The organism is Testudinibacter crocodili (assembly GCF_006228025.1).
Classification (GTDB): Bacteria; Pseudomonadota; Gammaproteobacteria; order Enterobacterales; family Pasteurellaceae; genus Chelonobacter.
Genome location: NZ_VDHF01000080.1, coordinates 1 through 43664 on the forward strand (window position 1 = coordinate 1; position 43664 = coordinate 43664).

A 43664-nucleotide genomic window follows, 5' to 3' on the forward strand; every position below is an offset into this window, starting at 1 on the left:
AGATCAACAGACCCTAAGTATTTGCGAGTTCGATCACATAATTTTCTTTTTTATTTGTATAGAATAATTTAACAGATTAAATGTTGTTTATAGTACAAAATCAACCACTTTTATTTTCATTTGAAAAAAGGAAATAACCATGAAATTCAATACACTGGCTGCTACCGTTTCAGCCGCTCTGCTCAGCACAGCCCTGTTAAGCGGTGGCGCAAATGCTGCCGGACGTTTGGTCATTTATTGCAGTGGCACGAATGCCTTATGTGAAGCCGAAACAAAAGCCTTTGGTGAAAAATATGATGTCAAAACATCTTTTATTCGTAATGGCTCCGGCAGCACTTTCGCTAAAATCGAAGCCGAAAAAGGCAATCCGCAAGCCGATGTTTGGTACGGCGGCACCTTGGATCCGCAATCGCAAGCCGGCGAATTAGGGCTGTTGGAAGCTTATGCCTCGCCTAACCTCGCACAAATTGTCGAAAAATTCCGTGATCCTGCCAAAGTGAAAGGCAATTACACCTCAGCGATTTATATGGGGATTTTGGGTTATGGCGTGAATACCGAACGCTTGAAAAAATTGGGCATCAATGAAGTACCAAAATGCTGGTCCGATTTAACCGACCCACGCTTAAAAGGCGAGGTTCAAATCGCCGACCCGCAAAGTTCCGGCACGGCGTATACTGCCATTGCCACGTTTGTGCAGTTGTGGGGTGAAGACAAAGCCTTTGACTACTTTAAACAGCTACACGGCAATATCTCGCAATACACCAAATCCGGGGTTACGCCATCGCAAAATACTGCGCGCGGTGAAGCCACTATCGGCATCGGTTTCTTGCATGACTACGCCTTGGCAAAAGAGAAAGGTGCGCCGGTTGAGCTGATTGTGCCTTGCGAAGGCACCGGCTATGAACTGGGCGGCGTCAGTATTATCAAAGGCGCACGCAACTTGGATAACGCCAAGCTGTTTGTTGACTGGGCACTGTCGAAAGAAGGGCAAGAGCTCTCTTGGAAAAAAGGCGAATCTTACCAAACACTGACCAACACCACTGCCGAGCAGTCTGCCAGTGCGTTTGATCCGAACAAGCTGGTGTTGATTAACTATGATTTTGAAAAATACGGTTCTGCCGACGAAAGAAAACGGTTGATCACCAAATGGGTTAACGACGTCAAACTGGCTCAATAAATTTTAATAGTACGGGAATACCGCACTGGAAACAGGCGTATTCCCTTTTCGTTTCTGCGAGGTTTTATGCATTCCGCCAGACCGCCAATACTACAAACCGCATCCTTTTGGATTCTTTTAGCCTTTGCCGCCTTTTTGCTGCTGCCGTCCAAAGCACTGGATTACGGACTTTTTGATTCGACCAGCGACGAGATTCTCACCGCCATGGGCTGGTCTTCCGTCAATTTGAGTTGGCTGTGGTTCTTGCCGCTGATTGCGATTTGGGGCATTCAAAAACTCACGCTCCCGGCAGGGCAACGACAAAAAATCGGCTTAATGCTGGTCGCGGCGACCGCACTTTTTGTGCTGCTAAGCGCCATGTTTTTCCGCGTCAGTCTGGGCTATTCCACGATTATCTTGATGATCTCCCTGACCGCACTTGCCACTCTGTATTTAGCCAAGCTGAAAGTGATGCAAGGCGATCAATTTATTATCGCCTCCTTAATCAGCATTGTATTGCTGATTTTCTTTTTTATCGTCTATCCGACCATTGCGATTTTTATTTCAATGTTCTACGACGGCGATGTTTTTGCTCCTGAACAAGTGGTCAGGATTCTCGGACAATCTTATATTATCCGTGTTATCGGCAATTCGCTGTTTCTGTCAGCTTTTGTCGGCATTCTGTCCACCGTATTCGGCTTGGCTTTTGCGCTTTACACCACCCGAATCGCGCGCAAAACCGCCTTCATCGGCAAAATCTTCTCGATTTTACCGATTGTGACGCCGCCGTTTGTGGTCGGTCTGGGCGTAACCCTGATGTTGGGGCGTTCCGGCTATGTCACTGAGTTTTTAGATACCTACTTAGGATTCACCAACCACAACTGGCTGTATGGTTTCAATGGGATTGCGATTGCCCAAATTCTGGCATTCACCCCGATCTCTTTTATGATTTTGGACGGGGCGCTGAAATCGATTCACCCGTCGATTGAAGAAGCCTCTTATACGCTGCGTGCCAACCGTTATCAAACCTTTTATAACATCATTTTTCCGTTGCTGCGTCCGGCACTGGCCAACTCTTTTTTAATCGTGTTTATCCAATCGTTGGCAGACTTCAGTAACCCATTGGTGTTGGGCGGCAGTTTTGATGTGATCGCCACCCAGATCTATTTTTATATCGCCGGCTCACAGTTGGATTACGCTTCGGCCAGTACGCTAGGCTCAATCTTACTGATTTTCTCGCTGGCGATCTTTATCATTCAGTATATCTGGATCGGCAACCGCTCTTATGTCACCGTGTCGGGCAAATCCTACCGGGGCGACGTGCAAGAACTGCCGCCGATGCTGCGCAATGTGATTATTGTGATGCTGGCAGGCTGGGTGCTGTTTAATATTGCACTGTACGGCAGTATTTTCTACGGCAGCTTCACTGTCAACTGGGGTGTGGACTACAGCTTCACCTTCAACAACTACATCATGATGTTCGGACAAGGGTTTAGTGAAGGCGCTTGGCCATCGCTGATCAACACCCTTATCTACGCCGGCATTGCCGCCCCGCTGACCGCACTTTTCGGTTTGCTGATCGCTTACATCGTGGTGCGCAAAGATTTCCAAGGCAAGAAAACCCTCGAGTTTTTGACCATGCTGTGTTTTGCCGTGCCGGGAACGGTGGCCGGGGTCTCTTATATTCTGGCGTTTAACAATGCGCCGTTGTATATCACCGGCACCGGTATCATCATTATCATTTCGATGGTGATGCGCGATCTGCCGATTGGTATGCGTGCCGCAATCGCCGGTTTAGGGCAGCTGGACAAATCCTTGGACGAAGCCTCGCTGTCGTTGAAAGCCGGCTCGTTAAAAACCATTCTGTTTATTGTCTTTCCGCTGCTCAAACCGGCGCTGCTATCGGCATTGGTCACCAGTTTTGTGCGGGCAATGACCACCGTCAGCGCTATCATCTTTTTGGTCACTGCCGACACCCGGGTCGCCACGGCGTACATCTTAAACCGGGTCGAGGACGGCGAATACGGGGTAGCGATTGCCTACGGCTCGGTGCTGATTGTGGTGATGATGGCGATTATTTTACTGTTTGACTGGATCGTGGGCGATACCCGAATTTCCCGTTCGAAAGCGAAAAAAATGCAATAATATCGGGCTATAAAATTAAGAGAAAATAATATGGATAATCAAGATCAAGAGTTCTTAGTATTAAAAAATATCACCAAGTCTTTCGGCAAATCAGTGGTGATCGATAACTTAAATTTGACCATCAAACGTGGCACTATGGTGACATTGCTCGGTCCTTCTGGCTGCGGCAAAACGACCGTTTTACGTTTGGTAGCAGGTTTAGAAAATCCAACTTCAGGACAAATTTTTATTGACGGTGAAGATGTCACCAAATCCTCGATCCAAAACCGCGATATTTGTATCGTTTTCCAATCGTATGCGTTGTTTCCGCATATGTCGATTGGCGATAACGTCGGTTACGGGCTTAAAATGCAAGGCGTGAGCAAAGCGGAACAGAAACAGCGGGTGAAAGAGGCGCTGGAACTGGTCGATCTGGCGGGATTTGAAGAGCGCTTCGTCGATCAAATCTCCGGCGGACAACAGCAACGGGTGGCACTGGCACGTGCATTGGTGCTGAAACCGAAAGTATTGCTGTTCGATGAGCCGCTGAGTAATTTGGACGCCAACTTACGACGCAGTATGCGCGAAAAAATCCGTGAATTACAACAACGTCTGGGTATCACCTCGCTGTATGTCACCCACGATCAATCGGAAGCCTTTGCAGTCTCCGACGAAGTGATCGTAATGCACAAAGGGCATATTATGCAAAAAGCCGCTGCCAAAGAGCTGTATCTGCACCCTAATTCGCTGTTTTTAGCCAATTTTATGGGCGAATCCAATATTCTGCCGGGCATATTACAGGGACAAAACGTAACGGTTAATCAGTATCGCTTTGAACTGGCAAACCGAGCTCAATTTGATTTGGCAGACGGCGAATGCTTGGTCGGCATCCGCCCTGAAGCCATTTCACTGCTCAGCAGCGGTGAAGAGAGCCAGCGTTGCGATATCAAAAGTGCGGTTTACATGGGCAACCACTGGGAAATCGTCGCCGATTGGCACGGACAATCCCTGCTGATCAACCTTAATCCGGAAGACTTCAATGCCGGACAACAAAGCGCCTACGTGCATTTTTCTTCCAGAGGCGTATTTTTGTTAGCGAAGGAATAAGTGGCTATTGACCATAAAAATCGGGAAACCGTTAGTTTCCCGAATCTTACCTGTATTTGACTAAGCTCTACGCCTAATAATCCACACCCGCACATGGTCATAAACCCAGTTGTACAACACCGTATAAAGCAAAATAAAGACGGTGATGCCCAGATCCATGATAAACGCTTGGTAAAAGCTGATATTCAGCAAATATGCCACCACTGGGATGGTGAACAGCAATAAACCGCCTTCAAATAACAGCGCGTGCAAGCACCGCACTTTGAAGCCGCGTAATACCCTTTCGCCACGAAAAACCCGGTCAAAGCCCCAGTTAAACACAAAATTCCACACCATCGCCATCAGCGAAATCACAATAACCGTCGCCGACAGCGCACTCACCGAATGATCGGTCAGCAACGTCAAGCCGATAACTGAAAATATCACTGCCAAAACTTCAAACAGGGCGGCATGGAAAATCCGCTCGACAAAAGACATGTTATCCTCTCTGGTTTAACACTCGTTGAAATGAGCGAATATGCCCTAATCTAGTCAAAAAGTGAAGTGTTTAATTAACGTCTATTGATGAGAATTACAATGACGATTGTGCTCATTTTAAACACAATCCCCAGGACTATGACGACTTTTGCCTTATATTAGCAAAAAGTAGTGGCGAAAAAGCGGCTATAGCTCAAATAACAAACAAACATCAACCGTTGCTATTATGGCTACAAGCCGTATTGCAGCCTGTTTATTATAAAGCAGTCCAGATACATCAAAACTACAAAAACCAGTGAATTAACACCAACAGTCAAAGTTGTCATTACACGCTATTTAATCGCTAGCTACCCTTGCTTTCCACCGCACAGAATGTCAAACTGATCAACGTTTTCATTTATTCATAACAAAAAACAGCGAGAAAAACGCAATATAAAAAGGAGAAATTATGTCAAAAGATCCCAATTATCAGGCGGAAGCGGAGAAGTATGACAATCCGGTTCCAAGCCGTGAATTTATTTTACAAACTATTCGTGAACACAATGCGCCGATGAGTCGGCAGGCGATTCTGACCGCACTTAAGATTAGCGACGAAGAGCAGGTTGAAGGCATGCGCCGTCGCTTGCGGGCGATGGAAAACGATGGGCAATTGGTGTTTACCAAACGCCAATGTTATGCCCTGCCGGAAAAATTGTCGTTGCTGAAAGGTACGGTAATCGGACACCGTGACGGCTACGGTTTTTTGCAGGTGGAAGGCTCGGTCGGCGGCAAAAAAGAGGACGACTGGTTTATTCCCAACGGACAAATGCAGCGGGTGATGCACGGCGATTATGTGCTGGCGCAGCCGAACGGCTTTGATCGCCGCGGGCGGCAAGAAGTGCGGATCGTGCGGATTTTGGAGAGCCGTAAGAAACAGATTGTCGGGCGCTTTTTTATGGAATCCGGCATTGCCTTTGTGGTGCCGGACGACAGCCGCATCAGCCACGATATTCTGATTCCGAACGAACACCGTCTGGGTGCACGCATGGGGCAAGTGGTGGTAGTCGAGCTGCAACCACGCACCCGCAACCACAATCCGGTCGGGATTATCACCGAGATTCTGGGCGACAATATGGCGCCGGGCATGGAAGTGGAAATCGCCTTGCGCAACCACGACATTCCGCATATTTTCCCAGAAAATGTATTGAAGCAGGTTTCTAGCCTCAAAGAAGAGGTGACCGAAGAAGCCAAACAAGGGCGGGTGAATCTGCGCGATCTACCGTTGGTCACGATTGACGGTGAAGATGCACGCGATTTTGACGATGCGGTGTATGCCCGCAAAAACGGCGACAGCGGCTGGAAACTGTGGGTGGCAATTGCTGATGTCAGTTATTATGTGCGGCTGAAAACCGCACTTGATGCTGAAGCCCGCAACCGTGGCAATTCGGTCTATTTCCCGAACCGAGTGGTGCCAATGTTGCCGGAGGTGTTGTCGAACGGGCTGTGTTCGCTTAATCCGCAAGTGGATCGGTTATGCATGGTCTGCGAAATGGATATTTCCAAAAAAGGCAAGATGACCGGCTATAAGTTCTACGAAGCGGTGATGAACTCGCACGCCCGTTTGACCTACACCAAAGTGTGGCGGATTTTAGAGGGCGACGAAGAACTGCGCCAACGCTACGCCTTGCTGGTACCACACTTAGAAGAGCTATACAATCTGTTTAAAGTGTTGAACGAGGCGCGCAAAAAACGTGGTGCGATTGATTTTGAAACCATCGAAACTCAATTTATTTTCAATCCACAAGGACGCATCGAACGGATTGAACCGGTGGTGCGCAACGATGCCCACAAAATCATCGAAGAGTGCATGATCCAGGCCAATATTGCAGCGGCGACGTTTGTGGAAAAAGCACAAGAACCGGCGCTGTTCCGCATTCACGCCAGTCCAAGCGAGGAAAAACTGATGGCATTCCGTAGTTTTCTCAACGAGTGCGGTTTAACCCTAGGCGGCGGGTTGAAACCAACCCCGGCGGATTACGCCGAATTGATGACCCAAGTGAAAGCACGCCCCGATAACGAGCTGATCCAAACCATGCTGCTGCGTTCACTCAGTCAAGCGGTCTATTCCGCCGACAATATCGGGCATTTTGGTTTGGCATTGGACAACTACGCCCATTTCACCTCACCGATTCGACGTTACCCGGATTTAAGCCTACACCGTGCGATTAAATACCTGATTGCCAAAGAGCAAGGCAGCAACAAGCGCTCGACCAACGGCGGCGGCTTCCATTATCTGCTGGACGACATCGATCTGCTCGGCGATCACTGCTCCACCACCGAACGCCGTGCCGACGACGCCACCCTTGAAGTGGCCGATTGGCTGAAATGCGAATATATGCAAGATCATGTCGGCGAAGAGTTTGACGGCATTATCTCCACAGTCACCGGTTTCGGGCTGTTCGTGCGCCTGAACGATTTCTTTATTGACGGTTTGGTGCACATCTCCACCCTCGACAACGATTATTACCAGTTCGACAGCGCCGGTCAGCGTTTAATCGGTGAGAACAGCGGTATGTATTACCGTATCGGTGACAAAGTGCGGATCAAAGTCGCTGCGGTCAGTCTGGAACAAAAACAGATCGATTTTGTGTTGATCGCCAGTGAACGCAAGCCGCAACGGGAAGGCAAAACCGCCAAAGATCGGCTGAAGAAAAATGTGCGTTACGCCGAAAGTTTGGAAAAACGGCTGCGTGACGGCAGAGGCGGTAAAGCCGATCCGAAACGTGCCGAGAAGAAGAAAGCGCCACGCAGTAAAAGCGGGGCATTCAGTAAAAGTAGAAAACGTAAATAAATATTCCATTAACCCGATACCATAACAAGGAGAACGCCGATGACTGATTTTATCAAAACACGAGCTGCTGTTGCTTGGGCGCCGAATGAGCCGTTGAAAATCGAACAATTGGATTTGATGCCGCCGCAAAAAGGCGAAGTATTGGTACGGATCGCCGCCACCGGCGTGTGTCATACCGATGCTTACACCCTGTCCGGCAAAGACTCCGAAGGGGTTTTCCCTTGTGTGTTGGGGCATGAGGGCGCCGGCATCGTCGAAGCGGTCGGCGAAGGCGTTACCAGCGTGGCGGTGGGCGATCATGTGATTCCGCTCTACACCGCCGAATGTGGCAAATGCAAATTCTGCCTATCCGGCAAAACCAATCTCTGTTCCTCCGTGCGTGAAACCCAGGGCAAAGGCTTGATGCCGGACGGCACGGTACGTTTCTTCAAAGACGGACAGCCGATTTATCACTATATGGGCTGTTCAACCTTTTCCGAATACACGGTGGTCGCCGAAGTATCACTAGCCAAAGTTCAGAAGGAAGCTCCATTAGAGGAGATCTGCCTGCTCGGTTGCGGCGTCACCACCGGCATGGGCGCAGTGATCAACACCGCCAAAGCCAAGAGTGGTGACAGCATTGCGATTTTCGGCTTGGGCGGTATCGGCTTGGCGGCGATTATCGGCGCGCGTATGATTGGCGCTAGTCGGATTATCGGGATCGATGTCAACCCAGAAAAATTTGACATGGCAAAAAAATTGGGCGCAACCGACTGTATCAATCCAAAAGATTTTGACAAACCGATTCAAGAAGTAATTGTCGAGATGACCGACGGCGGCGTGGATTATTCATTTGAGTGCATCGGCAATGTTGATGTTATGCGAGCGGCGCTAGAGTGCTGTCACAAAGGTTGGGGCGAATCGGTGATTATCGGTGTGGCGCCTGCTGGGGCGGAAATTCGTACCCGTCCATTCCAATTGGTGACCGGACGGGTGTGGCGAGGTTCGGCATTCGGTGGCGTGAAAGGCCGCACCCAGTTGCCAAAAATCATTCAGCAATATCTGGACGGCGAATTTGCCCTCAGCGATTTTATCACCCACACCATGCCGCTGGAGCAGATCAACACTGCCTTTGACTTGATGCACGAGGGCAAATCGATTCGCAGCGTGATTCACTATTAATTCCTTAACCTCAAAGTGCGGTCAGACCGCACTTTACTGTTTCTATATGAGGATCTTATGACAACATTGACACTGATCAGCAGCAATAAAATGTTTGGCGGTCAGCACCAGCGCTATCGCCATTTCTCTTCTGCCACCCAATCTGAGATGACTTTTGCCGTCTATCTGCCACCGCAAGCCGAGCAGCAAAAAGTGCCATTGCTGTATTGGCTGTCCGGTTTAACCTGCAACGATGAAAATTTTTCCACCAAAGCCGGCGCACAACGCTTGGCAGCGCAATACGGTTTTGCGCTGGTGATGCCCGACACCAGTCCGCGTGGCGAAATGGTGGCTGATGCTGACAGCTACGATCTGGGGCAAGGCGCCGGATTTTACCTGAATGCCACCCAACAACCTTGGGCTGCGCACTACCGAATGTACGACTATATCGTCGATGAATTGCCGTCACTGTTGGCAAAACACTTTCCGCTCAATGGACAAGCGGCAATTTTCGGCCATTCGATGGGCGGACACGGCGCACTAATGATCGGTTTGAGAAACAGCGAGCGGTTTAGCTCGATTTCCGCCTTTGCGCCGATCGTCAATCCCAGCAAAATTCCGTGGGGCATCAAGGCTTTTGGTACTTATTTAGGCGACGATCGCAACAGTTGGACACAATATGACAGTTTGCAGCAATTGGCGCACGCCAAACGTAAACTGCCGATCTTAATCGATCAAGGCGACGCCGATAGTTTCTATCCTGAACAACTGCAACCACAAAAATTCGTGCAAAGTGCGGTCGAACACGGCTTCAGCGTTGAATTTAATCTACGTCCCGGCTATGATCACAGCTACTATTTTATCGCCAGCTTTATCGAACCGCACTTTGCGTTTCACGCTAAACATTTTGGCTACTGAGCAAGCGGTTTTTATGCTATCTTAACGTCCCCATAAATGAATAACAAATACCAAATATGAGCGAAAACATTTACGGAATCCATGCGGTTTCCTCTTTTTTAAACACGGCGCCGGAGCGAATTATCGAAGTCTACGTGCTGAAAGGACGTGAAGATAAACGCTTGCAGCCATTGCTAAATCAGCTACAAAATTTAGGCATTGCCATTCAGCAGATGAACCGAACAACGCTGGATAAAAAAGCCGACGGTGAAGTGCATCAAGGCATTATTGCGCGGGTGCAGCCAGCAAAAGAGCTGAATGAAAACGATCTGGATCTGATTTTAAGTAGCAAACAGGCACCGTTTTTGTTGGTGCTGGACGGTGTGACCGATCCGCACAATTTAGGCGCTTGTTTGCGTACCGCCGATGCCGCAGGCGTGGATGCGGTGATTGTGCCAAAAGACAAATCGGCGCAACTCACTTCCACCGCACGCAAAGTCGCCTGTGGCGCTGCGGAAAGCGTGCCGTTGATTCGGGTTACTAACCTTGCCAGAACCTTGCGTGAATTGCAGCAACAGCATAATATCTGGGTGATCGGCACAGCTGGAGAAGCAACAGAAACCTTGTATCAGGCTAAACTGGACGGCGCCATTGCGCTGGTGATGGGCGCCGAAGGCGAAGGCATGCGCCGCCTGACCCGTGAACATTGCGATCAACTGATAAGCATTCCAATGGCGGGCAGCGTCTCTTCGCTCAACGTTTCCGTCGCCACCGGAGTGTGCTTATTTGAAATGGTGCGCCAACGGATAAAGTAAGCCTTGTTATATTTCTCTTCTCCCTCGATGGGAGAAGTAAATAATGTGCTGGCAACTCAATTAGTGAAAATGCTGGAACGTAGTCGTTAGAATTCCTTCGCCCCTTGTGGGAGAAGGACAGATTTTGGCTTCGTTCAGAAGCAAAAATCAGGATGAGGGGGTAGGATGCAGTGCTGCGATCCGATATCTCACCCTCATCCGCCCTTCGGGCCCCTTCTCCCATCAAGGGAGAAGGAAGCCATGTGCTGGCAACTGAATTAGTGAAAATGCTGGAACGTAGTCGTTAGAACTCCTTCGCCCCTTGTGGGAGAAGGACAGATTTTGGCTTCGTTCAGAAGCAAAAATCAGGATGAGGGGGCAGGATGCAGTGCTGCGATCCGATATCTCACCCTCATCCGCCCTTCGGGCACCTTCTCCCATCAAGGGAGAAGGAAGCCATGTGTTGGCAACTGAATTAGTGAAAATGCTGGAACGTAGTCGTTAGAATTCCTTCGCCCCTTGTGGGAGAAGGACAGATTTTGGCTTCGTTCAGAAGCAAAAATCAGGATGAGGGGGCAGGATGCAGTGCTGTGATCCGATATCTCACCCTCATCCGCCCTTCGGGCACCTTCTCCCATCAAGGGAGAAGGAATTATAAAAATTTCGTATCTCAACCTACCGCTTTAAAAGGATAAACCATGAAATATCGTGTAGTAGCATTTGATTTAGACGGCACTTTACTCAACAGCCAAGGCGAAATTCTGCCGAGCAGCATCGAAGCCATCAATGCCGTGCGTGAGAAAGGGGTGAAAGTGGTGTTGGTAACTGGTCGCCATCACACGGCGGTGAAGCCTTATTACCACCAACTGCAACTGGATACTCCGATTATCTGTTGCAACGGCACCTATATCTACGACGTGAAAAACGACAGCACGCCGATTGCCAATCCGTTCAGCTGGCAGCAAGCACGCAAAGTGATTAAAGTAGCTGAGGAGTTGGGCATTCATCTGCTGATGTACACCCGTAATCAAATGACCTTCACTGAGTTCAATCCGCATATGCGCAAATTCAGCGAATGGGTGGCACGCTGTCCGGAAGCTGTGCGCCCGGATCTGCGTCAACTCAGCAGTTTTTATGAGCCGCTGGCTGCCGGGGAAGCGATCTGGAAATTTGTGATCAGCCACCCTGACCGCACGTTGATGGAAAGTGCGGTGGCGCAATTGCCGAGCGACCAATTTAGCTGCGAATGGTCTTGGATTGATCGGGTCGATGTTGCCAACAACGGCAACAGCAAAGGCGGGCGTTTGTTGGATCTGCTGCAAAGCTGGAATATCGATCCGCAGCAGGTGATCGCCTTCGGCGACAATCACAACGATATCAGCATGCTAACGGCGGTCGGTTTAGGCGTGGCGATGGGCAACGCGGAAGAAGACGTGAAATCACAGACCAAACTGGTGACCAGCGATAACGATCACAACGGCATCCAACAGGTTTTGGAAAAATATATTTAAAAATTTTAACGGTTAAGTTTTTTTTAAGAACTCTTTGCTTTAATACCCTCAACAAAGCGCAGCAGCATTGATCATCATGCAACCGCACTTTGCCAATATTTGATGAAAATTAAACTCGGAGAGTATCTATTATGAAAAAATTAGCCCTTGTATCAGCCTTATTAGTTGCCATCAGCGGAACCGCACTGGCGGCAACCCAAGCCACTGAAACGACACAGCCGACCTTTGGTGGTGAGCGAATCGCACAAAAGCATGACGGGAAACACCGTGACGGCAAAACGCAACGCGGTGGTTTTAATAATGAACAAGCTGCAGCGATCAAAGTCACCGAGGTGCAAAATGCCAAAGATGATCAACCTATCGTCTTGGAAGGTTTCATTGAAAAACAAGTCGGCAAAGACGATTATTTATTCAAAGATGACAGTGGCAGCATTGAAGTAGAAATCGAGCGTCGTGCTTGGGCAGGGCAAGAAATCACCCCAAACGACAAAGTTAAATTGTTTGGTGAAGTGGATAAATCTTGGAATAAAACCGAAGTAGAAATTTACCGTGTTATCAAAGTACAATAGATAGCGTACAGCAACCATAGCACACAAACACAACCGCACTTTTAACCAAGTGCGGTTTTCCCCATTCAAGCTAACGGAAATAATCATGCGAATCTTGCTCATTGAAGACGATCCTCTGATCGGTGACGGCCTAAAAGTTGGTTTAACCACCTTTAATTATACGGTGGATTGGTTTAAAGACGGCAAAACCGGTTTTCAAGCACTGGATTCTGCCCCCTATGATGCGGTGGTGCTGGATCTCACTCTGCCGAAAATGGACGGCATGGATATTTTGCAACAGTGGCGCAAGCAAAACCAAGATGTGCCGGTGCTGATTTTGACGGCGCGTGATAGCTTGGAGCAACGGGTCAGTGGCTTGAAACAGGGCGCAGATGACTATCTGTGCAAACCGTTCGCCTTAAGCGAAGTGGCAGCACGGCTAGAGGCGCTGATTCGCCGCCGCAACGGTAACCTCAACCCGATAATGACTCACGGCAATCTGAGCTTTGAGCCGGATAGCCGTATGGTTAAAATTGACGGGCAGCCGATCAACCTGACTACGCGCGAATTTAAACTGTTGGCGCTGTTTCTATCGAATAAAGACCGAGTGCTGCCACGAGCTTTAATCGAAGAAAAACTACACGGTTGGGATGATGAAATCAGCAGCAATGCGCTGGAAGTACATATCCACAATCTACGTAAAAAACTGGGTAACCATTTTATCCGCACAGTACACGGTGTCGGCTACACTTTAGGTAACGTGGATGAAAATTAGTAGTCTGCGATTACGCCTGATTATCATCCTCTCTTTCGCTTCACTGCTACTGTGGAGCGTTGCCACCATTATCGCTTGGCTGAAAGCCAAAGACGAAACCGACAAGGTTTTCGACACCCAACAGATTTTATTTGCCGAACGGCTTGCCTCCTCCAATTTACGCCAAATGCTGGTGCAGCAAAACAGTGGACGAATCAATAAAAGCGTGAAATCAGCCAAACATATCCGTAAAAAACTATTAGATGATGAGGCATTAGCCTTTGCGATTTTCACCCGTGATGGCGAGAAACTGCTGTCCGACGGTGAACACGGTGATGAAATCGCCTTCTCTCCGGCACGTGGTTTTTCCAAGCAAACAATTGACGACGATCTATGGCGGATTTTCTGGCTGCCTGCCGGTAATAATGGTGAGGTAATGATCGCCGTTGCACAAGAATTTGAGTATCGTAAAGAGGTGGTTTCCGACATTGTTTTTAGCCAACTCTGGGTTTGGCTGGCAGGACTACCCATCCTATTGGCGCTGATTATTTTTGTCGTTACTCGTGAACTGGCATCGGTAAAACGATTGCAACGGAAACTCAACCGACGCTCTCCCGAAGACAACAGCCCGATTACGGTACCGTCACTACCAACAGAAATTCAGCCGATTGTGGACAGCTTAAACCATTTCTTTGACCGCACTTCAAATATGCTATTGCGCGAACGCCGCTTCACTTCTGATGCCGCCCACGAATTGCGCAGTCCGCTGACCGCACTTCGGGTGCAAACTGAAATTGCACAGCTTGCCGGTAACGATGTGGCGATGCGCAACCAAGCATTAAGCAATTTGACCAAAGGTATCGACCGCGCCAGCCAATTAATCGAACAACTACTCACGCTTTCACGTTTGGATTCAGTGGTCGAGCTGGATAATTTGGAGCCGATTCAATGGCAGGATTTGATCGAGTCACTGATCGGCGAGCGCTATTTTTCTGCGGCTAAAAAGCAGATTATGCTAGAATTTCAGCAATATGGGCAACCGCCGTTGCAACAAGGTCAACCGTTGTTGGTCTCACTGATGTTACGCAACCTGATCGACAACGCAATTCATTACTGCCCTAATGGCAGCAAAGTGACGGTTTCACTCTATTCCGATCACCTGACGGTATCCGACAATGGCGAAGGCGTCAGCGAGGAAGTATTGTCTAAACTGGGACAACGTTTCTATCGCCCTGCCGGGCAAAATGAAAAAGGCAGTGGCTTAGGGCTGTCGATTGTCACTCGAATTGCAGAATTACACCACTATTTAGTTAAGTTTAGAAATGTTATTCCAAAAGGATTTGAAAGCGAGATCCGATTCGAATAATCCAAAAGTGGTATTTGACATCGTTGTTAAAAATCGGTATTAATAAAATTGAAAAGTAGTAGATCCTTGCTCCAACTTTAGTTTAAAACCATTATATGGAGGGGCTATGCCTAAAAAATTACGCAAAAATCTGGGAACACCCGAACGCATTATTCGAATTCTACTCGGTATCACCCTATGTGTGCTAAGTGCGGTCAAAGTCATCGGTCCGTGGGGATACATCGGGATTTTGCTAACGATCAGCGGATTGCTGAGTTACTGCTTAATTTATAAATGGTTAGGCATCTCCACCTGTGTCAACAATTGCGAAATTGATTTTGATGATGAGCACACCTGATTAACCTAACAGCAAGATCACAAAACCGCACTTTATGCCGAAATGCAAAGTGCGGTTTTATCGCAAAAGTTGAGCGCTAGCTAACGCAAAAACGCCGGAATATTTTGCTCATACTGCGCAATTTTATCTTCGTGCTGCAACGTCAAACCGATGTTATCCAAGCCTTCCAACAAACAATGACGGCGGAATTCATCCAAATCAAAATGATAGACTTTATCTCCGACGGTCACGGTTTTCGCTACCAGATCGACATCAATCGGTTTGCCCTCGTTTGCCCACACCCATTGGAAAATCTCTTCGACTTCCTCTTCGCCTAAACGGATTGGCAGCATATGGTTGTTGAGGCTGTTGTTATAGAAAATATCAGCAAAACTTGGGGCGATCATCACTTTAAAGCCGTAATCCGCCAGTGCCCAAGGTGCGTGTTCACGCGACGAGCCACAGCCCAAATTTTTGCGTGCCAATAAAATGGTTGCGCCTTGATATTGCGGATAATTCAGCACAAATTCTGGGTTTGGCTGAGTACCGTCCACATCAAGATAGCGCCATTCGTGAAACAGGTGTTTGCCAAAGCCGACACGAGTAATCGCCTGTAAAAATTGTTTCGGAATAATCGCATCGGTATCCACATTGGCAGCATCCAGTGGAACGACTAAACCTGAAAGTTGTTTAAAACCTGCCATGCTGAACTCCTTAATTTAATGAAACTTGACGAATATCAACAAATTTGCCGAACACCGCTGCAGCAGCAGCCATTGCCGGGCTGACCAAATGGGTACGCCCATTGCGCCCTTGGCGACCTTCAAAGTTACGGTTGCTAGTGGAAGCACAACGTTCCCATTCACCCAAACGATCATCGTTCATGCCCAAACACATTGAGCAGCCCGGATTACGCCATTCTGCGCCGGCTTCGATAAAGATTTTATCCAAGCCCTCTTGTTCCGCTTGCTCTTTGACTAAGCCTGAGCCCGGCACCACCAGCACCCGTTTGACGTTATCTGCCACTTTGCGTCCTTTCATCACCGCTGCCGCTGCGCGCAGATCTTCGATGCGCGAATTGGTGCAAGAACCGATAAACACTTGATCGACTTTAACTTCAGTTAAATCAGTATTGGCTTCTAAGCCGATATATTCCAACGCTTTTTCTGCCGAGCCACGCACCACCGGATCGTTCATTTGCGCCGGATTCGGCACCCGTTGGTCGATGCCGATTACTTGTCCCGGATTGGTGCCCCACGTCACTTGCGGAGCAATGTCTTTGGCTTCCAGCACCACCACCGTATCAAATTCAGCACCGTCATCGGTGTTTAAGGTTTTCCAATATGCCACCGCATCATCCCAATCTTTGCCTTGTGGCGCATGTGGACGACCTTTTAAATAGGCAAATGTGGTTTCGTCCGGTGCAACCAAACCGGCTTTTGCGCCCAATTCAATCGCCATGTTGCATACGGTCATCCGCCCTTCCATCGATAAATCCCGAATCGCTTCGCCGCAAAATTCAACCACATGCCCGGTACCGCCTGCCATCGTAGTTTTACCGATAATCGCCAATACGATGTCTTTGGCGGTAATACCCGGTCCAACTTTACCACGCACTTCAATTTTCATACTTTTGGCACGGGCTTGTTTCAGCGTTTGGGTGGCTAACACATGCTCTACTTCAGATGTGCCGATGCCGAATGCCAATGCACCGAAAGCGCCGTGAGTGGCAGTGTGTGAGTCGCCGCAAACGATCGTCATACCCGGCAAGGTCAGGCCCTGTTCCGGGCCCATCACATGCACGATCCCTTGCTCTTTGTTATTCATATCAAACAGCGAAATACCGGTCGCTTTACAGTTTTTATCCAGCTCCAACACCTGAATCCGCGCCTGTCCTTGCAGTTTGTTGACATCACGTTCTTGGGTGGAGATGCTGTGGTCCATGGTGCCGAAAGTCTTGCCCACTTGCCGCACTGGACGGCTTGCCACCCGTAATCCGTCAAAGGCTTGCGGACTGGTGACTTCGTGAATCAAATGGCGGTTGATGTACAGAATCGGGGTCTCGCCTTTTGCTTCGTGTACGACGTGCGCATCGAACAATTTTTCATATAATGTCTTTTTCATTTTTTAATCCGTAAATTCGTTATTTTTACAATAAAATCTAAATTTTCGCAGCAATCAAATCACCCATCTCCGAGGTGGAGAGCGGCTGGCTGTTATCGGCTAAATCAGCGGTGCGATGTCCTTCCGCCAACACGGTTTTGACCGCACTTTCAATCGCTTGTGCCGCCACTTCCAAGTTGAAGCTGTAACGTAACATCATTGCCGCCGATAAAATTTGTGCAATCGGGTTGGCAATATTTTTGCCGGCAATATCCGGTGCCGAACCGCCTGCCGGTTCGTATAAACCGAAGCCTTGTTCGTTCAGACTGGCAGATGGCAACATGCCCATCGAACCGGTGATCATCGCACATTCGTCAGAAACGATATCACCAAAAATATTCGAGCACAGCAACACATCGAAGAAAGATGGCTGTTTGATCATCTGCATAGTGGCATTGTCGATATAGATATGATCCAACCGCACTTCAGGGTAATCTTTTGCCACTTCGTTCACCACTTCGCGCCACAACACCGAGCTGGTCAGCACATTGGCTTTGTCGACTGAGGTGACATGTTTGCTGCGCTTAAGTGCGGTTTCAAACGCAATGCGTGCAATCCGTTCGATTTCATAACGGTGATACACTTCGGTATCGTAGGCTTTTTCCATTGCACCCTCGCCTTCACGCCCCTTCGGTTGCCCGAAGTAGATGCCGCCGGTCAGCTCGCGCACACAGACCATATCAAACCCGGTGGCGGCGATGTCGGCACGCAACGGACAAAATTTTTCCAAGCCTTGGTACAGCGTCGCTGGGCGCAAGTTGCAGAACAACGAGAAATGTTTTCTCAACGGTAATAACGCACCACGTTCCGGCTGCTCCGCCGGTGGCAGACTTTCCCATTTTGGACCGCCAACCGAGCCAAACAAAATCGCATCTGCCGCCTCACAGCCTTGCAGAGTCACTTCAGGTAACGCTTTACCGTGATTATCAATTCCTGCGCCCCCGACATCAAAATGGTTGTAGTTCAACTTAAACTGAAATTTTTGCTGCACCGCATCCAACACTTTGATCGCTTGTGCCATAATTTCAGGACCGATACCGTCACCGGCTAATACCGCTACGTTGTATGATTGCATGATATATTCCTTGTCTTTAATTTTTTTTCGTTTCCCTTCTCCCCTTGTGGGAGAAGGTGCCCGAAGGGCGGATGAGGGGTTATATTTCCCCTGATAATTCATAATAAATTGTTGTTAATACATTTTCTAAATCAAAATTAATTTCATCGTTGGTAAAACGAACCACATGAAATCCCAGTTGATTTAATCGTTGAGTTCGTTTTTCATCATATACTAACGCATTATCATCAAAGTGTTGCGAGCCGTCTAATTCAATAATAAGTTTATGACGATAACAAACAAAATCCACAATATAGTTTTCAATAGGAACTTGTCGCCTAAATTTATAACCCTCTAAACGTTTATCTCGCAAATGAAACCATAAGTTCTTTTCTTCTTCTGTCATATTTTTACGTAATGATAACGCATTGTGCTTAATTCGTTCTTTCATTAAATGAATCTCATAACAGTACAAAACTTCGGTTAACATCTCTTATTCTTGATGCAAGACGGTACATAGGTCGTACCCGGTAATTCCTTCTCCCCTTGTGGGAGAAGGACAGATTTTAGCGTCGTTAAGAGGCTAAAATCAGGATGAGGGGAGTACAAATTTACTTGATTTCACCCTCATCCGCCCTGCGGGCACCTTCTCCCATCAAGGGAGAAGGAATCGGTTCAATCTTATTTTTTCGCTTTTAAATCCGCCACTTTGTGCGCGCGGTAAATGGCGTTAATGGCGTGGATTAAGGCAAGGGCTGAAGATTCTACAATGTCCGTCGCAAGACCGACACCGTGGAATTTACGTCCTTCATATTCAACCACAATATCCACTTGCCCTAACGCTTCTGCGCCTTCGCCTTTTGCCACAATATTGTAATGGGACATGTTAATATCCAAACCCGTTAATGCCAAGATAGCATTATAGGTCGCATCAACCGGTCCATTACCGCCGGTGGACACTGTGCTTAATTTCTCGCCATCCAACAATAATTGCACAAAAGAGGTTGCCGGGAAATCACTGGCTGTATGCGTGGAAACTTTATCTAAGGTCAAACGATCGCCATCCCCTTGCTGCATATCGATAAATGCCAGTGCTTCCAAATCATAATCGAATACTTGCCCTTTTTTATCTGCCAATTTCAAAAAAGCATCGTACAAGTTATCTAAATCATAATCGCTCTCTGCATAGCCCATATCCGCCATATGCCCTTTCACTGCGGCACGCCCTGAACGCGCGGTTAGGTTCAATTTCTCTTTTTTCAAGCCGATCGATTCTGGTGACATAATTTCGTAAGTGTTTTTATTTTTCAGCATGCCATCTTGGTGGATACCTGACGAATGCGAAAACGCATTTTTCCCGACAATCGCTTTATTCGGCTGAATCGGCATATTGCACAACTGGCTGACCATTTGGCTGACCCGGTGAATCTCTTGGGTGTTAATTCGGGTATCCACCTTGAACATATCCTGCCGAGTTTTGATCGCCATCACCACCTCTTCAAGTGCGGTATTGCCGGCACGTTCGCCGATGCCGTTGACGGTACATTCAATCTGACGCGCCCCGTTCAACACTGCCGTCAACGAGTTAGCGGTCGCCATGCCTAAATCATTATGACAATGCACCGACACAATCGCCTTATCGATATTCGGCACTCGGTTCATCACCTGATGGATAATATTGCCATATTCAGTCGGCAGGCAAAAACCGACGGTATCTGGAATATTCACCGTGGTCGCGCCAGCATTAATCGCGGCTTCCACAATACGGCAAATATTATCAATACCGGTACGCCCTGCATCTTCGCAGGAAAATTCCACATCGTTAGTATAATTTCTGGCTCGCTTCACCGCTCTCACCGCACGCTCAACCACATCGTCAAAAGTACTTTTCAGTTTGGCTTCCACATGCAAGGCGGAACTGGCAATAAAGGTATGAATGCGAAAACGTTCTGCGTCTTTCAAGGCTTCGTACACCGCATCAATGTCTTTGTCCACTGCCCGTGACAGCCCGCACACCACCGAGTTTTTAATATGCTGTCCGATGGTGCGTACCGATTCAAAATCGCCGGAAGACGAAACCGGGAAGCCCACTTCCATCACGTCTACCCCCAAACGCTCTAATGCCAAGGCAATTTGCAATTTCTCTTTCACCGTTAAACTGGCACTCAATGCCTGCTCGCCATCACGCAAGGTGGTATCAAAAATAATCACATTATCATTCATCACATTTTCCTTATGTTGATATTGCCCAAAGTGCGGTTTATAAATGCAAAAAACCCGCAACGTTGTGCGGGTTTAAAATCTTGTTAACTGTCATTTGCCAATCATCTTCCACAGTCAAGCCGCACAATCAGTTTGCGAGCAAGAGAAGGAGAGATAAAGTAGCAAACGGGAAATTCATCTTCATATCCAAAACAGTTCAAAGTATAGCGTGGGGTTATTCTTACTTGCCAACCGCACTTTGTCAATCATTGTTATGAGATTTTTATCTAAAAATCGATCTACTTTCGCTTTTCAACAAGCATAAAATGCTACTTATATGATTTTATTAAAAATAAAATATCAATCCTTGCTTAATTTGGCAGATTTAATCAATTTTTAAATGTTTTCTAGCAGAATACTATACTAATTTAAGGTCCTTAGCATTTTATTGATGATAAATAGCGTCATATGTAAATAGAATCCTGGCAAGCAACCAATAACGTAATCCCATATTCAAAGAAGTTTTGCGCCAATTTCATTGGCTATATAAAATATCATATAGCGTATAACTCATTTCAAATTTACACTTACGTACAAATAAAACATGATGCCCGCATAATTATCGAGAAACAAATTCATTATTAATCAATATATTAAGATATATTATTAGAGCCATAACTTCACGAACGGCTATCAACTATTTAATTTTAAAATAAAAAATAATTATATTTGATTTATATCAAACACTTTTTTTCTATTTTGAATAAGATACGCTTGAATCATAACTATAACGAGTTAAATCATTAGAGGTATCTTTATGTGGGTGAAAAAGAAAGGAATCTTATTCGGGGTATTACTTTTTATTTTGGGCGGGTTGGCATTGTGGCTCACCCAGGGCGTTTTTCACCAAACCAATTCCACCGAGTTTTGTGTCAGCTGCCACTCGATGAGCTTTCCAAAAGAGGAGTGGGAAGGTAGTGTACATTTTGCTAACCGTAAAGGCATTCGCGCTGAGTGTGCCGACTGCCACCTGCCACCGGATAGCTGGCACTATGTGAAAGCCAAAGTCATGGCGGTGAAAGATGTCTGGGGTGAGATCACCGGCAAAATTCCGGATCAAGAGGCCTATGAAGCGCACCGTCTGGAAATGGCGCAAGCAGTCTGGAAAAACATGAAAGAACAAGACTCTTCCACTTGTCGCACATGCCACAAAACCGATGCTTGGATTTTGGGCGAACAGTCGGAACAGGCACAAACCATGCATAAGTTGGCGCTAGAAACCAACCAAACCTGTATCGACTGCCACAAAGGACTGGTGCATTTTATGCCGGATATCCCGACAGACTCCAGTGCCGCCAGCGGAGAACTGAGCAAACATGCCGCCGATTTCAATAGCCACGATCCAGAATTGTATGCGCTAGCGATTACTGCTGCTAAAACCGGAAACGGTGAAATCCGTCTGATGCCGTTTGCCAAACTGATCGACTGGAAAGCTGAGGGCGATGATGTTCATGCGATGGTGGAGGGTTGGCAGCAAGCCGGGGCGGAAAACCTGCTGTATCAACAGATGGGAAAACGCATTATCGTCGGGGTGCTGGACGACAGTGCCAAAGCCGATGTTGAAGTCATCAAAACCATACATGACTCAGTGACCAATTCCAACTGGAATGAAGTCAAGCTCAATGTCTCGATTGGCAAAAATGCCCTGACCGCCGATCTAGATGCCTTGAACAGCTACGGTAAAAGCTTGGATCAAACCCATTGCAGCACCTGCCATGCACCGATTGCTGCCGACCACTACACCGCAAATCAATGGGTGGGGGTGATCAATTCCATGAAAGACCGCACTTCGATGAGTGATGCTGAAGTGCGGGCAGTCACGATTTATTTACAACATTTTGCCAAAGATATGGCACCTAGCGAGGCTGCTCAATCTGGCGCACATTGATTACACTGACACAACGATAACGGTTAATTAACAAGGAGATATACATGAGTCATACTAAAAAAATTAACGGCAGCCGCCGTCAATTCCTGAAAACCACTTCACTGGGTACTGTCGGTATGGCAGCCACTGGCGGGATTACCACCAACTTGCTCGCGTCAAGTAAAGCGATGGCAGCGGAGTCGTCCACAGTGATGTCCGCCGCCCACTGGGGACCGCTCGGAATTGTGGTTGAAGACGGCAAAGTGGTGAAATCCGGTCCGGCAATCGAACCAACTATTGCCAATGAACTGCAAACCGTTGTCGCTGAGCAGGTGCATAGTGACGTGCGGGTTAAGTATCCGATGGTGCGGAAAGGCTATCTGGAGAATCCGGGTAAAAGCGATACCAGCTTGCGCGGACATGACCAATGGGTGCGAGTTTCTTGGGACAAAGCGCTGGAATTGGTACATAACGGCTTAAAACAAGTTCGCGATAGCCAAGGGCCTTCCGGTGTATTTGCCGGTTCCTACGGCTGGTACAGCTCCGGCTCGCTGCATGCCAGCCGCACTTTGTTACACCGTTTTATGAATCTGACCGGTGGCTTCGTCGGTACCAAAGGGGACTACTCCACCGGGGCTGCCCAGGTGATCATGCCGCATGTGATGGGAACCATCGAAGTTTACGAGCAACAAACCAGTTGGGAAATGGTGTTGGAACATTCCGAAATTGTCGTGCTATGGTCAGCCAACCCGATGACCACACTGCGTAACGCTTGGACCTCCACCGATCAACAGGGAACCGACTACTTCAAAAAGCTGAAAGAGAGTGGTAAACGGGTGATCTGTATCGATCCGGTGCGCAGCGAAACCTGCGATTATCTGGGGGCCGAATGGGTTCCGGTCAATACCGCCACCGATGTGCCGTTGATGCTGGGCATCGCACATAGTTTGATCACCGCAGGCAAACATGACCAAGAATTCCTGAAAAAATATACTGTCGGTTATGACAAATTCGAAGCCTATGTGTTGGGTAAAGCCGAAGATGCCATAGTTAAAGATGCCGCTTGGGCCAGCCAAATTTGTGGTGTCCCAGCAGAAACCATCAAACAACTGGCACTGGATTTTGCCGCCAAACGCACCATGTTGATGGGCGGCTGGGGCATGCAGCGCCAACGCCACGGCGAACAAACGCATTGGACACTGGTCACATTAGCTTCCATGTTGGGACAAATCGGTTTGCCAGGCGGCGGGTTCGGTTTAAGCTACCACTATGCCAACGGTGGAGCGCCAACCGCAACCGGTGGCATTGTCGGGGCAATTTCAGCCAACACCTCCGGTGAAAGCGGTGGGCAAACTTGGCTGGACGAAACCTCAAAAATGAGCTTCCCGCTGGCACGTATCTCTGATGCGCTCCTCAATCCGGGCAAAGTGATCCAATATAATGGCACTGAAGTGACTTATCCGGATATTAAATTGATCTATTGGGCGGGTGGCAACCCATTCACTCACCATCAAGACACTAACACCTTGATCAAGGCTTGGCAAAAACCGGAGACCGTGATTGTCAACGAGATTTACTGGACACCAACTGCCCGAATGGCGGATATCGTCCTGCCGGTCACCACCTCGTTTGAACGTAACGATTTAACCATGAGCGGCGACTACTCGATGTTGAATATCTTCCCGATGAAAAAAGCGGTCGAGCCACAATTTGAAGCGAAAAGTGATTATGATATTTTCGCTGCGCTGTCGAAACTGGCTGGCGTGGAAGATAAATTTACCGAAGGCAAATCAGAGATGGATTGGCTGAAAGGTTTCTATCAATCCGCTTATGATGCGGCGCGTAAAAATCGGGTCGTGATGCCACGCTTTGAACAGTTCTGGGAAGCCAATCAGCCGATTACGTTTAAAGTGGGCGATAAAGCCAAGCAATGGGTGCGATATGCCGAATTCCGTGCCGATCCGCTGCTCAATCCTCTGGGCACACCATCGGGTAAAATTGAGATCTACTCCGATACCGTTGCTAAAATGGGCTATGACGACTGCAAAGGTCATCCAAGCTGGATGGTGCCGGAAGAATATGCCGGTAACACCACCGCCGAAGCACCACTGGCGTTGGTCACACCGCACCCTTATTACCGTTTGCACAGCCAATTGTGTTTCTCGACCGCACTGCGTGAGAAATATACCGTCAACGGACGTGAACCGGTATTGATCCATCCGGATGATGCACAAGCACGCGGCATCGCAAACGGTGATATCGTACGCTTGTTCAATCAACGTGGGCAAGTGCTTGCCGGAGCAGTGGTGAGTGATGGCGTGATTAAAGGCACAGTCGCCTTACACGAAGGGGCGTGGTACGACCCTGCCGAGTTGGGCACCGCAGAAAAACCGCTGTGTAAATTCGGTAACCCGAATGTGCTGACCATGGACATCGGCACCTCCAAACTGGCACAAGGCAACTCGCCTAACACCGCTATTTTGCAAGTAGAAAAATACAGTGGTGAAGCACCGGCGGTCAGTGTGTTCAGCGAACCGAAATATACCACGGCATAGTTGATATAATTGACAGGCATATACAACAAAATCCCGATCAAATAGATCGGGATTTTTTGATGAGATAAAACCCTCTGGCTTTTCTTTAACCGATTAAAAGACCGCACTTTCGGTTCCAACCCCAAAGTGCGGTTTCCTTTCGATAAAGGCAGTCTACCTTATTCCACTGTCACCGCTTTTGCCAAGTTACGTGGTTGATCGACATCGGTGCCTTTGATTAAAGCAACGTGGTATGCCAACAACTGCATTGGTACGGTATAGAAAATCGGTGCCACGACTTCATCCACTTCTGGCATGGTGATGATTTTCATATCTGGAGTCGAAGTAAACCCGGCTTTTTCATCGGCAAACACATACAACTGACCGCCACGAGCACGCACTTCTTCGATATTGGATTTCAATTTTTCCAACAATTCATTGTTCGGTGCCACCACTACCACCGGCATATCCGCATCAATCAAGGCTAACGGGCCGTGTTTCAACTCACCAGCGGCATAGGCTTCGGCATGGATATAGGAAATTTCTTTCAATTTTAACGCCGCTTCCATCGCAATCGGGTAGTATTCGCCACGCCCTAAGAACAGAGTATGGTGCTTCTCGGCAAAATCTTCTGATAATTTTTCAATTGCGCTATCAAACGCCAACGCTTGCTCGATTTTTGCCGGCAGGCTTTGCAGTGATTTGATGATTGCACGCTCTTTTTCAGCAGAAATATTGCCGTTTAATTTGCCGATCGCCAGCACCAATAATAACATCGTCGCCAATTGAGTGGTAAAGGCTTTGGTTGATGCGACCCCGATTTCAACCCCGGCACGGGTCATAAACGCCAAGTCAGATTCCCGCACCAATGATGAACCGGAAACGTTACAAATTGTCATTGCCGACATATAACCTTTCTCTTTGGCAAGACGCAATGCCGCCAAGGTATCGGCGGTTTCACCAGATTGCGACAGGGTCAGCAACAGGCTGTTCGGACGGGTCACAAATTTACGATAACGGAATTCAGAGGCAATTTCCACATCGCAGCTGACCCCTGCTAACGCTTCGAACCAGTAACGTGCCGCCATGCCGGAATTGTACGACGTTCCGCACGCCACGATTTGCACGTGTTCCACTTTTTCCAAAATTTCGCGCGCACCATTACCAATGCTTTCGATAATTACGCTATCATTGGCGATCCGCCCTTCCAGCGTATTGACAATCGCAGTCGGCTGCTCAAAAATCTCTTTTTGCATAAAATGACGATATTTGCCTTTTTCGGCAGCATCATTTTCCAGGTTGGATTCGTGCACCTGACGCTCAACCTTCTCACCGTCACGGCTATAAATATCAATGTTACGGCGGCTGATTTCAGCAATATCACCCTCTTCCAAGAAGATAAACCGACGAGTAACGCTTAACAATGCCAACTGGTCGGAAGCCAAGAAGTTTTCCCCCAAACCTAAGCCGATCACCAACGGACTGCCAGAGCGCGCCGCAATCAGGTGTTCCGGCTGTGCGCGGTGTAACACCACCATACCGTAAGCACCGGTCAGTTGTCGCACGGTTTTTTGTACCGCTTCCAGCAAACTTGTCGAAGTGCGGTTTTCCCATTCGACCAAATGAGCGATCACTTCGGTATCGGTTTGCGAAGTGAAGACGTAACCGCGCGCTTGTAAGGTTTCGCGCAATTCTTCATGGTTTTCGATAATGCCGTTATGCACCACGGTAATCTCGCCGGAAACATGCGGGTGTGCATTGGCTTCTGACGGTTCACCATGGGTTGCCCAACGAGTGTGTGCAATCCCTGTGCCGCCGATTAACGGCTGTTTGGCGACTGCTTCGTCCAGCGCCTTCACTTTTCCTAAACAGCGCACCCGTTGTAAATTATGCTGTTCATCAACCACAGCAACACCGGCAGAATCATAACCACGATATTCCAAACGGTGTAAACCTTCAATTAAAATTTCTGCCACATCACGTTGAGCAACAGCACCTACGATTCCACACATCGTTTTTTCCTCTATTTAACAAATAAAAATAATAAAAATCAGTTTCTCACGATCAATCCACAGCCGTTAGTTTGCGAGAACCACTTCAACATTCTGCAATTCAATCTGAGAGATTAGTTCGCTCGCAATCTGGTTATCTGTCACTAATACATCAATTTGATCCCAGCTTAGTTCCAGATTCGGCATTTTGCGCCCAATTTTTTGTGATTCAACCATCACCACCACTTCTCGCGCCGTTTCTGCCATTACCCGACTTAAACCGACCAGCTCATTAAACGTGGTGGTGCCACGCGCCAAATCAATGCCATCTGCACCAATAAACAATTGGTCAAAATCATAAGAACGTAGCACCTGCTCTGCAACCTGCCCCTGAAAGGATTCAGAACGGATATCCCATGTGCCGCCGGTCATCAGCAAAGTCGGTTCATTTTCCAGCTCGGTCAGTTGATTGGCGACTGCCAGTGAGTTAGTCATTACCACCAAGCCCTGCTTTGGATTAAGCTGCTTAATCAACGCCGCAGTGGTACTGCCGGAATCAATGATAATCCGGTTATGATCGCGAATCCGTGCTGCGGCAGCTTTGGCAATCGATAACTTATTTTGTGAAAATGGCTCATCGGATTCGTCATTCAGAATCTCACTGGGCATCAAAATCGCCCCTCCATAACGACGCAACAGCAAACCATTGCTTTCAAGTGCGGTCAAATCCTTACGAATCGTTACTTCCGAAGTATTAAAATGCTGCACCAGTCGCTCGACCGACACCTCCCCCTGCTGTTGTAGCAGTTGCATAATCAAGTGGCGGCGCTGTGTACTATTTCGTTTTGACATTTTCCCCTACTAAAAAAGCCTCATAAGTTTCGGTTCGAAATAATATCGAAACATATTCAAAACTTCAACTATTCTTTTATCAAATAAAGTAAAAAACAGATATTGCCAAATTTCAGATATAAAAAAACCTCTGTCGCCAGAGGTTCTTATCACAAAAAATTCAATTCTTATTATTTGATCGCATCTTTCAATGCTTTACCGGAAACAAACGCAGGCACTTTAGCGGCTGCAATTTGGATTTCCTGTCCGGTTTGTGGGTTACGACCAGTACGGGCCTGGCGTTGGTTCACTTTGAAAGTACCGAAACCGATCAATTGAACCGGATCGCCCGCTTTCAGACTATCAGTAATTGCGCTTAAAGTCGCTTCTAAAGCTGCTTTAGCTTGTTTTTTGTTTAACTCTGCAGCAGATGCAATTGCATCAATCAGTTCTGCTTTATTCATAAGATAGTACCCCTTGTTATTGATGTTTAAGTTAAGCTTTTGTATGGATTGAATATCTGGATATTCTTGGTGCAATAGCTGTCTAAAAACAGTAACCTAAGATTAATCTAAGTTGCTTGAGATTGAAAGCTATAAATCATTAAATTCAGCGAAAAATCACACTTAAAGGTCAATTTTTATACCGATATTACTAACTGCTTCTTCGCGTAATTCATTTTTAAGGCCCAGCAGCAATTCAACATCCCGTTCTTCCGCTTCATTTAAGGTGCGGTAAATCAGCCATTGCACGTCTAATTCTTGTTGAATCTCTGCCGACTCTTTAAGTTCTTTTTCATTTAAAGTGCGGTCTTGTTCGGTTTCCAATAGAGAAGTCACGGTCTGCAGTGACAATTTACTGACCAGGATCGCCTGTTCTAAGCTTGATCCGGAAATAATGGTATGTAGCACTTGCGACAAGCCTTCGCAGGCATCTGCCGCTGGAATAACACCATAAGAATCGTATTCATTAATATCCGGAATAATCGCTTCCAGCTTCTCCAGTTGTGATTCAAAATTAATTTTCGCCCCTTTAACTGTCAAATATTCCCAAACCAGATTGAGAATATTGTGATATACCTTGCTGTCCTGCGTTTTATCCTGCATTTGGCAAAACAACTGAAAATTAGGATACATTCTTTCGCACAAACAGAGCATAAACGCCAAATGCTGCCAAGTTTCAAAATGTTCCAAGCGTTTTTGAATCGGGTTGCGCATCTGTTATTTCTCCGTTGTGTGGTAAGGCTGTGAAAAACGGTGCACCGCATCAACCAGATATTTCGGGCTTTCCGGTGAGACATCTTGATGAATACCGTGTCCCAAATTGAACACGTGTCCGCTGCCTGCGCCAAAATCCTGTAAAGTTTGCTGCACTTCCTGTTCAATCCGTGCTTGATCGGCATACAGCACGCTCGGATCGATATTCCCTTGCAAGGCAACCTTATGCCCGACTCGGGCGCGCGCTTGTGCTAAATCCACCGTCCAATCCAAGCCCAGCGCATCACAACCGGTTGCTGCCATCGCTTCTAGCCATAAACCACCGCCTTTGGTGAACAGCGTCACCGGCACACGACGACCACGATAATCACGAATTAAGCCATCCACAATTTTGTGCATATATTGCAGTGAGAAATCACGATAATCACGGTGCGCCAACACACCACCCCAAGTATCAAATACCATTACCGCCTGCGCACCAGCTTTGATTTGTGCATTCAGATACAAAATGACGCTATCTGCCAGTTTATCCAACAGTTGGTGTAGCAAGTGCGGTTCGGCATATAACATTTTTTTAATTTTAGTGAAGGCCTTGCTACTGCCGCCTTCGACCATATAGGTCGCCAACGTCCAAGGGCTGCCGGAAAAACCAATTAATGGCACGCTACCGTCCAGCGCTTTGTGAATGGTACGCACCGCATTCATCACATACTGCAACTCTTGCTCCGGATCAGGAATCGGTAGATTAGTCACATCACGCTGATTTTCAATCGGTTTGGCAAATTTAGGTCCTTCTCCGGCACCAAAACTCAAACCTAAGCCCATCGCATCTGGAATGGTAAGGATATCAGAGAACAGAATCGCCGCGTCTAACGCATAACGACGTAGCGGCTGCAAGGTGACTTCGCATGCCAGTTCTTGATTGCGGCACAGCGACATAAAATCCCCAGCTTCGGCTCTGGTTGCCTTATATTCCGGCAAATAACGTCCAGCTTGGCGCATCATCCAAATCGGGGTCATATCGACTGGTTGGCGCAATAACGCACGTAAATAACGATCATTTTTTAATGCTAACATTTTTCTTCCTTATTATTGTTCTGTTGTGCTTCATCTGCACAAATCTGTTGGCTGAGTTCAATCAGCTTGCGTGCAATCGTACCCGGTGGCGGCAAGTGCGGTAGCGCTTCATCATAGCGAAACCAACGTGCATCATTCAATTCTTCCGGCTGGATTGCAATCTCTCCCTCGGCATAATCCGCTAAAAAACCCAACATCAACGAATTCGGGAACGACCACGGCTGGCTGCTAATGTAACGCAGATTTTTTATTTTCAAACCACTCTCTTCAAAGACTTCACGTTCTACAGTCTGCTCCAACGTTTCGCCCACTTCCACAAAACCGGCAAGCGTGGTATAAATTTTTTCTTCACGATGGCGTATATGATTTGCCAGTAAAATAGAATCGCCTTTGCGCACAGCGACAATGATCGACGGCGCAATCATAGGGTAAGTGCGGTGTTGGCACTGCGTACATTCGACCGCCCATTCTTGAGGTGTCATTACTTGGGTTTTAGCACCACAAACTCCACAAAAACGATGGGTTTTCCAAAAATAATTGAGCGCCACGCCACGATTCAGTAAATTGAAAATCCGTTCCGGCAGAATCAATTGATCACGCAACGAGAAATAATCACGGCTGTCATCAAACTCTTCCACCAACCAAAGCGGTGCATCTTGATATTCGCCGATTACCATACCGCACTTATCGTTTAGCGCTAACTCATCAGCCGTTCCGAACGGCAGTTTGCCCTGTAACAAGTAAATATTGCTGCCTTTGGTCAACAACCAATAACCAAAATCTTTCGCCTGTAAGCGCTGCATTTGTTCTCCAATAGCATAAATTTGTCGCTATTATAAAGCATTATCGCAGTGGAAAGTATTAAAAAGCCACAAAAAAAGCCCAAAGTGCGTTAACACTTTGGGCTTCTGATTCAAACGGTTCGCTTACTCGAAATCAGCCGACATATTCAGCATTTCAGCCAAATTCGCGGTTGCTTCATCAGTATCAAACTTCGTTTCGATCTCTTCCAACGGTATGTTTTCTGCCTTAGCCATTTTATTGCTGTGGCGGTTTTGGTGATAAACATAACCGGTACCAGCCGGAATCAAGCGACCCACGATGACGTTTTCTTTCAGACCACGCAACTCGTCACGTTTACCGGCAACTGCCGCTTCAGTTAACACGCGCGTGGTTTCTTGGAACGATGCCGCCGAAATAAACGACTCAGTCGCCAAGGACGCTTTGGTAATACCTAGTAACTCACGCTCGAATTCAACCAATGGCTTACCTTCAGCCTCGCGTTGGCGATTCACGATTTTCACGCGCGCCACTTCCACTTGCTCACCTTCCAAGAATTCGGAATCATGCGCTTGGGTAATAATCGCTTTACGCAACATTTGACGTACAATCACTTCAATGTGCTTATCGTTGATTTTTACCCCTTGCAGGCGGTAAACTTCTTGCACTTCGTTGACGATATATTCGGTTACCGCACGGATTCCTCGCAAGCGCAGAATATCATGTGGCGTTTCCGCCCCTTCGGAGATAATATCGCCGCGCGACACCAATTCGCCTTCGAATACGTTCAATTGACGCCATTTCGGGATCATCTCTTCATATACTTCGCCTTCACTCGGTGTAATCAGTAAACGACGTTTACCCTTGGTCTCTTTACCAAATGAGACGATACCAGAAATCTCTGCCATAATCGCAGGCTCTTTCGGTTTACGCGCTTCAAACAAATCAGCAACACGCGGCAAACCACCGGTAATATCTTTGGTTCCAGCAGACTCTTGCGGAATACGCGCTAATGGTTCCCCGATATTGATTTCGGCATTATCGTCCAAGGTGACAATTGCTTTACCTGGCAAGAAATATTGCGCAGGCACATCAGTGCCGGCAATCAGTACCGGATTGCCTTTGGCATCGACCACGCGCAACGCCGGACGCAAGTCTTTACCAGCAGTCGCACGTTCACCGACATCCTGCACCACAACGGAAGACAATCCTGTCAATTCGTCGGTTTGACGGCTAACCGTCACCCCATCAACGATATCCACGAACTGCACAAAACCTTCTACTTCCGAGATAACCGGCATGGTATGCGGATCCCAGTTAGCGATGATTTCGCCGGCATTGACATCACTGCCGTCATGCTTGCTCAACGTCGCTCCGTAAGGCACTTTATAGTTCTCTTTGGTGCGTCCGAAGCCATCAATAACCGTCAACTCGGTATTACGCGAAGTAATCACCAATTTGCCGTCTTTATTTGTAACGAATTTAGCATTTGCCAAACGCACGCTACCGTTATTTTTGATCTGAATGCTGGATTCAGAAGCCGCTCTGGAAGCCGCCCCCCCGATGTGGAACGTCCGCATCGTTAACTGTGTTCCCGGCTCACCGATGGACTGCGCGGCAATAACGCCAACCGCTTCACCATTGTTGATGATATGCCCGCGCGCCAAATCACGACCATAACACTTCGCGCACACACCAAAATCAGTTTGGCAGGTTACCACTGACCGCACTTTGATGCTGTCTACCGAGTTGGCGTCAATTACATCGCACAATTTTTCATCTAGCAAAGTATTACGCGGAATCAAGACCTGATCAGTGCCCGGTACCAGAACATCTTCTGCCACCACACGCCCCAATACGCGTTCACGCAACGCCTCTTTGACATCACCACCCTCGATTAACGGGGTCATGACAATACCTTCTTCGGTGCCGCAATCGTCTTCAACAATCACCAAATCTTGCGCCACGTCAACCAGACGGCGGGTCAAGTAACCGGAGTTCGCTGTTTTAAGTGCGGTATCTGCCAAACCTTTACGCGCCCCGTGGGTGGAAATAAAGTATTGCAGTACGTTCAAGCCTTCACGGAAGTTCGCAGTGATCGGTGTTTCAATGATCGAGCCGTCCGGACGCGCCATCAAGCCCCGCATTCCCGCCAGCTGACGAATCTGCGCCGCAGAACCCCGCGCTCCAGAATCCGCCATCATAAAGATGCTGTTAAAGGAGGCTTGTTTTTCCGGCACTCCGTCACGATTAATCACTTCTTCGGTTGATAGGTTTTCCATCATCGCTTTGGCAACACGTTCATTCGCTGCCGCCCAAATATCGATGACTTTATTGTAACGCTCACCGGCAGTCACAAGGCCCGATTGGAATTGCTCCTGAATCTCTTCAACTTCACTTTCCGCTGCAGAAATAATTTCATTTTTCTGATCCGGAATCACCATATCATCAATCCCGACCGATGCGCCGGAACGTGCCGCATAGGCAAAACCGGTGTACATGATTTGGTCGGCAAAAATGACGCTGGATTTCATACCCAACAAACGGTAACAGGCGTTGATTAAACGAGAAATCGCCTTTTTGCCTAAAGTTTGGTTAAACAACTCGAATGGCATACCTCTCGGCGCAATCATCCATAAAATTGCACGCCCGATAGTGGTTTCGGTCAGCGTGGTGACGGCTTCAAACTCATTGCTAGAAGACTTCACATATTCGGTGATCCGCACTTTAACCCGTGCATGCAGTTCCGCTTGCCCAGTACGGTAGGCTTTCTCTGCCTCCAGTGGATTTTGCAGATACATGCCTTCGCCTTTAGCGTTGACTTTTTCACGGGTCATGTAATACAGACCCAACACCACGTCTTGTGACGGCACAATGATCGGCTCACCGTTTGCCGGTGATAAGATATTGTTAGTCGACATCATCAACGCACGTGCTTCCAATTGCGCTTCCAGCGTCAACGGTACGTGTACCGCCATTTGGTCTCCGTCAAAGTCGGCGTTGAATGCCGCACACACCAATGGGTGTAACTGGATGGCTTTACCTTCGATCAACAACGGCTCGAATGCTTGGATCCCCAAACGGTGCAAGGTTGGCGCACGGTTCAACAGAATCGGGTGTTCGCGGATAACATCAGCTAGAATATCCCAAACAATCGCATCTTCACGCTCCACCATTTTCTTGGCAGCTTTGATGGTTGAAGCATAGCCTTGGCTTTCTAATTTGGCATAGATAAACGGACGGAACAGTTCCAGCGCCATTTTTTTCGGCAAACCACATTGATGCAAATGCAGGTATGGACCGACGGTAATAACCGAACGACCGGAATAGTCAACCCGTTTACCTAACAAGTTTTGACGGAAACGACCTTGTTTTCCTTTGATCATATCCGCAAGGGATTTCAGCGCACGTTTGTTGGAACCAGTGATCGCACGACCACGGCGACCGTTGTCTAACAATGCATCGACCGATTCTTGCAGCATCCGTTTTTCGTTGCGTACGATAATATCCGGTGCAACCAGATCCAGTAAGCGTTTCAAACGGTTGTTACGGTTGATCACCCGACGATATAAATCGTTCAAATCAGAGGTCGCAAAACGACCGCCATCCAACGGCACTAACGGACGCAGATCTGGCGGTAATACCGGTAGCACGGTCAACACCATCCACTCTGGATTGTTGCCGGATTGAATAAAAGCTTCCAGCAATTTCAAGCGTTTAGTAATTTTTTTACGTTTAGTTTCCGAACTGGTTTCTTGCAGCTCTTCACGCAGCGTTTCGCATTGGTGCGCCAAATCCATTTGTTGCAACAAATGTTGGATAGCTTCTGCCCCCATTTTGGCTTCGAATTCGTCCGCCCAACGGTCTTCCGCATCCATAAATTGTTCTTCGGTCAACAGTTGACCGCGCTCCAAGTCGGTCATACCCGGCTCGGTGACGATATAGCTTTCGAAATACAGCACGCGTTCAATATCACGCAACGGCATATCTAACAATAAACCGATACGGGACGGCAATGATTTTAAGAACCAGATGTGCGCTACCGGTGAAGCCAGCTCAATGTGTCCCATACGCTCACGACGTACTTTGGTTTGCGTAACTTCGACACCGCACTTTTCACAGATCACGCCACGATGTTTTAAACGTTTGTATTTTCCGCACAAACATTCGTAATCTTTAACCGGCCCGAAAATGCGTGCACAGAATAAACCGTCACGTTCCGGTTTAAACGTACGGTAGTTAATGGTTTCTGGCTTTTTCACTTCACCGAACGACCATGAACGGATCATGTCGGGAGAAGCCAGCCCAATTTTAATCACATCAAAATCTTCTGAAGATTTCGTTTGTGCTTTCAAAAACTTAACTAAGTCTTTCACAGATTTGCTCCTGTCGGAGTTAAACTTAATTCAAGTGCGGTCAGACCGCACTTGAGCATATTTTTATCGTTGCTCAGATGGAAGCGATTAACGATCTTCATCCAGATCAATATTAATCCCCAGCGAGCGAATCTCTTTCAACAATACGTTGAAGGATTCTGGCATGCCCGGTTCCATCTGATGTGCGCCGTCCACAATGTTTTTATACATTTTGGTACGACCGTTCACGTCATCGGATTTCACGGTCAGCATCTCTTGCAGGGTATAAGCAGCACCATAAGCTTCCAGCGCCCATACTTCCATTTCTCCGAAACGTTGTCCCCCGAACTGGGCTTTACCACCCAATGGTTGTTGGGTAACCAAGCTGTACGAACCGGTTGAACGAGCGTGCATTTTGTCATCAACCAAATGGTTCAATTTCAGCATGTACATATAGCCTACGGTTACCGGACGTTCAAATTTCTCGCCGGTACGCCCGTCAAACAACGTAATCTGACCGGAAGTCGGCAGATCTGCCAGCGCCAACAAGCCTTTGATTTCGCTTTCATGTGCGCCGTCGAATACCGGTGTTGCCAACGGCATTCCTTTACGCAGGTTTTGCGCCAAACGCATCACTTCATCATCGCTGAAAGTGGCAAGATCCACTTTTTGACTTTCGCCGCCCAAATCATACGCACGTTGAATATAATCACGCAATTTGGCAACAGATTGTTGCTGTTTAATCATCGCATTGATCTTGTCACCCACACCTTTGGCCGCCAAGCCCAAATGTGTTTCCAAAATCTGACCGATATTCATCCGTGACGGTACGCCCAACGGGTTCAAGACGATATCGACCGGCTGCCCGTTTTCGTCGTACGGCATGTCTTCCACCGGATTAATTTTTGAGATCACCCCTTTATTACCATGGCGACCTGCCATTTTATCACCCGGCTGAATCTGACGTTTTACCGCCAGATAGACTTTCACGATTTTCAACACACCCGGTGCTAAATCGTCGCCTTGAATGATTTTATGACGTTTAATTTCCAGTTTGCGTTCAAACTCTTTGCGCAACTCTTCATGCTGCTCTGCTAACTGTTCCAACTGATTTTGTTGGTTTTCATCAGCCAAAGACTGTTCCAACCATTGGTTACGGGTTAGCTTATCCAGTTGTTTCTCTTCAACACCGTTGTTTAATAACAGGTTACGTACACGGGTAAACAAGCCAGCTTCTAAAATTTCCAGTTCTTCCACCAAATCTTTCTTGGCTTGTTTTAACTGCATTTCTTCAATTTCAAGCGCACGTTTATCCTTTTCTACACCATCACGGGTAAAGACTTGTACGTCGATTACCGTACCGGAAACGCTGTTTGGTACCCGCAGAGAAGAATCTTTTACATCAGAGGCTTTTTCACCGAAGATCGCACGCAATAATTTTTCTTCTGGGGTTAATTGAGTCTCACCTTTCGGGGTGACTTTACCCACCAGAATATCACCGCCTTTGACTTCCGCCCCGATATACACGATACCGGATTCGTCCAATTTGCTCAGCGCTGCTTCACCGACGTTAGGAATATCGGCAGTAATCTCTTCTGCACCCAGTTTGGTATCACGCGCAACTGCGGTCAATTCTTGAATGTGAATCGTCGTGAAACGATCTTCTTGCACCACACGCTCAGAAACTAACATCGAGTCTTCGAAGTTATAACCATTCCATGGCATAAATGCCACACGCATGTTTTGACCTAATGCCAGTTCTCCTAGATCGGTGGATGGACCGTCCGCCAACACTTCACCACGCTCAATCGGTTCGCCCAAAGCAATACAAGGCACTTGGTTGATACAGGTGTTTTGGTTGGAACGGGTGTATTTGGTCAGGTTATAAATATCAATGCCTGCTTCGCCCGGTACGGTTTCATCTTCGTTGACTTTAATCACGATACGTGAAGCATCGATATATTGCACATAACCACCACGTTTGGCGACTACAGTCACCCCGGAGTCGACGGCTACTGCTTTCTCAATTCCGGTTCCGACCAACGGTTTATCGGCACGCAAAGTCGGCACCGCTTGACGTTGCATGTTTGCACCCATCAAAGCACGGTTAGCATCGTCGTGTTCCAAGAACGGAATCAACGCCGCCGCCACCGAAACAACTTGCTGCGTAGAAATATCCATATATTGGATTTCATCGGCTTTATACAAACCCGCTTCGCCGTGTTCACCACGACAAGTCACGAAGGTATCAGTAAAGCGTGAATTTTCATCTAAGTTGGAGTTCGCCTGTGCAATCACATATTTGCCTTCTTCAATCGCTGACAAATATTCAATTTCTTCCGTCACTTGTCCGTCAACCACTTTACGGTATGGGGTTTCCAAGAAACCATAATCATTGGTACGTGCATACACCGACAAGGAGTTGATCAAACCGATGTTTGGCCCTTCAGGCGTTTCAATCGGACAGACACGACCGTAGTGAGTGGCATGAACATCACGCACCTCAAAGCCGGCGCGCTCACGGGTCAAACCACCAGGACCTAAAGCAGAAATACGGCGTTTGTGAGTCACTTCTGATAACGGGTTATTCTGATCCATAAATTGTGACAACTGGGACGAGCCAAAGAATTCTTTCACTGCCGCTGAAATTGGTTTGGCATTGATCAAATCTTGTGGCGTTACACCGTCCAAATCGCCTAATGACAAACGCTCTCTGACCGCTCTTTCGACACGCACCAAGCCGATACGGAATTGGTTTTCCGCCATCTCGCCCACTGAACGAATACGACGGTTGCCTAAGTGATCAATATCATCGACTTCACCGCGTCCATTACGGATCTCGATCAGTTTTTTCATCACCATCACGATGTCGTCATTGCTCAGGATACCGCTGCCTTCCCCTTCCGGAATGTTCAAAGAGCGGTTAAACTTCATGCGACCAACCGCAGAAAGATCATAACGATCACTGGAGAAGAACAAATTGTCAAACAGCGATTCCGCCGCTTCTTTTGTCGGTGGTTCGCCCGGACGCATCATCCGATAAATTTCAACCAGCGCGCTTAAACGGTCATGTGACGGATCCACTCGCAAGGTTTCTGAAATGTAAGGTCCATGATCCAAATCATTGGTGAACAGCACCTCAATATTTTTATAACCGGCTTGGCTCAATTTAGCCAACATTTCTAATGTAATTTCTGCATTTGCCGCACAGATCAATTCGCCACTCTCAAGATCAACATAATCTTTAGCAACAATTTTACCGACAATATATTCTGTCGGAACCACAACTTGAGAGATTTTATCTTTTTCTAACTGACGAATATGACGTGCCGTGATACGACGTCCGCGCTCAATATAAACGGTGCCGTTGGCTTCGATATCAAAGCTGGCAGTTTCACCACGCAAGCGCTCAGGCACCAGTTCCATCATCAATTTGTTATCATCAATGCTGAAATTCACTTTCTCAAAGAACAGTGCCAGAATTTCTTCGGTGGTGTAGTTCAATGCACGCAGGATAATCGTAGCCGGTAATTTACGGCGGCGGTCAATACGCGCAAACAAGTTATCTTTCGGATCAAATTCAAAATCCAACCATGAACCACGGTAAGGAATAATACGTGCGTTATACAGCACCTTCCCAGAGGAGTGGGTTTTACCTTTATCGCTGTCGAAGAACACCCCCGGACTACGGTGTAATTGTGATACGATAACACGCTCAGTACCGTTGATCACAAAAGTTCCGTTGTCGGTCATCAATGGGATTTCCCCCATATACACATCATTTTCTTTGATGTCTTTTACCGTACCCGGCGCAGCATCACGATCGTAGCTGACTAAACGCAGTTTAACTCTTAACGGCGCAGAATAAGTTGTCCCACGGATTTGACATTCACGCACATCAAATACTGGTTCACCTAACTTATAGCTCACATATTGCAATTCAGTGCTGCCGTTATTGCTGACAATTGGAAATACTGAACGAAATGCTGCTTCCAGTCCCTGCTGCCCTTCCGGATCTTGCTGAATAAATTTATCGAAAGAATCGATTTGGATTGTTAATAAATAAGGTACATTTAAAACTTGTTGACGTTTGCCAAAGTTTTTACGAATACGTTTTTTCTCGGTATAGGAGTAAACCATAGGGTTCCTCTGCTCGCTGATCGGTGACCCAAAATTCGCGCACACTTGCGATCAAATTAACAAGGTGGCAATGCTATCGATACCGTTTGTTGGTACCGCACTTTCACTTTTTTGCCGAAAATCACTGGCAAAACTTCTGGTGCAGGCTAGATAAAATCAATAATCGCTATTTTATCAAGCAGTTATAGAAATAAAAAAACGGCATATTCACTTCTATTTTTTAAAGGCACAAAATGGCTAGCAGTATAAACCGCTAGCCATCCGCCTATAACAGGCTATAAACCTAAATAAAATTAATTATTTAAGTTCAACAGAAGCGCCTGCTTCTTCTAATGTTTTCTTCAGTTCTTCAGCTTCAGCTTTAGAGATGCCTTCTTTCAGCGCTGCTGGTGCAGATTCAACCAGGTCTTTCGCTTCTTTCAAGCCTAAACCAGTTGCACCACGTACTGCTTTGATAACAGCAACTTTGTTAGCGCCCGCTGCAGTTAATACTACATCGAATTCAGTTTTCTCTTCTGCTGCTTCTGCTGGACCTGCTGCTACAGCTACTGCTGCCGCTGCTGCAGAAACACCGAATTTTTCTTCCATTGCAGAAATTAATTCTACGATTTCAGTGACAGTTTTAGAAGCAATCGCTTCAATGATTTGTTCGTTAGTTAATGACATGACAATCAATTCCTAAAGTAAATAAATTAAACGAGGTAAGAAACGCTTTGATAATTAAGCAGCTTCTTGTAATTTGTCGCGTAATGCCGCAAGAGTGCGAGCAAGTTTGCCTGCCGCAGCTTCTTTCATAGTACCCATTAAACGTGCAATCGCTTCGTCGTAAGTCGGCAATGTTGCTAAGAATTCAACATCTTGGATTTTACCTTCGAAAGCGGCACCTTTAAGTTCGAACTTATCGTTCGCTTTTGCGAAATCTTTGAACAAACGTGCAGCTGCGCCCGGATGCTCATTAGAAAATGCGATAAGTGTCGGACCTGTCATCACGTCTTTCAAGCACTCGTAGTCAGTGCCTTCTACCGCACGACGTAATAAAGTATTACGTACGACACGCATAGTAACACCGGCTTCACGCGCAGTTTTACGCAATTCAGTCATTTTATCCACAGTCACACCGCGAGAATCCGCAATCACTGCTGATAGGGCACCTTTGGCTGCTTCGTTTACTTCAGCAACAATTGCTTGTTTGTCTTGAAGATTTAATGCCATTGGCTTATAGCTCCTGAATACACTCCGGTTTCCCGGATTTAAATTCCTTGATATGCAAGCATATCAAGACGTCTTTCGGTGCGCAGAAGCAGAAAATTTTTCTCATTCTGTTCACCATCTACGCAGGATAATTAAGAAATCACCTGAGTTTCCCCACACGATTTCCCCTGCGGTCTTGGATGGGGCTTGAATAAGGTCAAGCACCAACCAGAAGTTTCCGACAAAACTACCATCGGAAAATAAGAGGAGAATTATAAATACAATTCTCCCCGCTGTAAAGTTTTATTAGCTCAAACTGGTTTGATCAATCGCCACGCCTGCACCTTGAGTGGTGGAAAGGCTGACTTTCTTGATAAAGATCCCTTTAGAGCTGGCTGGTTTAGCTTTCACTAAAGCTGCCAACAAGGCTTGCAAGTTCTCTTTCAGTTGTTCTTCTGAGAAACTCACTTTACCGATAGTGGTGTGGATAATACCATTTTTGTCGTTACGGTAACGAACCTGACCAGATTTCGCATTTTTAACCGCTTCTGCAACGTTAGGCGTTACGGTACCGACTTTCGGGTTTGGCATTAAGCCGCGTGGACCTAGGATTTGACCTAATTGACCCACAACACGCATTGCGTCCGGAGAAGCAATGACTACGTCGAAGTTCATTTCGCCTTTTTTGACTAATTCAGCCAGATCTTCCATACCGACTAAGTCAGCACCGGCTTCTTTTGCTGCTTCAGCGTTTGTGCCTTGAGTAAATACAGCTACACGTACATCACGCCCTGTACCATGTGGCAACACCGTTGCGCCACGTACGTTTTGGTCAGATTTACGCGCTTCGATACCCAAATTAACAGCAACATCAACACTTTCAACAAATTTGGCTGTCGCCAGCTCTTTCAATAAAGCAACGGCTTCATTGATTTCGTAGGCTTTAGTTGAATCTACTTTTTCTTGGATCGCTTTCATGCGTTTGGTTAGTTTAGCCATCTGATTAGTCCTCCACTACCAAGCCCATTGAGCGAGCGGTACCTTCAATAGATTTCATTTTAGTTTCGACACTTGCACCAGTCATATCCGCTGCTTTAACTTCAGCGATTTCACGAACTTGTGCACGAGTGACTTTACCGACTTTTTCTTTGTTCGGTTTACCAGAACCAGATTTAACACCTGCCGCTTTTTTCAGCAATACTGCTGCTGGCGGAGTCTTAGTGATAAAAGTGAAAGAGCGGTCTGCATAAACTGTGATAACAACCGGAGTTGGTAAGCCTTTTTCCAAGCCCTCAGTACGAGCGTTGAATGCTTTACAGAATTCCATGATGTTGACACCTTGTTGACCCAAAGCTGGACCAACCGGTGGACTTGGATTTGCCATACCTGCTGCAACTTGCAGTTTAACGTAGGCTTGTACTTTCTTTGCCATTTTATTTTCCTCTTGCGGGTATTATCGCCTTGCGGCTCCCCTGTTTATAAAGGGCAGTATTCTAATTAAACACTGCCTGTTTTTCAAGCATTTTAGCGTAAAATACTTGAGAAATTATGCCTTGAACGTACCGGCTTAAACCGCTTTTTCCACTTGGCGGAACTCCAGTTCCACCGGTGTCGCACGCCCAAAAATCGACACAGATACTTTGATACGGCTTTTGTCGTAATCGACCTCTTCTACCGTGCCGTTGAAATCCATAAACGGACCTTCGGTAACCCGCACTTCTTCACCAGGCTGGAACAGTGTTTTCGGTCTTGGTTTATCACCATCTTGTTGTAGACGGTTTAAAATCGTATCGGCTTCGCGTTTAGAAATCGGCGCAGGCTTGTCTGGCGTACCACCGATGAAACCCATCACACGTGGCACACTACGCACCAAATGCCAAGTGTCATCGTTCATTTCCATTTGTACCAGTACATAACCGGGGAAGAATTTACGCTCGCTTTTGCGACGTTTGCCGGCAATATTTTCAACCACTTCTTCAGTTGGCACTAGTACTTCACCAAACTGATCTTCCATATTATGTTGTTTGATATATTCGATTAATGTTTTCGCTACACGGCCTTCAAAACCGGAGAAAGCCTGTAAAACATACCAGCGTTTTATTGGTGCTGTATTCTCGCTCATAAATTAAAATCTCAGGTTAGTAATAAAGGAGATAACCGCAATAATCAAGGAATCAAATCCCCAAAGCACTAAAGAAGCAACCACAGTTACACCAAAAACAATCAATGTTGTTTGCATAGCCTCGGAGCGTTTCGGCCAAACGATTTTTCTTAATTCACCACGTGACTCTTTGAAAAAACCAATCGCTTTCTTACCTTGATTGGTGATTGCCACGAGTCCTAAGGCTGCGACCATTAAAATTACCATCGCAACGATACGAATGACCAACGCAAATTGATCGGCAAAATAAGTATTCCCCACAGCGGCAACAACGATCAATAGTACAGCTAAAAGCCAAAGCAAATTATTTACTGCTTTGCCTTTACCTTCATGGTTTTCAATAAGTGCTTGTTTTTTAATATTTTCTGAACTCATGTTTTTTATCTATCCGATCCAATGAATAACGGTATATTTTTGAACGAGCGATTGTAGCACTTTCTTTATGCATTGAATAGGCTAATTACAATAAAACCGTTAATTTCTTATGCCCTTATACCACTATTCCCAACACTTAAACAACAAAAAGGGCGAACCGAAGTTCACCCTTTTTGAGATATCTTGCAGCGCAATTATTTGATAATTTTCGCTACAACACCCGCACCTACTGTACGGCCACCTTCACGAATCGCAAAGCGTAAGCCTTGGTCCATCGCAATTGGGTGAATCAGGCTAACAACCATTTGGATGTTGTCGCCAGGCATAACCATTTCCACGCCTTCCGGTAACTCGATAGTGCCGGTTACATCCGTTGTACGGAAATAGAACTGTGGACGGTAGCCTTTGAAGAACGGAGTATGACGGCCGCCTTCATCTTTAGACAATACGTACACTTCTGATTCGAAATCGGTGTGCGGTGTGATTGAACCCGGTTTTGCCAAGACTTGACCACGTTCGATCTCTTCACGTTTGGTACCACGCAACAACGCACCGATGTTCTCCCCTGCACGACCTTCGTCTAACAGTTTACGGAACATTTCAACACCGGTAACCGTGGTTTTGGTAGTCGCTTTGATACCGACGA

35 protein-coding genes are annotated in these 43664 nt (G+C 47.1%); 14 read left to right on the plus strand and 21 right to left on the minus strand.

The window, feature by feature from the left end; all coding sequences use genetic code 11:
- The first annotated feature begins 139 nt into the window (after positions 1-139).
- From FHQ23_RS09030 to fbpC, 3 genes are all read left to right on the plus strand, one after another.
- Positions 140-1177, plus strand: a complete 1038-nt coding sequence (locus FHQ23_RS09030) for an ABC transporter substrate-binding protein (protein WP_139614038.1) — start codon at positions 140-142, stop codon at positions 1175-1177.
- 66 nt (positions 1178-1243) lie between these two features.
- Positions 1244-3301 (plus strand): ABC transporter permease, encoded by a 2058-nt coding sequence (locus tag FHQ23_RS09035; protein ID WP_139614039.1) that lies wholly within the window; start codon positions 1244-1246, stop codon positions 3299-3301.
- Between the two features lie 30 nt (positions 3302-3331).
- On the plus strand, positions 3332-4387 hold the full coding sequence (gene fbpC / locus FHQ23_RS09040) for a ferric ABC transporter ATP-binding protein (RefSeq protein WP_139614040.1): 1056 nt from the start codon (positions 3332-3334) through the stop codon (positions 4385-4387).
- 60 nt (positions 4388-4447) lie between these two features.
- Here the strand turns inward: fbpC and FHQ23_RS09045 are convergent, their stop codons facing one another.
- The gene (locus FHQ23_RS09045) at positions 4448-4864 is read right to left on the minus strand and encodes a PACE efflux transporter (RefSeq protein WP_139614041.1); all 417 of its coding nucleotides are present in this window, start codon (positions 4862-4864) and stop codon (positions 4448-4450) included.
- A gap of 448 nt (positions 4865-5312) precedes the next feature.
- On the opposite strand from FHQ23_RS09045, the gene rnr reads away from it, so the two are divergent.
- The 9 genes from rnr (at position 5313) to FHQ23_RS09090 (ending at position 15041) form a co-directional block, all read left to right on the plus strand.
- The gene (rnr, locus tag FHQ23_RS09050; RefSeq protein WP_139614042.1) at positions 5313-7694 is read left to right on the plus strand and encodes a ribonuclease R; all 2382 of its coding nucleotides are present in this window, start codon (positions 5313-5315) and stop codon (positions 7692-7694) included.
- Between the two features lie 39 nt (positions 7695-7733).
- The gene (locus tag FHQ23_RS09055) at positions 7734-8855 is read left to right on the plus strand and encodes an S-(hydroxymethyl)glutathione dehydrogenase/class III alcohol dehydrogenase (protein WP_139614043.1); all 1122 of its coding nucleotides are present in this window, start codon (positions 7734-7736) and stop codon (positions 8853-8855) included.
- A 57-nt stretch (positions 8856-8912) separates the two neighbouring features.
- Positions 8913-9752: an S-formylglutathione hydrolase gene (gene fghA / locus FHQ23_RS09060; protein WP_139614044.1), complete on the plus strand. Its 840-nt coding sequence runs from the start codon at positions 8913-8915 to the stop codon at positions 9750-9752.
- 56 nt (positions 9753-9808) lie between these two features.
- Positions 9809-10546: a 23S rRNA (guanosine(2251)-2'-O)-methyltransferase RlmB gene (rlmB, locus tag FHQ23_RS09065; RefSeq protein WP_139614045.1), complete on the plus strand. Its 738-nt coding sequence runs from the start codon at positions 9809-9811 to the stop codon at positions 10544-10546.
- A gap of 677 nt (positions 10547-11223) precedes the next feature.
- Entirely contained in the window at positions 11224-12036 is an 813-nt protein-coding gene (locus tag FHQ23_RS09070; protein WP_139614046.1) for a pyridoxal phosphatase, read from the plus strand.
- A gap of 131 nt (positions 12037-12167) precedes the next feature.
- Positions 12168-12605: a YgiW/YdeI family stress tolerance OB fold protein gene (locus FHQ23_RS09075; RefSeq protein WP_139614047.1), complete on the plus strand. Its 438-nt coding sequence runs from the start codon at positions 12168-12170 to the stop codon at positions 12603-12605.
- An 85-nt stretch (positions 12606-12690) separates the two neighbouring features.
- Positions 12691-13359: a response regulator gene (locus tag FHQ23_RS09080; protein WP_139614048.1), complete on the plus strand. Its 669-nt coding sequence runs from the start codon at positions 12691-12693 to the stop codon at positions 13357-13359.
- Positions 13349-14704: a quorum sensing histidine kinase QseC gene (qseC, locus tag FHQ23_RS09085; RefSeq protein ID WP_139614049.1), complete on the plus strand. Its 1356-nt coding sequence runs from the start codon at positions 13349-13351 to the stop codon at positions 14702-14704. Before FHQ23_RS09080 ends, qseC begins: the two co-directional genes overlap by 11 nt.
- Positions 14705-14810: 106 nt before the next feature.
- Complete coding sequence (locus FHQ23_RS09090; protein ID WP_139614050.1) at positions 14811-15041, plus strand: YgaP family membrane protein; 231 nt, start codon at positions 14811-14813, stop codon at positions 15039-15041.
- 80 nt (positions 15042-15121) lie between these two features.
- Here the strand turns inward: FHQ23_RS09090 and leuD are convergent, their stop codons facing one another.
- The 5 genes from leuD to leuA all read right to left on the minus strand — a co-directional run bounded on the left by leuD (position 15122) and on the right by leuA (position 20460).
- The gene (gene leuD / locus FHQ23_RS09095; protein ID WP_139614051.1) at positions 15122-15724 is read right to left on the minus strand and encodes a 3-isopropylmalate dehydratase small subunit; all 603 of its coding nucleotides are present in this window, start codon (positions 15722-15724) and stop codon (positions 15122-15124) included.
- Between the two features lie 10 nt (positions 15725-15734).
- Positions 15735-17144: a 3-isopropylmalate dehydratase large subunit gene (gene leuC / locus FHQ23_RS09100; protein ID WP_139614052.1), complete on the minus strand. Its 1410-nt coding sequence runs from the start codon at positions 17142-17144 to the stop codon at positions 15735-15737.
- A 37-nt stretch (positions 17145-17181) separates the two neighbouring features.
- Positions 17182-18258: a 3-isopropylmalate dehydrogenase gene (gene leuB, locus FHQ23_RS09105; RefSeq protein WP_139614053.1), complete on the minus strand. Its 1077-nt coding sequence runs from the start codon at positions 18256-18258 to the stop codon at positions 17182-17184.
- A gap of 79 nt (positions 18259-18337) precedes the next feature.
- Positions 18338-18727, minus strand: coding sequence for an endonuclease domain-containing protein (locus FHQ23_RS09110; protein WP_326480813.1), 390 nt, complete (start codon positions 18725-18727; stop codon positions 18338-18340).
- A gap of 191 nt (positions 18728-18918) precedes the next feature.
- Positions 18919-20460 (minus strand): 2-isopropylmalate synthase, encoded by a 1542-nt coding sequence (leuA, locus tag FHQ23_RS09115; protein ID WP_139614054.1) that lies wholly within the window; start codon positions 20458-20460, stop codon positions 18919-18921.
- Between the two features lie 796 nt (positions 20461-21256).
- On the opposite strand from leuA, the gene FHQ23_RS09120 reads away from it, so the two are divergent.
- Together FHQ23_RS09120 and torA are read left to right on the plus strand one after the other, a co-directional pair.
- Positions 21257-22387, plus strand: coding sequence for a NapC/NirT family cytochrome c (locus FHQ23_RS09120; RefSeq protein ID WP_139614055.1), 1131 nt, complete (start codon positions 21257-21259; stop codon positions 22385-22387).
- 44 nt (positions 22388-22431) lie between these two features.
- Positions 22432-24921, plus strand: coding sequence for a trimethylamine-N-oxide reductase TorA (gene torA / locus FHQ23_RS09125; RefSeq protein WP_139614056.1), 2490 nt, complete (start codon positions 22432-22434; stop codon positions 24919-24921).
- Between the two features lie 158 nt (positions 24922-25079).
- Here torA and glmS read toward each other — a convergent pair whose 3' ends face one another.
- From glmS to FHQ23_RS09200, 15 genes are all read right to left on the minus strand, one after another.
- Entirely contained in the window at positions 25080-26912 is a 1833-nt protein-coding gene (gene glmS, locus FHQ23_RS09130) for a glutamine--fructose-6-phosphate transaminase (isomerizing) (protein WP_139614057.1), read from the minus strand.
- Positions 26913-26978: 66 nt separating this feature from the next.
- On the minus strand, positions 26979-27743 hold the full coding sequence (locus FHQ23_RS09135; RefSeq protein ID WP_139614058.1) for a DeoR/GlpR family DNA-binding transcription regulator: 765 nt from the start codon (positions 27741-27743) through the stop codon (positions 26979-26981).
- Between the two features lie 170 nt (positions 27744-27913).
- A complete protein-coding gene (gene hbs / locus FHQ23_RS09140) occupies positions 27914-28186 on the minus strand; it encodes a non-specific DNA-binding protein Hbs (RefSeq protein ID WP_139614059.1) in 273 nt (90 codons plus the stop codon).
- A gap of 162 nt (positions 28187-28348) precedes the next feature.
- Positions 28349-28939: a YjaG family protein gene (locus tag FHQ23_RS09145; protein WP_139614060.1), complete on the minus strand. Its 591-nt coding sequence runs from the start codon at positions 28937-28939 to the stop codon at positions 28349-28351.
- A gap of 3 nt (positions 28940-28942) precedes the next feature.
- The gene (gene hemE, locus FHQ23_RS09150; RefSeq protein ID WP_139614061.1) at positions 28943-30016 is read right to left on the minus strand and encodes a uroporphyrinogen decarboxylase; all 1074 of its coding nucleotides are present in this window, start codon (positions 30014-30016) and stop codon (positions 28943-28945) included.
- Positions 30010-30819 carry an NAD(+) diphosphatase gene (gene nudC / locus FHQ23_RS09155; protein WP_139614062.1) on the minus strand — a complete coding sequence of 270 codons (810 nt, stop codon included), beginning with the start codon at positions 30817-30819 and terminating at the stop codon, positions 30010-30012. Before nudC ends, hemE begins: the two co-directional genes overlap by 7 nt.
- A gap of 123 nt (positions 30820-30942) precedes the next feature.
- Positions 30943-35172, minus strand: coding sequence for a DNA-directed RNA polymerase subunit beta' (gene rpoC, locus FHQ23_RS09160; RefSeq protein WP_139614063.1), 4230 nt, complete (start codon positions 35170-35172; stop codon positions 30943-30945).
- A gap of 87 nt (positions 35173-35259) precedes the next feature.
- A complete protein-coding gene (gene rpoB / locus FHQ23_RS09165; RefSeq protein WP_139614064.1) occupies positions 35260-39291 on the minus strand; it encodes a DNA-directed RNA polymerase subunit beta in 4032 nt (1343 codons plus the stop codon).
- A gap of 297 nt (positions 39292-39588) precedes the next feature.
- On the minus strand, positions 39589-39957 hold the full coding sequence (gene rplL / locus FHQ23_RS09170; RefSeq protein ID WP_132965685.1) for a 50S ribosomal protein L7/L12: 369 nt from the start codon (positions 39955-39957) through the stop codon (positions 39589-39591).
- A gap of 54 nt (positions 39958-40011) precedes the next feature.
- On the minus strand, positions 40012-40503 hold the full coding sequence (rplJ, locus tag FHQ23_RS09175; protein WP_132965688.1) for a 50S ribosomal protein L10: 492 nt from the start codon (positions 40501-40503) through the stop codon (positions 40012-40014).
- Positions 40504-40788: 285 nt separating this feature from the next.
- Positions 40789-41481: a 50S ribosomal protein L1 gene (gene rplA / locus FHQ23_RS09180; protein ID WP_139614065.1), complete on the minus strand. Its 693-nt coding sequence runs from the start codon at positions 41479-41481 to the stop codon at positions 40789-40791.
- A gap of 4 nt (positions 41482-41485) precedes the next feature.
- On the minus strand, positions 41486-41914 hold the full coding sequence (gene rplK / locus FHQ23_RS09185; RefSeq protein ID WP_132965692.1) for a 50S ribosomal protein L11: 429 nt from the start codon (positions 41912-41914) through the stop codon (positions 41486-41488).
- A 135-nt stretch (positions 41915-42049) separates the two neighbouring features.
- A complete protein-coding gene (gene nusG, locus FHQ23_RS09190; RefSeq protein WP_132965694.1) occupies positions 42050-42604 on the minus strand; it encodes a transcription termination/antitermination protein NusG in 555 nt (184 codons plus the stop codon).
- A gap of 3 nt (positions 42605-42607) precedes the next feature.
- The gene (gene secE / locus FHQ23_RS09195) at positions 42608-43018 is read right to left on the minus strand and encodes a preprotein translocase subunit SecE (RefSeq protein ID WP_139614066.1); all 411 of its coding nucleotides are present in this window, start codon (positions 43016-43018) and stop codon (positions 42608-42610) included.
- A 194-nt stretch (positions 43019-43212) separates the two neighbouring features.
- Positions 43213-43664 (minus strand): EF-Tu C-terminal domain-related protein (locus FHQ23_RS09200; RefSeq protein WP_139613978.1); only part of this gene is annotated, 452 nt, incomplete at its 5' end.

Coding starts and splice junctions, on each gene's coding strand:
- FHQ23_RS09080 (WP_139614048.1), top strand. CDS start 12,691: ATGCGAATCTTGCTCATTGAAGACGATCCTCTGATCGGTGACGGCCTA.
- hemE (WP_139614061.1), bottom strand. CDS start 30,016: ATGTTAGCATTAAAAAATGATCGTTATTTACGTGCGTTATTGCGCCAA.
- rplK (WP_132965692.1), bottom strand. CDS start 41,914: ATGGCAAAGAAAGTACAAGCCTACGTTAAACTGCAAGTTGCAGCAGGT.
- FHQ23_RS09135 (WP_139614058.1), bottom strand. CDS start 27,743: ATGTCAAAACGAAATAGTACACAGCGCCGCCACTTGATTATGCAACTG.
- FHQ23_RS09030 (WP_139614038.1), top strand. CDS start 140: ATGAAATTCAATACACTGGCTGCTACCGTTTCAGCCGCTCTGCTCAGC.
- fbpC (WP_139614040.1), top strand. CDS start 3,332: ATGGATAATCAAGATCAAGAGTTCTTAGTATTAAAAAATATCACCAAG.
- leuB (WP_139614053.1), bottom strand. CDS start 18,258: ATGCAATCATACAACGTAGCGGTATTAGCCGGTGACGGTATCGGTCCT.
- leuD (WP_139614051.1), bottom strand. CDS start 15,724: ATGGCAGGTTTTAAACAACTTTCAGGTTTAGTCGTTCCACTGGATGCT.
- rnr (WP_139614042.1), top strand. CDS start 5,313: ATGTCAAAAGATCCCAATTATCAGGCGGAAGCGGAGAAGTATGACAAT.
- rpoB (WP_139614064.1), bottom strand. CDS start 39,291: ATGGTTTACTCCTATACCGAGAAAAAACGTATTCGTAAAAACTTTGGC.
- nudC (WP_139614062.1), bottom strand. CDS start 30,819: ATGCAGCGCTTACAGGCGAAAGATTTTGGTTATTGGTTGTTGACCAAA.
- glmS (WP_139614057.1), bottom strand. CDS start 26,912: ATGTGTGGAATCGTAGGTGCTGTTGCTCAACGTGATGTGGCAGAAATT.
- FHQ23_RS09055 (WP_139614043.1), top strand. CDS start 7,734: ATGACTGATTTTATCAAAACACGAGCTGCTGTTGCTTGGGCGCCGAAT.
- FHQ23_RS09070 (WP_139614046.1), top strand. CDS start 11,224: ATGAAATATCGTGTAGTAGCATTTGATTTAGACGGCACTTTACTCAAC.
- nusG (WP_132965694.1), bottom strand. CDS start 42,604: ATGAGCGAGAATACAGCACCAATAAAACGCTGGTATGTTTTACAGGCT.
- FHQ23_RS09090 (WP_139614050.1), top strand. CDS start 14,811: ATGCCTAAAAAATTACGCAAAAATCTGGGAACACCCGAACGCATTATT.
- FHQ23_RS09035 (WP_139614039.1), top strand. CDS start 1,244: ATGCATTCCGCCAGACCGCCAATACTACAAACCGCATCCTTTTGGATT.
- rplL (WP_132965685.1), bottom strand. CDS start 39,957: ATGTCATTAACTAACGAACAAATCATTGAAGCGATTGCTTCTAAAACT.
- fghA (WP_139614044.1), top strand. CDS start 8,913: ATGACAACATTGACACTGATCAGCAGCAATAAAATGTTTGGCGGTCAG.
- secE (WP_139614066.1), bottom strand. CDS start 43,018: ATGAGTTCAGAAAATATTAAAAAACAAGCACTTATTGAAAACCATGAA.
- FHQ23_RS09110 (WP_326480813.1), bottom strand. CDS start 18,727: ATGTTAACCGAAGTTTTGTACTGTTATGAGATTCATTTAATGAAAGAA.
- leuC (WP_139614052.1), bottom strand. CDS start 17,144: ATGAAAAAGACATTATATGAAAAATTGTTCGATGCGCACGTCGTACAC.
- rplJ (WP_132965688.1), bottom strand. CDS start 40,503: ATGGCATTAAATCTTCAAGACAAACAAGCAATTGTTGCTGAAGTAAAC.
- FHQ23_RS09045 (WP_139614041.1), bottom strand. CDS start 4,864: ATGTCTTTTGTCGAGCGGATTTTCCATGCCGCCCTGTTTGAAGTTTTG.
- FHQ23_RS09145 (WP_139614060.1), bottom strand. CDS start 28,939: ATGCGCAACCCGATTCAAAAACGCTTGGAACATTTTGAAACTTGGCAG.
- leuA (WP_139614054.1), bottom strand. CDS start 20,460: ATGAATGATAATGTGATTATTTTTGATACCACCTTGCGTGATGGCGAG.
- qseC (WP_139614049.1), top strand. CDS start 13,349: ATGAAAATTAGTAGTCTGCGATTACGCCTGATTATCATCCTCTCTTTC.
- hbs (WP_139614059.1), bottom strand. CDS start 28,186: ATGAATAAAGCAGAACTGATTGATGCAATTGCATCTGCTGCAGAGTTA.
- rlmB (WP_139614045.1), top strand. CDS start 9,809: ATGAGCGAAAACATTTACGGAATCCATGCGGTTTCCTCTTTTTTAAAC.
- rplA (WP_139614065.1), bottom strand. CDS start 41,481: ATGGCTAAACTAACCAAACGCATGAAAGCGATCCAAGAAAAAGTAGAT.
- FHQ23_RS09075 (WP_139614047.1), top strand. CDS start 12,168: ATGAAAAAATTAGCCCTTGTATCAGCCTTATTAGTTGCCATCAGCGGA.
- torA (WP_139614056.1), top strand. CDS start 22,432: ATGAGTCATACTAAAAAAATTAACGGCAGCCGCCGTCAATTCCTGAAA.
- FHQ23_RS09120 (WP_139614055.1), top strand. CDS start 21,257: ATGTGGGTGAAAAAGAAAGGAATCTTATTCGGGGTATTACTTTTTATT.